Consider the following 56,293-nt stretch of genomic DNA (forward strand, 5'->3'; position numbering starts at 1 on the left):
GGGGGCCGCCGGACTCGACACCGACGAGTACGACGCCCACTGCGACCACCTGGTCGTGCTGCGGGAGGGCACCGACGAGGTGATCGGCACGTACCGCCTGCTGCCGCCCGGCCGCACGGACCGCCGGTACGCCGAGGGCGAGTTCGACCTGACCGCGCTCGCCCCGCTCCGGGACGACCTGGTCGAGGCGGGCCGCTCCTGCGTACACCCGGACCACCGCTCCGGCGCCGTGATCAACCTGATGTGGGCCGGCATCGCCCGCTACCTGCACCTGCGCGGGTCGCGCTGGCTCGGCGGCTGCGCCTCGGTGCCGGTGGCCGACGGCGGTACGGCGGTCGCCGAGGTCTGGGCCCAGGCCACCGCCCGCCACCTCGCCCCGCCGCCGCTGCGGGTCGCGCCCCGCCGTCCGTGGTTCGCCGAGGCGCCGGCCGCCGTCGACCCGGCCACCCTGACGGCCGAGGGCTCCAGGTCGCAGCGCGGCGACAGGCGCGCCGAGCTGGAGTTGTCGCCGGCCGAGCGCCACGCGCTGGTCCCGCCGCTGCTCCGCGGATACCTGCGGCTCGGCGCCTGGATCTGCGGCGAGCCGGCGTACGACCCGGACTTCGACTGCGCCGACTTCTACGTACTGCTCTCGCTGGACCGGATGAACCCCCGCTACCTGCGCCACTTCCTGGGCGGGGGGATCTCGTGACCGCCGCGGAGCTGTGGCGGCCGACCTCGGGCTGCGGGTCGTGGTGCCTGCCCGCCGCCACCGGGTCCACCGTGTCGCGCCCGCGCCGGGTGGCCCGGCTGTTCGGCGTGGTCGGGATGCTCCTGGCCGGGGTCGGGCTGGCCGTGCTGCTGCCGGTGCTGCCCGCCCGGGATCGCCAGGCCGCGCTGCGCGGCTGGGCCCGGGGGACGCTGCGCGCCCTCGGCGTGCGGCTGGTGGTCCGCGGCCGGGCGCCGCGCCGGCCGGCTCTGCTGGTCGCCAACCACGTCTCCTGGCTGGACATCCTCGCGGTGCTCGCGGTGGCCCCGGCCCGGATGCTCGCCAAGCGGGAGGTCCGGGACTGGCCGGTGGTGGGCCCGCTGGCCGCCGCGGCCGGCGCGGTCTTCGTGGACCGGTCGCGACCGCGCGACCTGCCCGCCACCGTCGGCCGGGTGGCCGCCGCGCTGCGCGCCGGGACTCCGGTGGCGGTCTTCCCCGAGGGCACGACCTGGTGCGGCGAGGCCGCCGACTGCCGGCCGCGGGGCGGGTTCCGGCCGGCCATGTTCCAGGCCGCCGTGGACGCCGACGCGCCGATCGTCCCGCTCCGCATCGACTACCGGTACGCCGGCGACCCGACCACCCTGGCCGCGTTCCTCGGCGAGGAGACGCTCTGGGCCTCGGTGTGCCGGGTGCTCGCCGCCCGGGACCTGACCGTGTCGGTGGTGGTGGCCGCCGCGTTGCACCCAGCCCAGGACGCGGACCGGCGGCTGCTGGCCCGCGCCGCCGAGTCGGTGGTCCACCTGACGCCGGCCCGGCCGGTGGCCCTCGGCCGGCCCGCCCCGTTGGGTGGCCTCCTGCCGGCGCCCGTCGGAGCGGCGGCGCTGCCCGGCCGCGGTCTCGCGGTGCCGGCCGGACCCGGTCTCGCCGCCCGGGCCGGGGCGGCCGTGGTGGCGGCCGGCGCGGGGCTCGACGCCCGGGAGGTGGCGCTGGACCGGGCTGCCTGACACAGTCGCGACACTATCTTGTTCAGTCGCGATGTATCGCGTTATGCTCCTCCTGTCGCTCGACGTGCCGCGGGTCGGCACGTCACCGAGGGGAGGACACCATGGCCAGCTGGACGGTCGACAGCCCGCAGCGGCTCACCCTGGACGGGCCGGTCACCCGGCTCGACGTACGGCTGGTCACCGGCCGGCTCAACGTGGTCGCCACCGACGGTCCGGCCCGGATCGACGTCACCCGGGTCAGCCGCCGGCCGGTCATCGTGGAGCACCGCGACGGTCGGCTGTTCGTCGGGCACGAGCGACACCCGCGTTGGCCCGGGTTCCTCTGGTGGCTCGGCCAGCTCGGCCGCCGGTTCCGGGCCGAGGTCTCCGTCGCCGTACCGGCCGACGTGCTGGCCGACCTGCGGCTGGTGGACGGCTCGCTGGTCGCCTCCGGCCTGCGCCGGGACACCCAGGTCGACGTCACCTCCGGCCAGATCACCCTGATGGGGCTGCGTGGCCGGACCACCGCCAAGGTCACCTCCGGCCCGGTGGAGGCGCTCGGCGTCGCCGGCGACCTCTCCCTGGAGACGGTCTCCGGCGAGGTGATCCTCGCCGAGAGCGCACCCGGCCGGGTGCACGCGCACACCGTCTCCGGCTCGATCACCTGCGACCTGGACAACCCCCGGGGCAGCGAGATCCGGCTCAGCGCGATCTCCGGCAGCATCACCGTCCGGGTCCGCGAGGACAGCGACCTCACCGTCGACCTGCACACCGTCTCCGGCCGGATCACCAGTGGCTTCCCGCAGGTGCGCGGCCGCGGCGGGCTCGGCGCGATGAAGGACAGCCACGGGGTGCTGGGCACGGGCGGCGGTAAGCTCTGGGCGTCCGCGACCTCCGGCAGCATCGCCCTGCTCGCCCGGCCCGTCGAGGACGCCGACGACCTGGAGGAGCTGCCGTGACCGCCGTGTTCAGTCACGGGCGGCTCCGGCTCTACCTGCTCAAGCTCCTCGACGACGGCCCGAAGCACGGCTACGAGCTGATCCGCCTGCTGGAGGACCGCTTCCTCGGCCTCTACGCGCCCAGCGCCGGCACCATCTACCCCCGCCTGCAACGGCTGGAGGTCGAAGGGCTGGTCACCCACACCGCCGCGGGCGGCCGGAAGGTGTACGAGATCACCGAGGCGGGTCGCGCCGAGCTGCGGCAGCGCGCCGACGAGCTGGCCGCCCTGGAATCGGACATCAGCGCCTCCGTCGAGGACCTCTCCGCCCTGGCCGGCGAGATCCGCACCGAGGTGCGCGGCTCGGTGCGCGACCTCAAGCGGGAGCTGCGCGAGGCGACCCGGCAGACCCGGCGCACGCACTGGGAGCCGCCGCCCACCCGGCCCGCCGCCGACGGTGGCCCGCGCGCGCCCGGCGAGTCGCCGCTGCTCGCCGAGTTCGACCAGCGGCTGGCGGAGTTCACCGTCGAGGTCGGCGCGCTGGTCCGCGCCGGGCGGCTCACCGACACCCAGCTGCGGACGGCGATCCGGCTGCTCGACGGTGCACTGGACGGGCTGCGCCGGCTGCTCCGCTGAGCCGTCACCGGGGCGGGTCGGCTCACAGGTTGTTTCCAGCATCCACCCAGCACCGCCGCAGGCAGAGCGCGGATGATGGGGGCATGGTGGCTACCCAGACCGAGGCCCGACTGCTGGTCGTCGAGGATGATCCCAACATCCTCGAACTGCTCTCCGCGAGCCTGCGCTTCGCGGGCTTCGACGTCGCCACCGCGACCAGCGGCAGCGCTGCGCTGAACGCCGCCAAGGACCACCGGCCCGACCTGGTCGTGCTCGACGTGATGCTGCCCGACCTGGACGGCTTCGAGGTGATCCGGATGCTCCGCGAGGGCGGCACGCGTACCCCGGTGGTCTTCCTGACCGCCCGGGACGCGACCGACGACAAGATCCGGGGGCTGACTCTGGGCGGCGACGACTACGTCACCAAGCCGTTCAGCCTGGAGGAGCTGACCGCCCGGATCCGGGCCGTGCTGCGGCGTACCGCCACGGGCGAGCACGCCCCCTCCCGGCTCACCTTCGCCGACCTGGAGTTGGACGAGGAGACCCACGAGGTGCACCGGGCCGGCCAGCGGGTGCAGCTCTCGCCGACCGAGTTCAAGCTGCTGCGCTACCTGATGCTCAACGCCAACCGGGTGCTCTCCAAGGCGCAGATCCTCGACCACGTCTGGAACTACGACTTCCGGGGCGACGACAACATCGTCGAGTCCTACATCTCCTACCTGCGGCGCAAGGTCGACAACACCGAGCCCCGGCTCATCCACACCCTGCGCGGGGTCGGCTACGTGCTGCGTAAGCCGGCGGCGTGAACCTCGTCCACGACGCGAAGGGCCAGCTTCGGGCCGTCCCGTTGCGGGTCAAGCTGGTCGCCGCGGTCCTGGCCCTGGTCGCCGCCGCGCTTCTCGTGATCAGCTCGCTCACCGCCTACTTCCTCCGCGACTACCTCATCGGGCAGGTGGACGACCAGCTCAGCGGCGGCGCGGCCGGCGTGGCCCAGGCGCTGGAACGGGCCGGCGGGAACCCGGTGAAAGTCGGCATCCCCTCGGATTATGTGGCTTCCAGGGCCATTCCCGGGGAAGTTCTGGCCGAACCCGTGCGCTATGACGGGCTTAGCCCGGAGGAGCTGCCGTCCTTCCCCACGGACTACGCCGGCTTTCAGGCCAAGGTAGGTGACCCGTTCACCGTCCGCTCGATCGATGGCCGGACGCGCTGGCGGATGCTCTACACGGATGTCGGCGACGGTCAGGTCATTGCCTTCGGGCAGCACCTCACGGCCGTCGACCGGGCCGTCAAGCAGCTGATCTGGATCGACCTGCTGGTCGGTGGATCGGTGCTGATCATTCTGGCGTCGGTGGGTGCGGGGATCGTGCGTACCAGTCTCAAGCCGCTCGTGGAGATCGAGCGGACCGCGGCGGCCATCGCCGGCGGTGACCTGACCCGACGGGTGCCGGACCCGGAGGAGGGCCGGGCCGTGCCGACCTCGGAGCTGGGCCGGCTGTCCCGGGCGCTGAACGCGATGCTCGCTCAGATCGAGGCCGCCTTCACGGCCCGGGCCGCGTCCGAGGCGGCGGCGCGCAGTGCCGAGGTGAGCGCCCGGGACGCCGCCGCGGCGGCGCAGGCGTCCGAGGCGCGGGCCCGCCGCTCCGAGGAGCGGATGCGGCAGTTCATCGCGGACGCCTCGCACGAGCTGCGTACCCCGCTGACCACCATCCGGGGCTTCGCCGAGCTGTACCGGCAGGGCGCGGCCCGCCAGCCCGAGGAGACGGCCGGCCTGCTGCGCCGGATCGAGGACGAGGCGGCCCGGATGGGGCTGCTGGTGGAGGACCTGCTGCTGCTCGCCCGGATGGACCGGGAGCGGCCGATCGCCCTCGCCCCGGTCGAGCTGCCGGTGCTGGCCTCCGACGCGGTGCAGGCGGCCCGGGCGGTGGACCCGGAGCGCCGGATCGAGCTGGAGATCGAGCCCGGTGCCGGCCCGCTCGTGGTGCTGGGCGACGACGCCCGGCTGCGGCAGGTGATCGGCAACCTGATGACCAACGCGCTCACCCACACCCCGACGGACGCCTCGGTGACGCTGCGGCTGCGCGTCGAGCCGGGCAACCTGGCCGTGGCGGAGGTGGCGGACACCGGTCCGGGGCTCACCCCGGAGCAGGCCGAGCGGGTGTTCGAGCGGTTCTACCGGGTGGACGCGGCGCGGACCCGCCGGGCCGGCGGGCCGATCAGCACCGGGCTCGGGCTGGCCATCGTCGCCGCGCTGGTGGCGGCGCACCACGGCACGGTCGAGGTGGCCGAGACGCCGGGCGGCGGGGCCACCTTCCGGGTGAAGCTGCCGCTGCTGCCGCAGTCACCCGAGTCCGGCGAGTGACTTTCAGAGAACATTCAGGCACGTTCCAGGCTGGTCGCAGTGCCAGGGGGGAAGGTGGATCCATGACCGACCACGAGACCGATCCGCAGCGGTCGCCGGCTCCCGCCGACGCCGAGCCGTCGCACCCCACCGCCGAGCTGCCCCGTGCCGAGAGCGGGCACCCGGACTCCACCGTCACCCCGGCCGCCGCGCCGGTTCCGGCCGACTCCCCGGCCGCCGGAACCCTGGCCGCCGCCGACGCCGGTCGCTCCGACGCGCCGGCCGCCGACGCCGGTCGCTCTGACGGGCCGACCGTCGACGCCGGTCGTCTCGGCGCACCGGCTGCCGACGCTGGTCGTTTTGACGCGTCGGCCGCCGACGCCGGTCGCTTCGAGGCGCCGGCCGCCCCCGCCAGCCCGTACGCGCCGTCGTACCCCACCTCCGGGCAGCCGCAGCAGCCCAGCCCGTGGGCCGGGGGGCAGCAGCAGGTCGGCTGGTCCGCCGGGGCGCACCAGGGCGGCCCGGCCTACCCGCCGCACATGACCGGGCCGGTTCCCCCATATCAGCAGCACCAGCCGTACCCGGGTGCGCAGCCGCACCAGGCCGGCCAGCCGGGCCTGCCGTGGGGCGCGCCCCAGCCGGCGCCGCGACCGAGCCGGGCCGGGAAGTTCATCGGTGCCGCCGCCCTGGGCCTGGCGCTGATGCTCGGCTCCGGGGTGGCCGGCGGGGCGCTCGCGCTCGCCCTGAATGACGGGAACACGATCACCCGTACCTACTCGGCCGCGCCCGTGATCAACAGCGCCGACCTGCCGAAGATCGCGGCCTCCGTCCAGGACAGTATCGTCACGATCATGACGGGCAGCGGTGAGGGCTCCGGGGTGATCCTCAGCGCCGACGGGTACGTGCTGACCAACAACCACGTGGTCGCCTCCGCCAGTGGCGACACGGTGAAGGTGGTCTTCGCCGACGGCAAGAACGCACAGGCGAAGATCGTCGGCACCGACCCGAAGACCGACCTCGCGGTGGTCAAGGCCAGCGGAGTCAGCGACCTGAAGGCGGCCAAGTTCGGCGACAGCGACGCCATGCAGGTCGGTGACCAGGTGCTCGCCCTGGGCAGCCCCCTCGGCCTCCAGGGTTCGGTGACCGCCGGCATCCTGAGCGCCCGCGACCGCACCATCCAGGCCGGCGAGGGCGGCCAGCAGATGGACCCGCGGCAGGGCGCCAGCTCGATCTCCGGCCTGCTGCAGACCGACGCCCCGATCAACCCGGGCAACTCCGGCGGCGCGCTGGTCAACACCCGGGGCGAGGTGATCGGCATCAACACCGCCATCGCCACCGCCGGGCAGGGCAGCAACGGCAACATCGGTGTCGGCTTCGCCATCCCGAGCAACAAGGCCAAGGATGTCGCCGAGAAGCTCCAGCGCGGCGAGAAGGTCAGCCACCCGTCGCTCGGCGTCAGCGTGAACGCCGCCGAGGCCGGTGGCGCGATGGTCGCCTCGGTCACCCCGGGCAGCGCGGCCGAGAAGGCCGGGATCCAGCGGGGTGACGTGATCACCAAGTTCGGCGACAAGGTGATCAACGACTCGAACGACCTGGTCGGCGCCGTCCAGGCGGGCAAGGTCGGCGACCGCGTCCAGGTGGAGTTCAAGCGCAACGGTTCGACGCAGAACGCAACCGTGACGCTCGCCGAGTCGTCCTAACCAACAGACCTGCCTCCTCTGCGGGCGGCGGGTGCCGGAGTCAAGGGGGTTGGCTCCGTCACCCGCCGCCCATTTTCCTGCGCTCACCCGCCCCGGGTGAGCCGGGCTCACCCCGTCCGGCGGCACCCTCGACGCACCGGGAACCGCACGGGAGGGGACGTCATGACGACCACCACCGCCGTCCGTACCGACCAGGAGATCCAGCGGGACGTGCTCGCGGAGCTGGACTGGGACGCGCAGACCCAGCCGACCGAGATCGGCGTGACCGTCGCTGACGGGGTGGTGACGCTCACCGGTCAGGTGGACAGCTACGCCCGGCGCTGGGCGGCGGAGCGCTGCGCGCACCGGGTACGCGGGGTCCGGGCGGTCGCCAGCGACCTCGAGGTACGGCTGCCCGCCGCGGAGGAGCGTACCGACGCCGACATCGCCATCGCGGCCAGCCGGGCGCTGGAGTGGGACAGCTTCGTCCCCGCCGACCGGCTGGACGTGACCGTCGCCAACGGCTGGGTCATGCTCCGTGGCGAGGTGGAGTACGGCTTCCAGCGGCGCACCGCCGAGCGGGAACTGCGCCGGCTGCGTGGCGTACGCGGGGTCACCAACCTGATCGAGGTCCGTCCGCCGGCCCCGTCCAGCGACGAGCAGAACCGGCGGGACCTGCAACGGGTGCTGCTCCGACGGACCGGCACGGAACGGATCAGGGTCGGGGTCACCGGGGACACCGTGGTGCTCGACGGGGTGGTCCGCTCCTGGTGGCAGCGGGAGGAGGCGGAACGCGCGGCGTGGACCATGCCCGGCGTACGCGAGGTGCACGACCGGATCGTGGTGGCCGCCTGAGCCCGTTTGCCGCCGATCGGGGTGGGAAAGCGACGCCGATCACGGATGCCAGGGACCATCGGGAGGACTCGTGGCCGTGAATCATCAGCCGGACCTGGCCCGGGGGCGGCCGTTGCGGATCGCGATGGTGGTGCCGCCGTGGCTGTCGCTGCCGCCACCCGGCTACGGCGGCGTGGAGCAGGTGGTGACCGGGCTGGTGAACGGCCTGGTCGACCAGGGGCACCGGGTCACCGTCTTCGGCGCCGGCCGGGACCACGGCACCGCCGCCGAGTTCGTCTCCACCTGCGAGGACCTCCAGTACGACCGGCTGGGCGAGTCGCTGCCCGAACTGGCCCACCTCGCTCAGGTCAACCGCCTGGTGGACCCGGCGGACTTCGACGTCGTCCACGACCACACCACGATCGGCCCGCTGGTCGCCGGCCGGCGGTCGGTGCCCACTGTGGCCACCGTGCACGGCAACCCGGTGGGGGAGTTCGGCACCATGCTCGGCATCGTCGACGAGGGGGTGGGCCTGGTGGCGATCTCGCACGCGCAGCGCCGGGCGAACCCGGGACTGCCCTGGGTGGGCACGGTGCACAACGCGATGCCGCTGCGGGACTTCCCGCGCAAGCGGACCCCGGGCGAGGGGCCGGTGCTGTGGCTGGCCCGGTTCAGCCCGGACAAGGGGCCCGACGTGGCGATTCGCGCCTGCCGGACGGCCGGGCTGCCGCTCACCCTGGCCGGCAAGTGCAACGAGCCGGCCGAACGCCGCTACTTCGAGCAGGTGGTGGAGCCGCTGCTGGACGACGACATCAGTCTGGTGCTGAACGCCGACCGGGAGGCCACCCTGCAACTGCTGCTGGACGCCCGCTGCCTGATCATGCCGATCCAGTGGGAGGAGCCGTTCGGCATGGCCATGCTGGAGGCGATGGCGACCGGTACGCCGGTGGTGGCGCTGCGCCGGGGCGCGGTGCCGGAACTGGTCCGGCCCGGGCTGACCGGGCTGCTCTGCGAACACCCCGACGAGCTGCCGGCGGCGCTGCGCGACTCGATCCGGCTGGACCCGACCGACTGTGTGGCGCACGTCGCGGAGAACTTCTCGGCGGAGCGGATGGCGCTCGGCTACGAGTCGGTGTACCGCCGGTTCATCGCCGCCGCCGGGCGGACCGGCCAGCCGGAGGCCGCTCGGGTCGCCGCGGGATGACCGGTCGGTCGGCGGCGAGCGGCCCCGCACCCGCCCCGGCCGGCGGGCTCGCCGTCAGGTGCGGGCCGCGACCAGCTCCGCCGCGGCGGCGTCGAGCTGGCGGGCGTACCCCGGGCTGATGCTGCCCTCGCGCTGACGCTCGCCGATCTTCGCGCGGAGCCGGTCCACCGCGGCGGTCAACGCGCCCTCGCCGCTGGCGGCGGTGGCGTTGCGCAGCAGGTTCCGCAGGTCGACGCCGACGTCGTCGCGGATCTGCCCGGCCACCAGCCCGGCCTCGATCAGCCCGTCCACCCGGCCCGCGACGTCGACCAGGCCGCCGACCGGTGGCAGCACGGGCACGGTGCTGGTCGCGGGGGCTGGCCTTGTCGGGCTCGGGGGTGCTGGAGTTTCCGCCGTGCCGCGGGTCGACGGCGCCGCGGGCACCACCGGCCCGGCGCTCGGCAGTACCCGGGGCATGGGTTCCCGGTCCGGGACCAGGGCGGGCGCCAGCAGCGCGGCACCGCCGAGGACCACCCCGCCAGCCGCCAGGAGCCTTCTCGACCGGCGACGGTCGACCGCCCGGCGGGGCGCGGCCGGGTCGCTGGCGTTCGCGTCCCCGGCGGGGCCCGGGTCGGGCCGCGGCTGCGCCGGGGTGGGGAGCGCCATGGTCGGGGCCAGCACGGCGGCGGCCTGCGGGCCGGGGGGCCGGAGCTGGTCCCGCAGCGCGGCCGCCACCTGGTGCGCGGTGGGCCGCCGGCGCGGGTCGTGGGCCAGGCACCGCAGGCAGATCTCCGCGACCGGGGACGGCAGACCGGGTACGTCCAGCGCCGGCGGGCCGTCCTCGGCCAGCGCCGCGCCGAGCTGCTCCCAGGTGTCCGCCGGGTACGGCACCTGGCCGCTCAGCGTCTCGAAGAGCAGCACGCCCAGCGAGTAGACGTCGGTGGCCGGTTGGGCCGGGGCGCCGTCCAGCCGCTCCGGTGCCACGTACGCGGGGGTGCCGAAGGTGCCGCCGTCCTCGTCCTCGTCCGGCGCGCCGATCCGGGTGGCGATGCCGAAGTCGAGCACCTTCGCGCCGACCTGGGTCAGCATCACGTTCGCCGGGGTGATGTCCCGGTGGACGATGCCGAGCCGGTGCGCCGCCGCCAGCGCCTCGGCCACCTGGGCGCCGACCTCCACCGCCGCGGTCCAGGGCAGCGGGCCTGCGGTGAGCCGGTGCTCCAGCCCCTCGCCGCCGAGCAGCTCCATCACCACGAACGAGGTGATGGCACCGTCGGGTGCCACCGTCTCGCCGTAGTCGTGCACGGCGGTGACGTGCGGGTGCACGAGCTGGGCGGCGGACCGGGCCTCCTCGCGGACCAGGCCCCGGAACCGGGCGTCGGCGGCGAGCGCCGGGGCGAGCACCTTCACCGCGACGATCCGGTCGAGCACCTCGTCCCGGGCCCGCCAGATCACCGACATGCCACCGGCCCCGATCTGGTCGATGAGCCGATACCTGCGGGCCAGCATCGTGCCGGCGTGCAGTGACGCCTTCACCTCGCACCTGCCTGGGCTTGGGAGCGCTATCAGGTTGCGGGAATGTGTCCGGCGTGTCAACGGCTGTCCGGTCCCGGGTCGCGCGGCGCGCGGCCCTTCTGACGCCGGGTGACCGCGCGGGTCACGCGGGGCGGCTCCGGCCGGCCGCCTTTCCGCCTCGTGCCAGGATGAACGCCATGGCAGGGGGTCCGGTGGCGTTCGTGCTCGGCGGTGGCGGAGTGCTCGGCGCGGTCGAGGTCGGCATGCTGCGCGCGCTGTTCCGTGCCCGGATCCGGCCCGACCTGGTGCTCGGCACCTCGATCGGCGCGGTCAACGGCGCCCTGGTCGCCGCCGACCCGAGCGAGGCCGTCACCGACCGGCTGGTCCGGCTCTGGGCCTCGCCCGAGGCCAGCGAGGTGTACGGGGACTCGGTCGCCCGGCAACTGCGCCGCTTCGCCGCCCGTCGGCACCTGCACTCACCCCGGCCGTTGCGCCGGCTGCTGGAGAGCGAACTCGGCGAGGACACCACCTTCGCCGACCTCAAGGTCCCCTTCCGCTGCTGCGCGGCGAACATCGAGCGGGCCGCCGAGCACTGGTTCCACAGCGGGCCGGTGGTGCCGGCGGTGCTCGCCTCCGCCTCGGTGCCCGGGCTGCTGCCGCCGAAGGAGATCGACGGCCAGCACTACATCGACGGCGGGGTGGTGAACTCCATCCCGGTCGGGGAGGCGGTCGCCCTCGGCGCGAAGCAGATCTTCGTGCTCCAGGTGGGCCGGATCGAGCGGGCGCTCAGCCCGCCCCGACGGCCCTGGGAGATCGCTCAGGTGGCCTTCGAGATCGCCCGCCGGCACCGGTTCGCCCGGGAGATGGCGGCGCTGCCCGAAGGGGTGGAGGTGCACGTGCTGCCCACCGGCGGGCTGGAGCCGCGCGACGACACCCCGTGGGCGTACCGGGACATGGCGGCGGTGGGGCGGCGGATCAGCCGCGCGTACACCGCCTCCCGTCGCTACCTGGACACCCGACTGGAGCGCTGATGCCGCTGCCCCCGCGGTGGGTACGCCGGTTGCTGCTGGCCCCCGGCGTGGTGCTGCTCGCGGTCACGGTGCTGACCACGCTGCCGGCCTGGGCGTTGCTGGCGCTGGCCGCCTCGCCGCTGGTGCCGGGGCGGCTGCGACCGCTGCGGCTGCTCTGGATCGTCACCGTCTACCTGGTCTGGGACGCGGCCGCGCTGCTCGCCCTGTTCGTGCTCTGGGTGGCCGCCGGCTTCGGGGCGCGCAAGCGCTCGCCGGCCTTCCAGCGGGCGCACTACCTGCTCGCCGGCCACTTCCTGCGGGTGCTGTTCTGGCAGGCCCGCTGGGCGCTGCGGCTGCGCATCGACGTGGTCGGCGCCGACCCGGACACCGCCCTGCCCGGCCGCCCCGAGCTGGTGCTCTGCCGGCACGCCGGGCCCGGCGACTCGTTCATCCTGATCCACGCGCTGGTGAACTGGTTCCACCGGGAGCCCCGGATCGTGCTCAAGGCGACCCTCCAGTGGGACCCGGCGATCGACGTCCTGCTCAACCGGCTGCCCAACCGGTTCATCGCGCCCGGGGCGGACGGCCGGGAGACGATGCTCGAGCAGATCGGCCACCTCGCCGCCGACCTGGACGACGACGACGCGTTCGTGATCTTCCCGGAGGGCGGCAACTTCACCCCGAGCCGGCGGCTGCGGGCCATCTCCCGGCTGCGGGCGCTCGGACTGGACCGGATGGCGTCGCGCGCCGAACGGATGCAGCACGTGCTCGCCCCGCAGCCGGGCGGGCTGCTCGCCGCCCTGGACGCCGCCCCGGACGCCGGGGTCGTCTTCGTCGCGCACACCGGGCTGGACCGGATGCTCACGGTGACCGACGTGTGGCGGGAACTGCCGATGGACAAGCGGATCGTGATGCGGTTCTGGTCGGTGCCGCCGGAGGACATCCCGGTGGGGCGGCAGGAACGTATCGACTGGCTCTTCGACTGGTGGTCGCGGATCGACCGGTGGATCGCGGCCAACCGGGACGGGGTGGCGGGCGCACCAGACCCTCGATGACGCGGGCGGCACGTATGGTGCGCTCGTGGAGCAGATCTGCGTGGTGACGACGGTGGTGGACGCGCGGGCGGTCGCGGACGTCCTGGCGGCCGCGGCCGTCGCCGGACGCCTGGCGGCGTGCGCCCAGGTGAGCGGACAGGTGGACAGCACCTACTGGTGGCAGTCCGCGATCCAGACCACCGCCGAGTGGTCGGTGCAGCTCAAGACCGCCCCGGACCGGGTGGACGCGCTGATCGACCAGCTCCGCGCCAACCACCCGTACGAGGTGCCGGAGATCCTGGTGACCCGGGTGGAGAGCGGCAACCCGGACTACACGGCCTGGGTGCACCAACACACCCGTCCCTGAGTACGCCTACTCTGTCCGGCCGGCCCGCCGGTCATGATGCTGGCCGGGTGGAGAACACCGGCTACCCCTGCCCCGGCTGCGGCGCCCCCGCCGATCTCGTCTCCGGCTGCCCCGGCTGCGGTCGTCCGCCGTACCCGCCGGCCGCCGAGGTGGTGCGGCTGGACCGGGAGATCGCCGCGCTGACGCCGCAGGTGGAGCGGGCCCGGGTCGCGTACCAGGAGCTGGCGGCCCGGCTCGGCGCCGCCCGGCAGCACCGGGCGGAGCTGGCCGCCCGGATCCGTCGGGAGATCCCGCCACCGCGCCCGGTCGGGCCGGTGCCACCGGTGCCCGCGCCGCCGGCCGTCCCGGTACGACCCGGTGGGGCGGAGACCTCCACCCGGACCGTGCAGGGCCTGCTGTTCGTCCTCGGTGGACTGCTGCTCGGCACCGCGGCGGTGGTGTTCACGGCGGTCGCCTGGGCCGCGTTCGGGGTCGCCGGGCGGGCGGTGATCCTCCTCGGCTGCACCGCGCTCGCCCTCGCTGCCCCGCTGGTGGCCCGGTGGCGCGGGTTGCGCGGCACCGCCGAGACGTTCGCCGCGGTGGGGCTGCTGCTGGTGCTCCTCGACGGGTACGCCGCCTGGTCGGTGGACCTGTTCGGGGTGGCGGGCTGGCCCGGAAGCCGCTACGCGGCGCTGGTCGGGGGGATCGGCGCGGCGGTCGCGGCCGGGTACGCGCGGCTCAGTCGGCTCACCGTGCCGTGGTTCGCGGCGCTGCTGACCGCGCAGCCCGTGCTGCCGCTGGCCGCGGTGGCCGCCGAGCCGTCCGCCGCCGGCTGGGCGCTGGTGTTCACCGGGGTGGCGTTGGGCGATCTCGTGGTGGTGATCGCCCTGCGGAACCGGGTCCCGCGGGCCCACGTCGCGCTGCCGTCAGGGGTGGACGGCGTGACGTCGGCCAGTGGCGGTGACCCGGGGCGGGGCGGGGTGGCCGGCGGGGGGCCGGTCCACTTCGGCCCGCACGGGGAAGCGGCGGCCGGCGGGGGGCCGGCCGCCGCGCCCACCGGCGTCGTCGCCCCGGGAGCCGTTCCGCCCGGCCCGGCGCCGGCCGGTCCCCTGGTGGGCCCGCGTTCCGTGCCGGTGCCCGCCGGTGGCTCGGCGGCGGTGGCGGCCGGCTGGGTGCTGGGCTGGATCGGGCACGGGGTCGCGCTGGCCGTCGCGGCCGGCTGCGCGCTGGTCCTTCTCGGGCTGGGGCGGGTGGCCGGCACTCCGCTGCTGGCCGGTGGTCCGTTGCTGGTGGTGGCGCTCGCCCTGCTGACCGGCGCGCTGGCGGCCGGTGGCCGGACGTACCGGGCGATCGCCGCCGGGCTGCTGGTGCCGGTGCTGGGCACCGCACTGATCCGGCCGGTCGCCGCGCTGCACCCGGGGCTGCTGCTGGTGGCGGCCGGGCTGGTGGCGGCCGGGCTGGCCGGGGCCGTGCGGGCGGTACCGCAGCGGCTGCGTACCGGGCCGCGGGTGGGCGCGTTGGTGGTGGCGGCCGGGGCGGGGCAGGTCGCCACGATCCTCACCGGGCTCGTCGCCGGGGCCGGCGTGCTCGCCGCGTTCCCGGCCTGGCAGGGTGCCGAGCCGGTCCCGGCCCCGTCGTGGGGCTGGCAGTTGCCGGTGGCCGTGCTGCTCACCGCCGGGGCGGTGGCGCTGCTGGTGCCCCCGTCCGCGCGGCCGGTGGTGGGGGCCGTCGGCGGCGCGCTGGCCGTGCTCGCCGGGCCGGCCGCCGTGGCCACCTCCTGGCCGCTGGTGGTGGCCCTCGATCTGGCGGCGGCCACCGCGCTGCTGCTCGGCGCGGTGTACCGGCCGCGCCGCCGGTACCCGACGGTGCTGGTCCCCGCCCTGGCGGCGGCGGTCCTCCTCGGCCACGCCCTGCTGGTCGGCTGCGCCGATCCGGCCGGCGCGGGAACGGTCTTCGCGGTCCTGGCGATCGTCGGCGTGGCGGTCGCGGCGCGGGGCCGCCGGGGCGAGGGGGCCCAGCCGACCGTCGCCGGGGTGGCGCTGGGCGGTGCGCTGCTCGCCGGACCGGCGGCGGTGGCGGTCGCGCTGCTCGGCTTCGGCGCGGCGCCCTGGTGGCGGCTGCGCGGTGCGTCCGGCGCCGTCGTGCTGCTGGTGGTGGCCGTCCTCGCGGTCCGCCGACACTGGCCCGACCTGCACGGGTACGCCTCGACCGGCTTCGCCGTCGCGCTCGCCTCGGTCGGGGTCGCGCCGCTGGTCGTACCGGGCACCGAGCGGGTGTCGCTCTACGCCGCGGCGGGCGTGCTGCTGGCGGTGGCCGCCGGTGGGGCGGCCCGGCCGGCGGTCGCCCCGCGGGTGGTCGGCGCCGGACTGGCCGGCCTGGCGCTGCTCGCGGCCGCCCCGGTGGTCCTGCGGGTGCTCCTGGAGTTGCCGGTCCGGCCCTGGTCCGGAGTGCCCGCCGGCGGGCCGGTGCCCGGCGCGGTGCCCGCCGGCCTGGCGCTGCTGCTGCTCGGCACGGCCGCCGCCGCGTACGCCCGCCTCGCGACGGCTCCGGATCGCGGCGCCGCCTCGGAGGCGCCGAGCCGGATTTCGACTGGCGGGCGGCGGCTGCCCACGCTGGCCGCGCTCCCGTTCGGCGCGGTCGCCCTGCCGGTACTGCTGGCGGCGATCGGCGCGCCCTGGCCGGTGGTCCCCGCGCTGACGTTCGGGGCGGGGCTGGCCGCGCTGCTGGTGGCCGCGCTCGCCGGGCCGCGCTGGGCGCTGCTGCCGATCACCGTGCCGCTCGGGCTGGCGCTCACCGTGCCCGGGCTGGGCGGGCTGCTCGCCACCCGGGCCGGGACGCTCGCCGGGCTGGGCGCGCTGGTCGTGGCGGCGGCGGTCGTGGGCGCGGTCGGCCGGGAGGACGGGATCCGGCTCGCCGGCCGGCTGTCGGCCCTGGCGGCGGCCACCGGGTTCGCGGTGACCGCGTCGCTGGCCGGCGGGCTGCCGCTGCGTACCGCCGCCTTCGCGGTCCTGGCCGTGGCGGCGGCGGCCCTGCACGCCGGCCCGCTGCTCCGCCCCGCGACGGCGACCCCAGGGGCCGCGCTTGCGGTAGCGGCGGCGGCGCACGCGGTGGCCCTGCTGGCGCTGCTGCTCACCAACGGTGCGCTGCGGCACGCGGCGGCGGTCTGCGCGCTGTGGGGCGCGGTCGTGGCGGTACGCGTGCTCCGGCGGGACGAGCCGGCCGGCCGGCGCTGGGTCCTCGCCGGTGTCGCGGGCGGCAGCGAGTTGCTCGGCGGCTGGCTGCTGCTCGCCGCCGGCGGGGTGGCGGTGCTGGAGGCGTACACCGTGCCGGCGGCGGCGCTGGCCCTCGGCGCGGGCCTGGTGGCGCTGCGCACCCGGCCGGGCCTGAACAGCTGGCTGGCGCTCGGCCCGGGGCTGGCGGCGGCGCTGCTGCCCAGCCTGGTGTCGGTGCTGGCCGCGCCGGACCCGCAGCCGTGGCGCCGGCTGGCGCTCGGCGTCGTCGCGCTCGGCGTGGTGCTCGGCGGGGCGGCCCGGCGCTGGCAGGCGCCCGTCGTGCTCGGCGCGGTGACCCTGGTCCCGCTGGCGCTGCACGAGCTGGCGCGGGGCTGGGACCTGCTGCCCCGGTGGATCTACCTGGGCCTGGGCGGTCTGGCGCTGATCGCCCTCGCCGCGACGTACGAGCGCCGCCGGCGCGACCTGGCCCGGCTGCGGGCCGCGGTGGGCCGGATGGGGTAGGGATAGCACCACCCGCGGCTGGGGGGTTGGCTGGATTACCCAGCGCAGTCGATCAAGGCATGCTTGGTTACGGAGAGTCGCGCCGCCCGGTGTGACGTACCGACCGAGGAGCGGGGATCGGCATGACCTCAGCAGTGACGGCACCACCGGCCCGGCGGGGCAGCGAATACGCGCGGCTGTCCCGGCGGGTCGCCGAGGCGGGCCTGTTCGATCGCCGACCGGCCTGGTACGCGGCCCGGATCGGGCTCACCCTGGGTGCCTTCGTGGCCGGTTGGGTCGTGGTGGCCGCGGTCGGCGACTCCTGGGTGCAGCTGCTGCTGGCGGTCGGGATGGCGGTGGCCACCACCCAGGTGGCGTTCCTCGGGCACGACGCCGGCCACCGGCAGATGTTCCGCCGGCGCGGCCCGAGCGAGTTCGCCGGCCTCATCGCCGGCAACCTCGCGGTCGGGCTGAGCTACGGCTGGTGGGTGGACAAGCACAACCGCCACCACGCCAACCCGAACCACGAGGACGAGGACCCGGACGTCGGGGCGGGCGCGCTGGTCTGGACGTACGAGCAGGCGGCGGCGACCCGGGGGCTGGGTCGGTGGCTGGCCCGGCGGCAGGCGTGGCTGTTCTTCCCGCTGCTGCTGCTGGAAGGGCTGGCGCTGCACGTGGCGAGCGTCCAGGCGCTGGTCGGCCGGGAGCCGGACGGCCGGTGGCGCACCCCGGTGCGGCACCGCGCGGTCGAGGGCCTGCTGCTCGTCGCGCACGCCGTCGGCTACCTCGGCCTGCTGTTCGCGGTGATGTCGCCGGGCAAGACGCTGCTCTTCGTCGCCGTTCACCAGGGGCTCTGGGGGCTCTACATGGGCTGCGCGTTCGCCCCGAACCACAAGGGCATGCCGATGCCCACCGCCGACGACGACCTCGACTTCCTGCGCAAGCAGGTGCTCACCTCGCGCAATGTGCGGGGCGGCCGGTTCGTGGACGTGGCGCTGGGGGCGCTCAACTACCAGATCGAGCACCACCTCTTCCCGAACATGCCCCGGGCCAACCTGCGGCGGGCCCAGCCGATCGTCCGGGCGTACTGCGCCGAGCAGGGCATCCCGTATGTCGAGACCGGGCTGATCGAGTCGTACCGGCAGGCCCTGGGTCACCTGCACGAAGTCGGCCGCCCGCTGCGGGCCGGCTGAGCGGGACCGCGCCGGGCGGAGGCGGCGGCCCCGCCCGGTACCCGCTCAAGAACCGCCGGTGAAGGCGGCCCAGCGCCCCGCCGCCGACCGGCGAAGGTCGATTTCCGCCGTGCGTGGATCGGCCTCGATCAGCGCTGCCGGTAGGGTCGGGTCATGACAGACGTGCGCACCGCGGCGGCGGCGCGGAACGAGCCGGGCGGGCGGGTGCCAACCCGGCGGATCGACGGCACCGTCCGGAGCGCGGCATGAGATTCGAGATCAGCAAGGTGCTCGACGCCATCGAGGGGCGGGTCTGCACCGACCCCGCACTGGCCCGGGCCGTGGTGGACCTGGCCGAGGTGATCCGCTGGCAGAACCTGGACGGCGGCCGACCGGCCAGCCTGCTGCGGCTCGGCATGGTGATCGACGCCCTGGCTCAGCAGTTGGGGGAGGACAGCGTCCCGGTCTACGCCATCGTGCACCGGGCCCTGCTCTCCGACGCGGACCTGACCTCCAACGAGCGGATGGTGGTCCGGCGCTGGGCGGACGACGGTCTGGTGGAGGTGCTGGACCACCCCGGCGACCGGGTGCTGGAGGTGGCCGACCTGCTCGGGCTGCCCGTGCTCAGCCGGGGCCGCTTCGACGGCCTGAGCGGCCGCTACCCGTGGCTCGGGCAGGCCGGAAGGGTGCTCGCGCCGGTGCCCGGCGCCGGTGGCCCGGTGTTCATCGCGCACGTCGGCGGCGGGCAGAGCCCGGCTTCCGGCAGCCGCTCACCGGTGGGCGCGAAGTTGCTGGCCCGGCAGTGGCGCTGCCCCGAGCCCGGGTGCGCGCTCTTCGGCGGCGGTGGGGGCGGCGGGGCCTTCGCCGACCTGGCCCGGGTGGACCGCGCCCCGGCCGGCCAGCCCCCGCCCACGCTGCGCAACGGGGTGCCGACCTGCCCCCGGCACGGCGTCCGGCTCGGCGACGCCGGGCCGCGGCCGCGGACGGAGCTGCTGGCGGTACGCATCGGCGGGCTGGTCCGGCGGCGGTTCGTGCTCACCGAGTCCCAGCCGGTGCTGGTCGGCCGGGCACCGGACTCGTCCGGCGGGATCGTGCTCGGCCAGTGGCTCAACGACGAGGCGCGGCGCTGGATCAGCCGCAGCCACGTCCGGTTCGAGCTGCGGGCTGGTCGAGGCGAGCTGATCGTCACCGACACCAGCACCAACGGCTCGGGCGTACGGCCGGGCGGTTCGATGGCCGAGTCGGACCGGATCGCGCTGGCCCCGCAGCAGTCCCGGGTGCTGGGTGCGGGCGACATCGTCGAGCTCTACCCGGGCGTGCAGGTCGGCCGCGCCGACGAGCTGCCCAGCGACGCGAAGTTCAGCCCCACCTCGGTGATGGCGGAGGCCCCCACCATGGCGATGCGCCTGCCGCGCCCCTGAGGCCGACGACGAAGGGCGCCGGGACCGTCGCGGTCCCGGCGCCCTTTCGCGTACGGGGGTCAGCCCTCCAGCACTCCGGCGAGCTGGGCCACCGCGTGGTCGATCTCCTCCTCGGTGATCACCAGCGGCGGGGCGAGCCGGATGGTCGAGCCGTGGGTGTCCTTGGCCAGGACGCCCCGCTCCATCAGCCGCTCGCAGGCTTGCCGGCCGGTCATCAGCGCCGGGTCGATGTCCAGGCCGGCCCAGAGGCCCCGGCCCCGGACGGCGACCAGGCCCTTGCCGATCAGGCCGCGCAGGCCGGCGTGCAGCCGTTTGCCCAGCTCGGCCGAGCGCCGCTGGAACTCGCCGGTGGCGAGCAGCCGGACCACCTCGGTGGCGACGGCGCAGGCCAGCGGGTTGCCGCCGAACGTCGAGCCGTGCTGGCCCGGCTTGAGCACGCCGAGCACGTCGGTGTTCGCGGCCACCGCGGAGACCGGCACGATGCCGCCGCCGAGCGCCTTGCCCAGCAGGTACATGTCCGGGACGACACCCTCGTGGTCGCAGGCGAACGTCGCGCCGGTGCGCCCCAGACCCGACTGGATCTCGTCGGCGATGAACAGGACGTTCCGCTCGCTGCAGACCCGGCGGACGCCCGGCAGGTAGCCCTCCGGCGGCACCACGACACCCTGCTCGCCCTGGATCGGCTCGAGCAGCACGGCGACCGTGTTGTCGTCGATCGCGGCGGTCAGCGCGTCCAGGTCGCCGTAGGGGACGATCGTGAAGCCCGGGGTGTACGGCCCGAAGTCGGCGCGCGCGTCCTCGTCCGTGGAGAAGCTGACGATCGTGGTGGTCCGGCCGTGGAAGTTCCCCTCGGCGACCACGACGTTCGCCTGGCCCGGGGTCACGCCCTTGACCTGGTAGCCCCACTTGCGGGCGACCTTGATGCCGGTCTCCACCGCCTCCGCGCCGGTGTTCATCGGCAGGACCATGTCCTTGCCGCACAGCTCGGCCAGCTCCCGGCAGAAGTCGGCGAACTGGTCGTGGATGAACGCCCGGCTGGTCAGCGTGAGCCGGTCGAGCTGCGCGTGCGCGGCCTCGATCAGCTTCGGGTGCCGGTGGCCGAAGTTCAGCGCCGAGTAGCCGGCCAGGCAGTCCAGGTAGCGGCGGCCGTCCACGTCGGTCAGCCAGGCGCCCTCGGCGGACGAGATCACCACGGGCAGCGGGTGGTAGTTGTGCGCCGTGTGGCGCTCCGCGTCCCGTACGGCGGATGGCGTCCGCAGCATGTCGTCGATGATCACTTGTCTGCCTTTCCCTGACGGAGTCGCAACGTGCAGCACTTCGGTCCGCCGCCGGCCTTGCGCAGCTCGGACAGGTCGATCCCGATGGTCTGGTAGCCCCGGTCGCGCAGCTTGGCGGCGAGGTCGGTGGCCTGGGCGGGCAGCACCACGTACCGGCCGTCGCTGACCGCGTTCAGCCCGAGCACCTCGGCGTCGGCCATGGTGGCGTGGACGGCGTCCGGGAAGAGCCGGCGCAGCACCGCCCGGCTGCCCGGCGAGAACGCCTCCGGCAGGTATGCGACGGTCCGCTCATCGAGCACGGTGAGCGCGGTGTCCAGGTGGTAGAAGCGCGGGTCCACCAGCTGCATGGTGATCACCGGGTAGCCGAAGACCTCCTGGAGCTGGGCGTGCGAGGCGTGCGCGGTGCGGAACCCGGTGCCGGCGAGCAGGTGGTCGCCGACCAGCAGGATGTCGCCCTCGCCCTCGTTGACGTGCTTCGGGTCGTACATCTCGAAGCCGGCGGCCTCGAACCAGGCCCGGTAGGCGGGGGCCTCGTCGGCGCGCTGCGGGTCACGGAACTGCACCGCCATGGCCTTGCCGTCGATCACGGTGCCGCCGTTGGCGGCGAAGACCATGTCCGGCAGGCCCGCGACGGGGTCGATCAGCTCGACCTCGTGGCCGAGATCGAGGTAGGTCTCGCGGAGCTGCTCCCACTGCCGGATCGCCAGGTCGGCGTCGACCGGCGCGGTCGGATCCATCCACGGGTTGATCGCGTAGTCGACCGCGAAGTACGTCGGCCGGCACATCAGAAAGCGCTGGCGGGTGGCGTCCATCGTCATGTCGTGCTCCCAGGGGTCGGGCGCGCCCGGCCACGGTCGGCCCACGGGCTGGCGCCGTAGTCCAACGTTAGGTGGCGCGGGCCGGCGACATCCACCGCAAGAAGTTGCGTTCGGCGTCGGATCGTTGCGTCTGGCGCTCATCCCGCGGTGGATCGTTGCGTCGCCGCTCAGGCCCGCTCCACCCCGAGGTGGAGCTGCCGGTGCCGGGGCGTCTCGATCTCGTCAAGCAGCGCCACCGCCAGGTCGGCGTACGTGATCCGGCTCGCGGCCTCGGCCGGCGCGAACCGGTACCGGCCGGTCGGCGCGCCGCCGTGGTCAAAGTCCCCGGACGGGCTGAGCACCAGCCAGTCGACGGCCGTGCCGTCCTGCCGCAGCACCTCGGTCCCCGCCGCGTGCCCCAGGCAGAAGGCCCGGTACTCCTGCGGGTAGTCCGGCGTGTCGAGCAGCGGCACGCCGGCGACGGTCGGCAGCACCGAGGCGAGCCCGACCACCAGCAGCCGGTCCACCCCGGCCCGGCCGAGCCCGCCCAGCAGCGCCCGCGCCGCCGCCGGGAAGAAGACGTCGGCCGGCGCGGCCAGGTCGGCCGCCGCGTGGACCGCCCCGTCGTGCCCGGCGGCCAGTTCGGCGACCCGGTCCGCGTCGGTGACGTCCCCGGTGACCACCGTCACCTGCCCGTCGGCGGACAGGTCGGGGTGGCGGGCCGGGTCGCGGAGCACCGCGGTGACCCGTTGCCCCCGGTCGCGGGCCTCCCGTACGGCCGCCCGGCCGGCCCGGCCGCCGGCGCCGAAGACGATGATCCTGCTCATCGACGTACCCCTCATCACCCGTTGGCCGGCGTGGTCGCCGGCCGGTCGGGGCGGACGCTATCCGGGCGGCCGGTTTCCACCGGGATACCGACTACGGTGGGCGGCATGCGTGCGCCGCTCGATCCGGACATGTTCGACGAAGTCTGCCCGACGGACCTGACGCCAATCCGGTTCGGAGACAAGTGGGCCGGGATGATCATCCGTTGCCTGGAGAGCGGCCCCCGGCGGTTTTCGGAGCTGCGGGTGCCGCTGCGGGCCGTCACCCCCAAGGTGCTCACCCGGTCGCTGCGGAAGCTGGAGCAGGACGGGCTGATCCGGCGCACGGTCCACGTCGCACCCACCCGCCGGGTCGAGTACGCGCTGACCCCGCTGGGGCGCAGCCTGCTCGGCCCGATCGAGGTCGCCTGCGCCTGGGCCCGGGAGCACTGGGACGAGCTGATCGACGCGCGCGAGGGCGTCGTCGCGGCGGACTGAGCCGGAAACGCTTCGGGGGCGGCGAACCGCCGCCCCCGAAAAGGATGTGCCCTGCTGGTGAACCACCAGGCTGAGGCATGCCGGCGCACCGCCGGCGAGCCGATCAGTGCCCGTCAGAACGTCGCAGCAAACTGTGAATCAAGCCACTCCCGGAACCGGCCGACCCACTCGCCGTCGGTGGTCGGCCAGTCGAACTGGCCGGTCATGGCGACGATGCCGAGCACCACGGCGGCGAGGCCGACCAGCACGCCGATCAGCGCGTCGGTGGTGCCGGCCACGTGCCGCCGGCGGGTGGCGACCAGGCCGAGCACGGCGAGCACCGCGCCGACCGCGGCGAGCCCGATGCCGTACCCGGCGAGGGCGCCGCTCAGCACGAACAGCGCGCCGACCACCGAGACGATCAGGCCGAGGGTGGCCAGCAGGCTGGCCCGGGGCTTCGGACCGAGGGCCACGGGAGCCGTCCGGCCGTCGGCGTCGGCCAGCGGCCGGTCCGGCCGGCCGTCCCGGTCCAGGTCGACGGTGCGCTCCAGGCTCGGCTCCGGGTCGACCGTCGTGCCGGTGCGCCGCGCCTTCGTGGCGAGCGCCCCGTCGGCGGTGGCCCGGTCCGCCCGCCGTTCGCCGTCGGTCGCGGTGTTCCGGTACCCGGTCCGCTCCTCGTCGCGGTCGGTGACCTCGGGCCGGGCGTCCGCCCGGTCCGCGACGGCCGTCCGGTCGCGGGCGTCCACGACGCCGTCGCCGTTCACGTCCTCATTGCGCGCCGGGCCGGTCCGGCGGGACAGGATCTTCATTTCGACACCTCCTGATCTGGTGCGTGGAGGCCGGGGGAAACGCAGTGGCAGCCACGCGTGACACCCAGGAGGTACCCGGCCGCCGGAAAGTCGACACTTGTCGACGGGTGGCCGGACTCCTCGGCGGCGTCGCCGGGCTCCCGGGCTACCGTTGCCGCGTGCCAGAGGGACACACCATCCACCGCCTGGCGGCCCGGCACGCCGAGCTCTTCGCCGGCGACAAGGTGCACGCCGCCAGCCCGCAGGGCCGCTTCGCCGAGGGTGCGGCGCGGCTCACCGGCACCGTCCTGGACGGCACCGAGGCGTACGGCAAGCACCTGCTGCACCACTACGCTGGCGAGCTGACCCTGCACGTGCACCTCGGGCTGTACGGCAAGTTCGCCGACGGGCCCGGCGAGCCGCCGCCCCCGATCGGGCAGGTCCGGCTCCGGCTCGCCAGCGACACGCACTGGCTGGACCTGCGCGGCCCGACCGCCTGCGAGCTGCTCACCCCGCCCGAGGTGGCGGCCCTGCGCGGCCGGCTCGGCCCGGACCCGCTGCGCGCCGACGCCGACGCCGACCGGGCGTACGCGCGGATCCGGCGCAGCCCCACCCCGCTCGCCGCGCTGCTGCTGGACCAGTCGGTGGTGGCCGGCACCGGGCTGATCTTCGTGACCGAGGCGCTGTTCCGCGCCGGGCTGCCGCCCACCCTGCCCGGGCGGGACCTCACCCCGGCCGGCTGGGCGGAGCTCTGGGCCGACCTGGTGGCGCTGATGACCCTGGCCGTCGAGCGGGGCCGGATCGACACCGTGCGGGACGAGCACCTGCCGGAGGCGATGGGCCGTGCGCCCCGCGTCGACCGGCACGGTGGGGAGGTGTACGTCTACCGCCGCCCCGGCGCACCCTGCCACGTCTGCGGTGCCGGGATCAGCCGGGGCGAGCTGGCCGGCCGCAACCTCTACTGGTGCCCCACCTGCCAGGCCGGCTGACGCCGGGTCCGGTGCCCAGCCCGCCCCGGGTGCTGCCGCCCGACGACCCCCGGCCGTGTCGCCCAGCCCGCCGGTCGCGTCAACCGACCGCGCGAAGGACGCGGGTCTGGTGACGGAGCCGCTCGACGGCCTCCGCCGTCGTCCCGTCGGCGGGTAGGAGGACGACCAACTGCTGCGCGTCGGTGCTGGGCAGCTCCAGCCGCTCCCGGTGCCAGCGCAGCTCGCGGGTGGCGGGATGGTCGAGCCGCAGCGGGACCTGCGGCGGGGGCAGGTGGTGGTTGAGTCGTCGGGTGAACTCCTGCCCGGCGACGGGGGCGAGCTCGGCCTTGAACCACTCGGATGTCTCGGCGGACGGCCCGAGCCACAGGTCGAAGGCCTGCTCGTCGGCCACCTGATCCCAGTCAGGGAAGAACGTCCGGGCGCGCGGGTCGGTGAACACGTAGCGCGTCAGGTTCGGCGACTCGGTGTCGAGCAGCCCGCTGTCGCGCATGACCAGCTCGAACCCGCTCGTGTACGCGAGTACGTCGCCCAGCCGGTTGGTGACGAACGCGGCGCCGGGTTCGAGCAGTCGGAGGGTCTCCCGCACGGTGGGCCGGATCTCGCGGTTGGGTGGCGACGGTCGCCGGTGCGCGGAGCAGGCCCCGCCGGTGATCTTCGCCAGGTAGCGCAGGTGGTGGCGCTCCCCGGCATCCAGGCTCAGGGCGTCCGCGAGAGCGTTCACCACGGCGGGGGACGGGTTGCGGTCCCGTCCCTGTTCGATCCGGGTGAGGTACTCCACGCTGATCCCGGCACGGGTGGCCAGGTCCGAGCGCCGCAGGCCGGGGGAGCGGCGTCGGCCACGATCGGGCAGACCGAAGGACTCCGGCTGGATGCTGTCGCGCTTCGCCCGGACGAAGTCGCCCAACGGCGTACTCATGGATCGAGAGTCTAGGGCGGCTCCCGGCAGCCGCGGCCGTCGTAGCGTGGCCCTACGGGGGCCAGCCTGCGCCCGGTCTGGTTACCGTCGACGCGACGGCGGACCGTGGATCGCATGAACGAGAAGCACAAGTTGGTCATCGTCGTGGGGAGCGCCCGTGAGGGCCGGTTCGGGCCGGTCGTCGCGTCCTGGGTCGCCGAGCGGGCGCGCGAGCACGGCGGGTTCGATGTCGATGTCGTCGACCTCGCTGAGATCGAGATCCCGCTGTCGTTGCCGGCGGTGTCGCCGAAGTTCGCCGGCGACGCGTACCCGCGCCCGGCGGGGATGGCGCCCCTGACCTCCCGGCTCGCGGACGCGGACGCCGTCATCCTGGTCACCCCGGAGTACAACCACAGCTACCCCGCCGCCCTGAAGGCGGCCATCGACTGGCACTTCACCCAGTGGACGGCCAAGCCGGTCGCCTTTGTCAGCTACGGCGGGGCTGCCGGCGGCCGGCACGCCGTGCTGCACCTGGAGAACGTCCTCACCGAACTGCACGCGGTGACGATCCGCGACGGCCTGGCCTTCCCGAACTACTTCACCGGATGGGCGGACGGCCGGCCGCTGGATCCCCAGGCTTCCGGATACGCCAAGACCCTGCTGGACCAGCTCGCCTGGTGGGCCGGAGCCCTGCGGACGGCACGGGAGGCGGCGCCGTACCCGGCCTGAGCGCCAGGCCTCGTGGAGTGACCGATCCCTCCCCGGGGTCGGTCACTCCTCGCCGAGCAGCCAGCGGATCACCTCGACCTGATTCGGGAAGACCTGATCCCCGCCGATGCTCCACGCCGTGGTGTGCACGATCGTCCAGCCGCGGACCCGTTCCCGGTCGAGGCCCAGCTCGGCGCTGAGCCGGTCCAGCCGATAGCGGACCGCCTCGGGCGAATGCCCCAGCTCCCCGCCGCGCACCATCGGCACCGGCGCGAACTCCCGCTCGCCGACCAACGGCTTCGGGTCGATGACCAACCAGGGTGCCCGGGTCGCCCGGAGCACGTTGCCGGCGTGCAGGTCCTGGTTGACCAGCACCTGCTCGCCCTGGCTGGGCACCAGGTCGGCGAGCAGCCCGAGCGCGGCGTCCAGCAGCCGCCGCTCGTACGGGCGGTTGGCCCGCTCCCAGTTCGCCGGTAGCTGCTCCGCCCAGCCGGCCGCCTCCTCGGCGAGCGGGGTGAACGGCGGGCCGGCCGGCACGCCGAGCCGGGGGAGCAGTTCGAGCACCACGTCCAGCGCCGCATCGAGGGGCAGCTCGTGCAGCGGGGTGCCGGGCACGCAGCGCTCCACCAGCAGCGCCCGCCGTGGCGGGTCGTGGGCCAGCAACCGGATCGCGCCGGCACCGGCCCAGCGGGCCAGCGCGGTCGCCTCGTGCGCACTGTCCGCGTCCGGGTACTGGAGCTTCAGCACCGCCGCGGTGCCGTCGGGCAGCTCCGCCGGCATCGCCAGCGAGGCGAACGCGTACGGGTAGGGCGGCCCGACCCGCAGCTCCCACCGCCGTACGCACTCGGCCAGCAGGTCCGGCAGCTCGGCCAGCCAGTCCCGGCCCGCCGGCAGCCGCCGGACCCAGCCCAGCCCCTCGGGGATCTCCAGGTACCCGGCCATCCGGCCATCCTGGACCACGTCGGCGGGTCGCGTACAACCGACTCCGAAACGGGCTGGCAGGGCGGAGGCGGGCGGTGCGTCGGACCTGCCGATGACCGGTCCGGGAGCGGTCCCGCCCCGCCCCCGGACCGGAGCCCTCAGCGGAGGCGGCGGATGTCGCCGTACGCCCGGTAGAAGCCGCCCCGACCGGCCTCCCGCACGTCGGTGACCAGGTAGCGGGCGCCCGGCTCCCGGATGCCCTTGGGGAACTGCACCGACCAGTCCCGGCGGTAGCCGTCCGACAGCACGTGGATGCGCAGTCGGCCACCTGCCTCGACGCACTCCACCACCACGCCGGCCCGGTCGTCGGTGGTGACCTCCACCGTGGTCCAGGCGGCCGGCTCGGGCAGCCGGGTCGGGGCCTTCACGTCGACCACCTCGGGCACGCTGCCCGCCTCGGCGGCCCGGATGGCCGGCTCGCTGGCGTCGATGCAGGCCAGGTAGCCGCTGGTGGTGACCACGTAGAGCCGCTCCTCGTGGTACTGCATCGAGTACGCCGAGCCACAGCCGGTGCCGAGCTTCCACAGCCGGTTGCCGGCCGCGTCGAAGCAGTAGATCGAGGACGCGCTGTCGCCGGCGAAGACGTACCGGCCGCCCTCGGCGGTGGCGCAGGAGAAGACCGCGGCGTCGCACCGGTACGTCCGCTCGGCGCGCCCGTCCTTGCGCAGCCGCACCACCTCGCGGGTGCCCGTGCCCGCGAACACGCTGTCCCGCTCCTGCCAGCCGAAGAGCACCGCCCCGGTCCGGGTGTGCCACAGCTCCCGCCCGGTACGCCAGTCGTAGCCGGTCACCCCCTGCGAGTGGCCGTGGTAGAGCGCGTCGGTGTCACAGCGCACCATCCAGGCGGACCGGCCCCGCCCCGGCCGGCGCCAGAGGAACTCGTCCTCGTGGTCGATCGCGGCGATGCCGCCCTCGCGGTCGGAGACGCCCAGGACGCCGTCGTGGATGTCCAGCCAGTAGATGTCGATGTCCGGGGCGATCGCGTACGCCACCCGGGGCACCTTGCCGGAGAGGTCGTAGACGTTGCCGTCGTCGCAACCCGCGTAGATCCAGGCGTCGTCGGCGACGATGCACTTCACCCCGTCGGGGAGCCGGACCTGGTTCAACACCCGGGCGTCGTGACCCAGGGTGGTGATCACCCCGCGCTCGTTGCCCACCATGCAGCTCTGCCCGTCGATGAAGATGCCGAACGCGGGCGCGCCCGAGTCGTACCGCCAGAGGACCGGGGCGGTGCGGGCGGTGGAGCGGGTGCTCACGATCTGCCGGCGGGAGACCGCCCGCTTCTGGCGTACGCCCCGCACCGCCGGGGCGTACCCCTTGCGGACCTTCTCGCCGATCTTCTTCGCGGCGGCGGCCCGGGCACGGGCGTTGTCCGGGAAGGTGGTCGTCTTCACCTGGCCATCGTCGCCGATCCGGCCGTAGCGCACGGTCATCGCGGTGTCCGCCACCACGACCTCGTAGAACTTGTGCGCTCCTCCGTCCACTTCGGACAGTTCGAGGTAGGTCGTCTCCTGCGACATGGGATGCCTCCGAGGGGAAAAGGCGCCGGACCCGGCACCGCGACAGCGCGCACACGCTAACCGCGCCCCCTGACAAGAAACTTTGGGTGCAGTTGTTGTCGCTGGGACGACAACAACTGCACCGAAACCGACAGCCGCCCTACCGTTCGGCGCGGGAGAGCGCGTCGACGGCCCGGCGGGCGGCGATCAGGACCGGATCCCAGACCGGCGCGAACGGCGGGGCGTAGCCGAGGTCCAGCGCGGTCATCTCGTCCACCGTCATGCGGTTCCACAACGCCACGGCCAGCGCGTCGATCCGCTTGGCCGCCTCGGACCAGCCGACGATCTGCGCCCCGAGCAGCCGGCCGCCGGGCCGCTCGGCGATCAGCTTCACCGTCATGGGGCGGGCGCCGGGGTAGTACCCGGCCCGGTTGGTCGACTCGGCCCGTACCGTGACGAACTCGAACCCGGCCGCGGCGGCGTCCGGCTCCCGCAGGCCGGTCCGCCCCACCTCCAGGTCGCAGACCTTGGTCACCGCCGTGCCGACCACGCCGGGGAAGGTCGCGTACCCGCCGCCGATGTTGATCCCGGCGACCCGGCCCTGCTTGTTGGCGTGGGTGCCCAGCGGGATGTGCACCGGCAGGCCGCTGACCCGGTGCAGGGTCTCCACGCAGTCGCCGGCGGCCCAGACGCCCGGCACCCCGGGCACCCGCATCCGCAGGTCGGTGCGGATCCCGCCGGTCGGGCCGAGCGGCAGGCCGGCCGCTGCGGCGAGCGCCGTGTTCGGGCGTACGCCGAGACCCAGCACCACGACGTCGGCCGGGATCGGCCCCTCGGCGGTGACCACCGCGGCGATCCGCCCGTCCCGCTCCTGCAGGCCGGTGACCGTCAGGCCGCTACGGATATCGATGCCCACCTTGCGTAGGGCGGCGGCGACCAGCTCACCCATGTCGGGGTCCACCGTGGACATCGGCTGGGCGCCCTGCTCGACCAGGTCGACCGAGAGCCCGTGCTGGAGCAGCGCCTCGGCCATCTCCACGCCGATGTAGCCGCCGCCGACCACCACCGCGCGCCGGGGCCGCGGCTCGCGGTCCAGCCAGTCCAGCAGGGCCGCGCCGTCGTCGAGGGTCTGCACGCCGAAGACCCCGGCGATGCCGCCGCGCGCCCATTCGGGCTGCACCGGAACCGCGCCGGTGGCGTACACCAGGCTGTCGAAACCGGCGCGGACCTCGCCGCCGCCGTCCAGGTCGCGGGCGACCACCTCGCGGCGGTCCAGGTCGATGGCGGTGACCGCGTGCCGTAGCCGCACGTCGATGTCGAACTGCTCGCGGAAGGTGACCGCATCGCGGGCGATGAGCGCGTCCCGGTCCGGCACCAGCCCGCTGATCCAGTACGGGATGCCGCAGGCGGAGTACGAGGTGAAGTGGCCGCGTTCGAAGGCGACGATCTCCAGGTCGGCTCCGTCGCGACGGCGTCGGGCCTGGGAGGCGGCCGCCATCCCGGCCGCGTCCCCGCCGACGACGATCAGCCGTTCCGCCACGGGCCCATCCTGTCATGCGAAGATCCGGGGCGGGGCCGGTCAGCCCCGGGTCTGCCGGGCCACGTCCGCCACCACGTCGACCAACTGACCGGTACGCGCGAACACCGCCCGCTGCCGCGCCGCGCCGCTGCCGTGCCGGCGCAGTCCGCCCAGCAGTTCGGTCACCTGGTCGAGGTCCCCGTGCCGCGCCAGCTCCGGGCGGACCCGGTCGACGAGCCGGTCCAGCAGTTCCCAGGCCGGGCGCAGCTCGCCGTCGGTCAGGTCGACGCCGTCGCCCTCCAGCCCGTCGTGGGCCGCCCGCCAGTGCGCGGCGACCAGCAGGTGGTGGTCGGTGCGGATGGCCGGCCGTCCCTCGGCGACCGCCGCCAGCGCGGTCGCCACCAGGGCCCGCACCAGGGCGGCGACCAGCACCGCGTCGTCCACCGACGGGCAGACGTCGCCGATCCGCAGCTCCACCGTCGGATACTTCGCGGACAGCCGGGCGTACCAGTAGAGCATCCCCTCGTCCAGCATCACGCCACTGGCGATGAGCTGCCGGATCAGCCGCTCGTAGTGCTCGTGCGAGTCCAGGTAGGGCGTGGGCGCCACCGACGGCCAGCGTTCCCACTCGACCGAGCGCCAGCTCGCGTACCCGGTGTCCGCGCCCCTGGCGAACGGGGAGTTGGCGGTCACCGCGTGCAGGATCGGCAGCCAGGGGCGGACGCGGTTGAGCACCTGCACCCCGGCCTCCGGGTCGGGGATGCCGACGTGCACGTGCATGCCGTTGTTGCCGGGGCCGGGCACCAGCAGCTGGAACCGCTCGACCATCCGGTCGAAGCGGGGCTTGTCCACCACCGGCGGCACCGGCCCGTCCACCGGCCCGGTGCCGATGGCGAGCAGCCGTACGCCGGCCCGCTCGGCGGCGTCGGCCAGTTCGGCGCGGAGCATCCCGAGGGAGTGCCGGAGGGAGGACAGCTCCAGCCCGGGCGGGCTGCCGATCTCGATCTGGCTGGTCTGGAACTCCCGTTCCACCTGGCCGCGCAACTCCGGCGGCACCTGCTCCATCACCAGGTCGACGGCGGGCACGGCGGCGCCGGTGTGCGGGTCGACGAGCAGGAACTCCTCCTCGACGCCGACCGTCAGCAGGTCGGTCCCGCCCGCGGCGGTGCTCGGTTCCCGCTCCGCCACCGAACCACCCATCGCCACCACCGCCATCCGTCGGGCCGCGGCCTGGCGCCGCGCCGTCGACGCCCTGTTACCCAACGTGTCGGCGGCCGGAAACGCACCCTCCGGCGTGTCGCGGGGTGCGCGCCGGAGGGTGCGACCGATTTCCCGGAAAGCATGGCCTCGGCCGGCGGAATGGGCAGTCTTTCCGGGAATCTGCGCGCATCCCCGGCCCGGCTGGCCGACGTGGACGGGGCGGGGGAACGGGTTCGGGGGCCTACGATGAGGCCGCTCGACGCCCATCGCCGGCAGCGAGGGAGGCCACGTTGACCCCGAGCACCACGTCGCGGACGGTGACCGACGCCCGGCGCGCCGGCCGGGACTGGCGCGGCCAGGTGCCGCGGGGCTTCGCCACCCTGCTCTGGGTGGTCGCGGTGGTCTGCGCGCTCGCTGCGGTGAGCAGTGCCTTCCGCACCGGCATCCAGCCGGTCCGCACCGCGATCGACGCCCTGCTGGTGCCCGCGCCGGCCAACCTGGCGTACGCCGTCTTCCTCGGCACCCTGGCCTCCGCGGTGCTGCGCCGCAAGCGGCTCGCGTACTGGGTGCTGGTCGCGTACTTCAGCCTCACCCTGACGTTCAGCCTGGTGGCCGGGGGGCTGCTGCTGACCGTGGGCAGCAACGACCTCACCAACGACGCGGGTGAGCGGATCTTCGGCACCCTGGAGACGGTCGGGGTGTGGGTCGGCCTGGCCTTCGCCGCCAGCGCGCTCGCCCTGCTGCTCGCCGCCCGGCGGGAGTTCTACGCCAAGGTGCGCAGCGGCAGCGTCTGGCGGGCCCTCGGCGTCCTCCTCGGCCTGGCGGCGGTCTCCGTCGGGCTCGGCTACCTGCTGCTCCTGCTCGAGCCGGGCAGCCTGCACACCTGGTCGGACCGGCTCGGGTACGCGGTCGAGAAGGTCTTCGGTGGCGCGGTCATGGTCGACGTGACCCGGAAGGGCCAGGCCCCCGGCTGGGTCAACCTGCTGCTCGGCGGGTTCGGCGCGATCTCCTTCGTCTCCGGCCTGTTCACCCTGGTCCGCTCCCAGCGGGCGAACGCGGTGCTGCACCCCGGCGAGGAGGAGCGGATCCGCGAGCTGCTCGCCCGGTACGGCGAGCGGGACTCGCTCGGCTACTTCGCCACCCGGCGGGACAAGGCGGCGCTCTTCTCGCCCAGCGGCAAGGCGGCGATCACCTACCGGGTGGTCAACGGGGTCAGCCTGGCCAGCGCGGACCCGATCGGCGATCCGGAGGCGTGGGGCCCGGTCATCGAGGCGTGGCTCGGCCAGGCCCGCGAGTACGCCTGGACCCCGGCGGTGATCGGCGCCAGCGAGGCCGGGGCACGGGCGTACCAGCGGCACGGCCTCAAGGTGCTGCAGCTCGGCGACGAGGCGATCCTGCTGACCCGCGAGTTCGACCTCAACGGGCGCGACATGCGCCCGGTGCGCCAGGCGGTGCACCGGGTGGAGCGGGCCGGCTACACCGCCCAGGTACGCCGGCACGCGGAGATCCCTCCAGAGGAGCTGGCCCGGCTGGCGCGCCTGGCCACCACCTGGCGGGACACCGAGCACGAGCGGGGCTTCTCGATGGCGCTGGGCCGGCTCGGCGACCCGGCGGACGGCGACTCCGTGCTGGCCGAGGCCCGGGACGGCAGCGGCCGGGTGCGGGCGCTGCTGTCGCTGAGCCCGTGGGGCGCGCACGGGCTGTCGCTGGACCTGATGCGCCGGGACCGCACCGCCGAGAACGGGGTCATCGAGTTCATGGTGGCCGCGCTGCTGGAGGCGGGCCCGCGCCTCGGCGTCGAGCGGGTGTCGCTGAACTTCGCGGCGTTCCGGTCGGCGTTCGAGCAGGGCGCGCGGATCGGCGCCGGCCCGATCATCCAGCTCTGGCGGCGTACGTTGCTCTTCTTCTCCCGCTGGTGGCAGCTGGAGTCGCTCTACCTGTCGAACGCCAAGTACCAGCCGCACTGGACGCCCCGCTACCTCTGCTTCGGGGAGCGCCGGGAACTGGCCCGGGTGGGTCTCGCCGCGGTGGCCGCCGAGGGCTTCCTCGCCCTCCCCGGCGGGCGGCCCACCCCGCTGTACGGGGTGCCGCCGGCCGGGGGCGCCGTCCGCTTCGTGCCGCCGGCCGCCGCGACGGTCCGGGCCGTCCCGCCGGAGCCGGCCCCGGTGCAGCAGCCGGAGCAGGTCCGGGTACGCGTGGCCAAGCTCGACCGGCTGCGTGCCGAGGGGATCGACCCGTACCCGGTGGGCTATCCCCGCACGGTGAGCTGCGCGGCGGTGCGGGAGCGGCACGCCGGGCTGGCGCCGGACACCGGGACCGGGGAGACCGTGGCGGTGGCCGGCCGGGTGATGCTGGTCCGCGACCATGGCGGGGTGCTCTTCGCCACGGTCCGGGACGGCAGCGGCGACCTCCAGCTCATGCTCGAGCACGACCTGGACCCGTGGCGGAACACCGTCGACATCGGCGACCACGTCGGGGCCACCGGCGAGGTGTACGCCACCCGGCACGGCGAGGTGTCGGTGCGGGTCGCCGACTGGCGGCTCACCGCCAAGTGCCTGCGGCCGCTGCCGGACAAGCACCACGGGCTGGCCGACCCGGAGGCCCGGGTCCGGCAGCGCTACCTCGACCTCGCCATCAACCCCGACGCGCGGGACCTGCTGCGGGCCCGCGGCACCACCCTGCACGCCCTGCGTTCCACGCTGGCCGGGCGGGGCTTCCTGGAGGTGGAGACGCCGATCCTCCAGCGGGTGCACGGCGGGGCCAACGCCCGCCCGTTCGTCACTCACAGCAACGCGTACGACCTGCGGCTGAGCCTGCGGATCGCGCCCGAGCTGTACCTGAAGCGGCTGGCCGTGGGCGGCGTCGAGCGGGTGTACGAGCTGGGCCGGGCGTTCCGCAACGAGGGCGTCGACCACAGCCACAACCCGGAGTTCACCGTGCTGGAGGCGTATCAGGCGTACGCCGACTATCACGTGATGCGGGAGCTGGCCCGGGAGCTGATCGTGGCGGCGGCGGTGGCGGTGCACGGCACGCCGGTGGTCCGCCCGCCCGGCAGCGGCGAACCGGTGGACATCGGCGGCGAGTGGCCGGTGCGGACGGTCAACGAGGCGATCTCCGCCGCGCTGGGCGAGGAGGTCACCGCCGACACCGACCTGGCCGGCCTGCGCAAGCTCTGCGACTCCGCCGGGGTGTCGTACGACCCGCGCTGGGGGCGCGGCGCGGTGCTGCTGGAGCTCTACGAGCGGCTGGTCGAGGCGCGTACCGAGCGGCCCACGTTCTACCTGGACTTCCCGACCGAGGTGTCCCCGCTGACCCGGCAGCATCGGCACGACCCGCGGCTGGCCGAGCGGTGGGACCTGGTGGCGTTCGGGCTGGAGCTGGGCACGGCGTACACCGAGCTGGTGGACCCGACCGAGCAGCGCCGCCGGCTCACCGAGCAGTCGCTGAAGGCGGCGGGCGGCGACCCGGAGGCGATGGAGCTGGACGAGGACTTCCTCACCGCGCTGGAGTACGCCATGCCGCCCACCGGCGGCCTCGGCCTCGGCGTGGACCGGCTGGTCATGCTGCTGACCGGCCGCTCCATCCGGGAGACCCTCCCGTTCCCCCTGGTCCGCGAATCCTCCTGACCCGCCGGGGCCGGATGCCGCCATTTCGCCGACCTGGTGGGGTCGGGCCGGTGGGATGCCGCCATTTCGCCGACCTGGTGGGGCGTGGGTCGCGCCGGGTGGCCGGCGACACGGCCGGGGGCGTGACACCGGGTTCTAGGGTGGTCGGCGTGCCGGGGATTCTGGTGGCGGTGACGGGGGCGTGGGCGTACGCGCTCGCCCAGCTCACCGTGCTCGCGGACCGGCCGGCGGCACTGCTCGCCGGTGCGGCGGTGGCCGCCGCGCTGCTGCTGGCCGTCCTGCTCGCCGCCCGGGTCGGGGTGCTGCCCGAGCCCGGCGCACGGCACGCCACCGCCCTGCGGGCCCGCGCCCGGCACCGCCGGGTGCCTCGCCAGGTCGACCCGGACGCTCCCGGGCGGCCCCGCCCCCGAGCGCCCGGCCTGCGCCCCTCGGCCGCGTAGCGCGTCACCGCGTCGGGACACCGGCGCGGGCCACGAAATCCGTCACGCGGCCGGTTCCGTCGTCATCCGTCCCGCCGGGACGCGTCGTCCCGTCGGGGCATCCGGAATCGGACCGAGGGGTTCCCCATGCTCGCCTTCGCACCACTGCACACCGCGGCGTCCGCCGCCGCCACCGTCGTCACCTGGCTCGCCGACACGCTGGTCCCGCTGACCGGCGGGGCCGCCACGGCCGCCGCGATCGTCCTGTTCACCATCGGGGTCCGGCTGTTGATCTCGCCGCTCACCGTGGCACAGGTCCGCGGGGAGCGGCGCCGCGCGGCGCTCGCCCCCGAGGCCCGCGACCTCCAGCGGCGGTACGCCGACGACCCCGCCCGCCTGCAGAGCGAACTCTTCGCGCTCTACCGGCGGGCCGGGGCCAGCCCCGTCGCGGGCTGCCTCCCGGCGCTGTTGCAGGCGCCGTTCTTCCTGGTGATGTACCGCCTCTTCGCCACCGGCGACGGCAGCACCACGTTGCTCCACGAGCGACTGGCCGGCGTACCCCTGGGCTGGCACCTCGGGGACGGGCTCTCCGCTCCGGTGGTGGCGGTCTTCGGGGTGCTGCTGGCGGCGCTGCTCGCGCTGGCCTGGTGGTCCTCGCGGCGGGCCCGGCGGGCGGCCACGGTCGCCGGTACGCCAACCGAGGGGCCCGGCGCCGTGCTGGGTCGGCTGCTGCCGTTGTTGCCCTACACGACGGTGCTGGTGGCGCTGGTGGTGCCGTTGGCTGCGGTGCTCTACCTGGTCACCACCACCGGCTGGACCGCGCTGGAGCAGGCGGTGCTGCGCCGGCCGCAGCCGGCAGGCATCGACGTGCATTGACAAATGCGGGGACGGGCGCGTAGAAATCGCACTCAGAGAGCGCTCTCTGGCACCCGTCCCCGCAGAGAGGCACCCCGATGAACCCAGTCCCGGCGGCGTCCGCCGCCCCCTCCGCCGTGCGCCCGTCGCGCCGACGGCTCGCCCTGGCGGCCGTGCTCGCCACCACCACCGCGCTGGCCACCGTCTCGCTGACCGCCCAGGCCGCCGTCCCGCCGCCCCCGTCCGGCTGGAGCCTGGTGTGGAGCGACGACTTCACCGGTGCGGCCGGCACCCTGCCCTCGTCCGCCAACTGGATCATCGACACCGGCACCAGCTACCCCGGCGGTCCGGCCAACTGGGGCACCGGCGAGATCCAGACCTACACCTCGAACACCGCCAACCTCAGCCAGGATGGCGCCGGCAACCTGCGGATCACCCCGCTCCGGGACGGCGCCGGCCGGTGGACCTCGGCCCGGATCGAGACGGTCCGGACCAACTTCAAGCCGCCGGCCGGGGGAGTCCTCGCCCTGGAGGGGCGGATCCAGATGCCGAACGTCACCGGCGCGGAGGCGGCCGGCTACTGGCCCGCGTTCTGGGCCCTCGGCTCGCCGTACCGGGGCAACTACCAGAACTGGCCGGGTGTCGGCGAGTTCGACGTGATGGAGAACGTCAACGGGATCAACTCGGTCTGGGGGGTGCTGCACTGCGGCGTCGCCCCCGGCGGGCCGTGCAACGAGTTCAACGGCATCGGCGGCTCCCGGGCCTGCCCGGGCAGCACCTGCCAGTCGGCGTTCCACACGTACCGCTTCGAGTGGGACGCCTCGGTCAGCCCCCAGCAGCTCCGCTGGTACGTCGACGGCCAGCTCTTCCACACCGTCACCCAGACCCAGGTCGGCGAACCGTACTGGGGGCAGATGACCAATCACGGCGGCTACTTCCTGCTGCTGAACGTGGCGATGGGGGGCGGCTTCCCGAACGGGGTGGCGGGCTACGCCACGCCCACCTCGGCCACCGTCTCCGGCCGGCCGATGCTGGTCGACTACGTGGCCGTCTACACCCGGGGCGGTGGCAACCCGCCACCGACCACCCCGCCGCCGGGCGGCACGGTGGACGCGTACTCGACCATCCAGGCCGAGGCCTTCAACGCCCAGAACGGGGTGCAGGTGGAGGCGTGCGCCGAGGGTGGCCAGGACATCGGCTGGCTGAGCAACGGTGACTGGGCCCGCTACGACAACGTGGACTTCGGCGCCACGCCGCCGCGGGACTTCGTGGCCCGGATCGCCTCCGGCGCGCCGGCCGGGGTCAGCGGACTCGTCGAGGTCCGGGTGGACAGCCCGACCAGCGCGCCGATCGGCAGCTTCGCGGTCGCCAACACCGGCGGCTGGCAGAGCTGGCGCTCGGTGCCGGGCAACGTCGGCCCGGTGACCGGCCGGCACACCGTCTACCTGACGTTCAGCAGCGGCCAGCCCGCCGACTTCGTCAACGTCAACTGGTTCACCTTCCGTCGCTGACCGGAAGCAGGGGCCCCGTCCGCACGCCGCACGCGTCGGAGGGGGCCCCTCCCGACGTCCCGGATTTCCTCTGGACAGAAACAGTTAACAGTCTTAATAATGGGCGCAGACGTCGACGGTCATGGATACCCTCCACGCCGGTCCGCGCAGGCCGGCACCCCCCACCACAACGGTCCCTGGAGGACGCCGTGAGACTCCGTTCCGCCCGGGTGGCGACGTTCGCCGCCGCGCTCGCCGCCGCTCTGGTAGCGGCCACCGTCGTGGCCGCGCCACCCGCCTCCGCCGCCACCGCCGCCTTCGTCCGCGTCACCAGCTGGGGCAGCGGGTACGAGGCGAAGTTCACCGTCAAGAACGACAGTTCGGCCAGCATCTCCTCGTGGAACGTCCAGTTCGACCTGCCCGCCGGCAGCACCGTCGGCGCGTTCTGGGACGCCCTGATGACCACCTCCGGCCAGCACGTCACCGCCGTCAACCAGTCCTGGAACGGCACCCTCGCCCCGGGGGCCAGCACCACCTTCGGCTTCAACGTCAACGGCAACGGTGACCCGACCAACTGCACCGTCAACGGCGGTCCGTGCACCGGTGGCGGCGGCAACCCGGGAGCCCCGGCCACACCGGGCGGCCTGCGGGTCACCGGCACCACCAACACGTCGGTCTCGCTGGCCTGGAACGCGGTCTCCGGCACGGTCACCGGCTACCGGGTGTACGAGGGCACCAGCGTGAAGGCCACCGTCACCGGCACCTCGGCCACCGTCTCCGGCCTGGCCGCCTGCTCGGCGCACAGCTACACGGTGACCGCCTACAACGCCAACGGGGAGTCGGCGAAGTCGGCGGCCGTGTCGGCCAGCACCACCGGCTGCACCGGCGGGGGCGGCGCGATGGCCGCCGCGCCCTACCTCTACCCGGGCTGGGGTGACCCGCCCGCCCCGTCGACGGTGATGGGCGCGACCGGGATCAAGTGGTTCACCATCGCGTTCGTGCTCTCCGGCGGCGGCTGCACACCGGCCTGGGACGGCAACGGCCCGCTCACCGGCGGCACGCACGCCAGCACCATCGCCGCGATCCGGGCGGCCGGCGGTGACGTCATCCCGTCCTTCGGCGGGTGGAGCGGCAACAAGCTCGGCCCGAACTGCTCCTCGGCCAGCGCGCTGGCCGGCGCCTACCAGCAGGTGATCAACGCGTACGGGCTGAAGGCGATCGACATCGACATCGAGAACAGCGACGAGTTCGAGAACGAGGTGGTGCAGGACCGGATCCTCGGCGCGCTGAAGATCGTCAAGCAGAACAACCCCGGCATCAAGACGATCGTCACCTTTGGCACCACCACCTCCGGGCCGTCCTGGTGGGGCACCCGCCTGATCAACCAGGCCGCCGCGCTCGGTGCCAACATCGACACCTTCACGATCATGCCGTTCGACTTCGGCGGCGGGGCGAACATGTACCAGAACACGGTCAACGCGGCCGAGGGGCTGAAGAACGCGCTGAAGACGGCGTTCGGTTGGTCCGACGCCACCGCGTACGCCCACATGGGCATCTCCGGCATGAACGGCCTCTCCGACCAGCAGGAGCTGACCTCCCCGGCCACCTGGACCCAGATCCGGGACTGGGCCAAGGCCCGCGGGCTGTCCCGGTTCACCTTCTGGTCGGTGAACCGGGACCGGGCCTGCCCGGGCGGCGGCGTGGTCTCCAACTGCTCCGGCATCGCCCAGAACACCTGGGAGTTCACCTCGATCACCGCGAGGTACTGAGCCGCGGTCAGCGGCCGGCGGTCACCGACTGCCGGCCGCGCCGCGCGCGGCGGCGGCGACGACGGATCCGCTTCGTCGCCCAGCTCGCGATCATGATGCCGAAGACCGCGAAGATCGCGTAGTTGAACCAGCTGCTGTACCGGTCGACCTGCTGCCAGCGGGAGCCGAGGGCGAAGCCGAGCCCGACGATCAAGGCGTTCCACACCCCGCTGCCCAGCGTGGTGAGCAGCAGGAACTCGCCCAGGGGCAGCCGGTTGGCCCCGGCCGGGACGGACACCAGGCTGCGCACCACCGGCACCAGCCGGCCGACCAGCACCGCCCACCTGCCGTACCGCTCGAACCAGCGGTCGGCCTTCTCCAGGTCGTCCCGGTCCACCAGCGGGACGTGGTCCAGCCAGCGCTTCAGCCGTTCCTCGCCGAGCGCCGCGCCGAGCCAGTACAGCAGCACCGCGCCGAGCAGCGACCCGGCGGTCGCGGCGAGCACGATCAGCACCACGTTGAACCGGCCCTCGGCGCAGAGGTAACCGGCCATCGCCAGCACGATCTCGCTCGGGATCGGCGGGACGACGTTCTCCAGGGCGACCAGCAGCGCCACCCCCAGCGCGCCCATCGAGTCGAGCACGCCCGCCACCCACCCGGTCAGCCCGGTGAACTGGTTCGGGTCGACGTTCCGGGCGAGAGCCATCGCCGTCCTTTCGCCGGGTGCCGGGGGATCCGAGGTTGGTACCCCGGCGGCCGTCCGTCACACCTGCCGGTGACCTGCCCCACCGGCGGCCGGGCTCAGCCCTCCGGGTGCAGGGCGGCGTCCGCCGGGCCCCGCCGCCATCCGGTGAAGCGGACCACCAGGCCGCCCCGGCTCGGCGAGCAGCAGTACGGCCCGGCCGACGCCTCGGCCACCGGGTCCAGCGGGGCCACCCGGACCAGCCGCCACGGCTCCCGCGCCACCCGGGCCCGTACGGTCAGCGCGTCCCCGGCCCGGCTGACCCGGACCGTCACCTCCCGCCCCGACCACTCCGGCACCGGGGCGACGGACCAGTCCGACCGCTCGTCGGTGACCACCGCGCCGACCTGCGGCTGGCCGTCGCTGACCTCCACTCCCGCCTTGGCCCACCGCCGCTCGTCCACCCGGACCAGCACCCCCGCCTGGTCGAACTGCGCGGCGTAGTCGAGCCGGAAGCTCACCTCCACCGCACTGTCCACCGGGAACGGTGCGAGCAGCGCCGGGCCGTCGTCGTGCACGAATCCGTAGCTGGTCCGCCGCCAGAAGTCGCTGCCCGCGCGCGGCTCGACCAGCAGCCCGTCGGCCGACTCCGCGGCCCGGACGGGCGGGTTCAGCCAGGTGCCGGCGGACCAGTCGACGGGGTGGGTGTCGGCGCTCATGCCGGCACCGTACCGGCGGGGCGAGCCCGGCGGGACCCGGGTTTGCCGGACCGGCGGAGCGGAGAAGTAAGCCGGGCATGGGCGACAGGTGGTATCAGGAGGCGGTCGTCTACTGCCTCGACATCGACACGTTCGCGGACTCCAACGGTGACGGGGTGGGCGACATCCGGGGCCTCCTCGGCCGCCTGGACTACCTGGCCCGGCTCGGCGTGACCTGCCTCTGGCTGCACCCGATCCACCCGTCCCCGCGTCGGGACGGCGGCTACGACGTCACCGACTTCTACAACGTGGACCCGGGCCTGGGCACCCTGGGCGACTTCGCCGAACTGCTGCACCAGGCGCAGAACCGGGGCATCCAGGTGATCATCGACCTGGTGGTCAACCACACCTCGGACGAGCATCCCTGGTTCCAGTCCGCCCGCTCGTCGCCCGACTCGCCGTACCGGGACTGGTACGTCTGGTCGGACAAGGAGCCGCCGGACCGCTACCAGGGCATGGTCTTCCCGGGTGAGCAGAACGAGACGTGGAGCTACGACCGGACCGCCAAGGCCTGGTACTACCACCGGTTCTACAAGTTCCAGCCGGACCTCAACATCGCCAACCCGGAGGTCCGCGCCGAGATCAAGAAGATCGTGTCGTTCTGGCTCCAGCTCGGCGTCTCCGGATTCCGGATGGACGCCGTCCCGTTCATCATCGAGCTGACCGAGCCGGGCAACCCGGACTCGCCCAAGGACATGGACTTCCTCACCGAGCTGCGCCAGCACGTGCAGTGGCGGCGGGGCGACGCGATCCTGCTGGCCGAGGCGAACGTCGAACCCGACCAGCTGCCGACGTACTTCGGGGACAGCGGCGGCTCGGCCAACCGGATCCACATGCTCTTCGACTTCATGCTCAACGGTCGGCTGATGCTCGCCCTGGCCCGGCAGGACCCGGAGCCGGTGATCGAGGCGCTGCGGGACACCCCGGCCCTGCCCGAGGGCGGGCAGTGGGCGACCTTCCTGCGCAACCACGACGAGATCGACCTGTCCCGACTCACCGCCGAGCAGCGCAACCAGGTGTACGAGCAGTTCGGCCCCGACGAGGACATGCGCCTCTACGGCCGGGGTATCCGCCGCCGCCTCGCCCCGATGCTCGGCAACGACCGCCGGCGCATCGAGTTGGCGTACGCGCTCCAGTTCTCGCTGCGCGGCACGCCGGTGCTGCGCTACGGCGAGGAGATCGGCATGGGCGAGGACCTGTCGCTGCCCGGCCGGGAGGCGATCCGTACCCCGATGCAGTGGTCGTACAAGGAGAACGCCGGCTTCTCCACGGCCGACCCGGAGAAGCTGGTCCGCCCGGTGGTCGACAAGGGCGAGTACGGCTACCAGAAGGTCAACGTGACCGCCCAGCGCAGGGACCCGAGGTCGCTGCTGGGCTGGTTCGAGCGGATGATCCGCACCCTCCGGGAGGCTCCCGAGATCGGCTCGGGCAGCACCACCCACATCGACGTGCCGATGCCACCCGGGGTGCTCGCGCACCGCGCCGACGGTTCGACTGGGACCATGGTGTTCCTGCACAACCTCGGCACCGAGGACGTCGAGGTCGACCTGAGCATGCTCGCCCCCGAGGCGGACCTGCCGATCGACGTGCTCGCCGACCGCAACTACGAGGAGGTCGGCAAGCTGGACCGGCTCAAGCTCGCCGGCTACGGCTACCGGTGGATCCGGATCTGCCGCGGCAGGGGCCTGTGACGGCCGGACCGGCGCCGCATACCCCTGGGTTAAGCTCCTTCGATCGAGCCCAAGTTACCGGGAGGTAATCATGTCGGAGGAGCCCCGCGTCGCCATCGTGACCGGAGCCGCGCGCGGCATCGGCGCGGCCACCGCCCGTCGGCTGGCTGCCGACGGCATGACCGTCGCGGTGGTCGACATCGAGGAGTCGGCGACCAAGGAGACGGTGGACGCCATCGTCGCCGCCGGCGGCCGGGCGCTGGGGGTGGGCGCCGACGTCTCCGACCGGGCCCAGGTGGAGGCCGCCGTCGAGCGGGTCGCCGTCGAGCTGGGGGCGCCGACCGTACTGGTCAACAACGCCGGGGTGCTCCGGGACAACCTGCTGTTCAAGATGACCGACGCCGACTGGGACACGGTCATGGGCGTGCACCTGCGGGGCGCTTTCCTCTTCAGCCAGGCCGCCCAGAAGCACATGGTCGAGCGGAAGTGGGGCCGGATCGTCAACCTCTCCAGCACCTCGGCCCTGGGCAACCGGGGCCAGGCGAACTACGCCGCGGCCAAGGCGGGCCTGCAGGGCTTCACCAAGACCCTCGCCATCGAGCTGGGCCCGTTCGGGGTGACCGTCAACGCGGTCGCACCCGGTTTCATCGTCACCGACATGACCGCGGCCACCGCGGCCCGGATGAAGGTCGACTTCGCGGCTCTGCAGCAGCATGCCGCCGCCGAGATCCCGGTCCGCCGCACCGGCCGGCCGGAGGACGTCGCGCACACCATCTCGTTCCTGGTCAGCGAGGGCGCGTCGTTCGTCTCCGGTCAGGTCATCTACGTCGCCGGCGGTCCCAAGGACTGACCCTCCGACGCGTCCCGCCCGATCAGGGGCGGGACGCGTCGCGGCGGGTGCGCCAGAGCCAGTACAGGCCGAGGATCGGCAGGACCAGCGGGATGTAGCCGTAGCCGCTGCCGAACCCCGACCAGACCGTCTCGTCGGGGAAGAGTGCCCGGTCGGCCAGGCTGAGGATGCCGACCGCGACCACCCCGACCAGCTCCACCGAGCAGCAGGCCAGCGCGACCCGGCGGCCGGCGTGCCCGGCCCGGGCCAGCCCGACCGCGGCCACGATGTAGATCAGCGCGGCCACCGCGGAGAGCAGGTACGCCACCGGCGCCTGGTCGAACTTGGTGGCGATCTGCAGGCCCGCCCGCGAGGTCGCGGCGATGGCGAAGAGGATGTAGACGGCGATCAGCAGCCGCCCCGGCCCCCGGTTGGTGGTGCGCTCGGGCACCTGGGTCTCAGCCACCGACGACCTCCCAGGTCTGCTGCAACCGGACCACGACCACCGGGGTGACCAGACAGACCGCGCAGACGATCGCCGAGCCCCAGCGGGTCGGCTCCATCCGGGCCAGCACCCAGGCCAGCGGCGGCAGGCAGACCAGCGTCACCAGGTAGCCGAAGAAGGCGCCCGGCTCGCCCGGCCGCTCACCGCCGCCGAGCGCCACCAGCGCCAGCACGGCGAGCGCGAGCAGCGCCACCTCCAGCACCGCCAGGCCGACGAACTGGAGCCGGTCCGGCGCCCGGTGGCGCAGCGCGGCCACCAGCGCCCAGGCCGCGACAACGAGCGACAGCACGATCGCGGCCGTCGCGAGGATCCCGTCCACCGGCGAGCCGGCCGCCGCGGCGCTGGTCATCGGCGCCCTCCCGGCGCAGTCCGAGTCACCGGCACAGACTACTAAGCGTCGTAGTAACCACCGTCGCCCGGCTCTCCCATCCGGTCGGGGGCCCGCCGACTCCGCCGGACGACTAGCGTGGATCACGGCCACGGGCGTACGCCGTGGCGGACGACGAGGGCAGGGGGACCCGTGGTGCGGTTCGGCTTGTTCGGCACCGGTCACTGGGCGGCGGAGACGCACGCCGCGGCCATCGACGCGCACCCACGGGCCGAGCTGGCCGGGGTCTGGGGCCGGGACCCGGCGAAGGTCGCGGCGCTGGCCGACCGGCACGGCGTACCGGCCTTCGACGACGTCGACGCGCTGCTCGGCGCCTGCGACGCGATCGCCGTCGCGCTGCCGCCGGACATCCAGGCCGAGATCGCCGTCCGGGCCGCCGCCGCCGGGCGGCACCTGCTGCTCGACAAGCCGCTGGCGCTGAGCCTCGCGGAGGCGGACCGGGTGGTCGCCGCCGCGCAGGCGTCCGGCGTGGCCTCGGTGGTCTTCTTCACCCAGCGGTTCCACCCGAACGTCACCGGCTTCCTCGCCGCCACCGCGGCGGCCGGCGGCTGGCAGCACGCCCGGGCCACCATGTTCGCGTCCATCTACCAGCCGGGGAACCCGTACGGGAACTCGCAGTGGCGGCGGGACCGGGGTGCGCTGTGGGACATCGGGCCGCACGCGTTGTCGCTGATCCTGCCGGTGCTCGGCCGGGTCGCCCGAGTCGCCGCGATGGACGGCCCGAGCGGCCTGGTGCACCTGCTGCTCACCCACGACGGCGGCGCCACCAGCTCGCTCTCGCTCACCCTGGAGGCGCCGGCCGAGGCGGTGACCCGGGATTTCGTCTTCTTCGGCGAGAACGGCACCGAGACCGTCCCGCCCGGCGACGGGAGCGCGCTGCAGGCGTACGGCACGGCGATCGACCAGCTGCTGGAGGAGGTCGAGGCGGGCACCCGGGACCACCGCTGTGACGTCCGGTTCGGCCGCGAGGTGGTGGCGGTGCTGGCGGCCGCCGAGCGGGCCCGCACCGAGGGGCGCACCGTCGAACTGCCCGCCTGACCGGGCACGCGGCGAAACCCGGTCGACCGGGTGGCTTGCCCTGGCTACCCTCGCCGCATGGCGCACGCCCTGATCAACGTGGCCGGCACGCCGGCCGCCTGGGCCCCGATGCTGGTGGCCCGTCCGCGGACCCGGCGTCCGGCCCCGGCCGGCCGGAACGCGATCCGCTGCTGACCGCTCGCCGGCGACTCCCTCGAGGGCCGCCGGCGATGACCTCACCCCGCCCTACCGACCCGCCCCGCGCCGTGCCCGGCGCCGGGAACCGCCGGTCGGGAGGTGGGTGCTGACCGCGTACCGCCCGTGCCGTGGGCCGTCCGAGTCCCCATCCGCTCGGACAGGCCCGATCGCCGGCTGCCCGCCGGCCGCCTGTCCGTCCCGTCGCCGATCGGCGACAGACAGGACGACGACGCCATGGCGCCCCGACCCACCGAACGCGACCGGTCCCGTCGCGTGCTCTCCCAGAACTTCCTCGCCGACCCGGCCGCCGTCGCGCGGATCGTCCGGGCGGCCCGGCCCGACCCGGACGTCCTCCTCGTCGAGGTGGGCGCCGGCCGGGGCCGGCTGACCGTGCCGCTGGCCACCCGGTGCGGGCGGCTGGTCGCGTACGAGATCGACCCGGTGGCCGCCGCGGACCTGGCGGCGGCCTGCGCCGGCCTGCCCCGGGTGGTGCTGCGCCGGGCCGACTTCCTCGCCGCCGCGCCGCCCGCCGAGCCCTTCGACCTGGTCGGCAACATCCCGTGGTCGCTGACCGCCGCGGTGGTCCGCTGGTGCCTGGCCGCCGACCGGCTCCGCGCGGCCACCCTGCTCACCCAGCGGGAGTACGCCCGCCGGCGCACCGGCCACGGCGGCCGGTGGACCCGGCTGACCATCCTGACCTGGCCCGAGTACGCCTGGCGGTCGGTCGGCACGGTGCCCCGGACGGCGTTCCGCCCGGTGCCGCGGGTCGACGCCGGCATCCTGCGGATCGAGCGGCGACCGGAGCCGCTGCTGTCCCCCGCCGAACTGCCGGCCTATCGGCGGCTGGTGGAGGTCGGTTTCGGCGGGGTGGGCGGCTCGCTGGCCGCCTCGCTGCGCCGGCACCACCCCCGGACCCGGGTGGACGGCGCGCTGCGTGCTCTCCGGCTGCCGCCCGAGACGCTGGTCGGGGCGGTCTGGCCGGAGCAGTGGCTCACCCTGTTCCGGCTGCTGCGGGTCTGACCCGGCTCAGGTGAGCGTTTTCAGCGCGTCGGCCAGCTCGGCGGGGGAGTCGAACTCCTCCGCCGGCAGGGCCTTGATCAGCTGCAACGTCTCGGTGCTGGCGCCGTTCTCCTGGCACCAGCGGACCAGGTCCTCGCGGGAAACCGGGTAGTCGAGCCCGGCCAGGAACTCCTGCAACTGCACCCCGGTCACGGTCATGTCCGCGGCTACCCGCTCCACCGGCAGGCATGCCGGTTTGCCCGACCGGGTCCCCGGGTAGCCGCGGGCATGCTGGTACAGCGACTCGGCGCGCCGAGCGACTTCGACCCGCTGGTGGACAGCGTCCGGGACGCCCGGATCGTCATGATCGGGGAGGCGACGCACGGCAGTTACGACTACTACCGGCTGCGTGAGCAACTGACCCGGCGGCTCATCGCCGAGCAGGGCTTCGACTTCGTCGCGGTGGAGGGGGACTGGCCCGACTGCGACCGGGTGCACCGCTCGGTGGTGGCCGCCCCCGGCGGGCTGGCCGATCCGCAGACCGCGCTGGAGCGCTTCGAACGCTGGCCCACCTGGATGTGGGCCAATGCCGAGGTGGCCCGCTTCTGCCGCTGGCTGCGGGCCTGGAACCTGGAGCGCGCCGAGGGGGACCGGGCCGGCTTCCACGGGCTGGACGTCTACAGCCTGTGGGAGTCGATGCAGGCGATCTTCGACTACCTGGGCGAGGAGGAGCCGACCTCGCTGGAGGCGGCGCAGGAGGCGTACCGCTGCTTCGAGCCGTACGGCAAGCGGGTCGAGGAGTACGGCACGGCCAGCCGGTTCGTCTCCGCCCGCTGCGAGGAGGAGGTCGTCCGGCTGCTGGCGCGTACCCGGGAACACGCCGCCGCGGACGGCGCGGACCGCTTCTCGGCCTGGCAGAACGCGGAGGTGGTGGCCGGCGCGGAGCGTTACTACCGGGCGATGGTCGGCGGCGGCCCGGAGTCGTGGAACGTCCGCGACATCCACATGGCTGACACCCTCGACCGGCTGCTCGACCACTACGGCCCGGCCTCCCGGGGCATCGTCTGGGCGCACAACACCCACATCGGCGACGCCCGGGCAACCGACATGGCGGCGGACGGGATGGTCAACATCGGCCAACTCGCCCGCGAGCGGCACGGCGGGGACGCGGTGACGCTGGTCGGCTGCGGCAGCTACCGGGGCACGGTGATCGCCGCGCCGCGCTGGGGCTCACCGGCGGAGGCCATGGTGGTGCCGCCGGCCCGGGAGGGCTCGGTGGAGCGGCGGCTGCACGAGCTGATGCCGGAGCGGGCGGTGCTGGTCTTCGGCGGCCCCGACCAGCCGGAGTGGGTGACCGGGACGGCCGACCACCGGGCCATCGGGGTGGTCTACGACCCGAGCTTCGAGTCCTGGGGCAACTACGTGCCCACCCGGCTCGGCGAGCGCTACGACGCGTTCATCTGGTGCGACGAGGCCACCGCCCTGCACCCGCTGCCGGCGCTGAGCGCACCGGGCGAGATGGAGACCTACCCGGCCGGGGTCTGACCGGCCGGGTAGGTAGGCGCCCCTCGTTGTCGCCGGGGCGACAACGGCCCGTTCCTCACACGCCGGCGGGCTCGCGCTCGGCGAGGTGGGCGCGCAGGCCCTCGCCCTCGACGTCCACGTTCGGCAGGATCCGGTCCAGCCAGCGGGGGATCCACCAGGCGGCGGTGTCGAGCAGCGACATCACCGCCGGGACGACGGCCATCCGGACCACGAACGCGTCGATCGCGACCCCGATCGCGAGCGCGAAGCCCATCGACTTGATCACCGGGTCGTCGAGGAAGACGAAGCCGCCGAACACCGAGATCATGATCAGCGCGGCGGCGGTGACCACCCGCGCGCCGTGGCCCATCCCGTTGATGGTCGCCTGCCGTGCGCTGTCTCCGTGCACGAAGTCCTCGCGCATCCGGGAGACCAGGAATACCTCGTAGTCCATGGCCAGGCCGAACAGGATGCCGATGAGCAGGATCGGCAGGAAGCTGACCAGCGGACCGGGGGTGTCCAGCCCGAGCAGGCCGGCCAGGTGGCCCTGCTGGAACACCGTGACCGTGATGCCGAAGGTGGCCGCCACGGTGAGCAGGAAGCCGAGCGCCGCCTTCACCGGCACCAGGACCGAGCGGAACACCAGCATCAGCAGCAGCACCGACAGCCCGACGACCAGCAGCAGATAGACCGGGAGGGCGGCGGAGAGCTTCTCGGACACGTCGATGCCGATCGCGGTCGCGCCGGTCAGCAGCACGTCCGCGTTCCGGATGCCGCTGACCTGGTCGCGGATGTCGTGCACCAGGGTCTCGGTGGCCTCGTCGGTCGGGCCGGTCTTCGGGATGACGCCGAGCAACGCGGTTTGGCCGGTCGGGTCGAGCTGCGGCGGGGCCACGGCCAGGACGCCGCGCGTCTTCTGGACCAGCGCGGTGACCTGCGGCACGGCGGCCTGGGTGGCCTGCGGCGAGTCGGCGGTGACGACCACCGCGAGGCGCCCGGTGAAGCCGAGGCCGAAGCCCTCCTGGATCAGGTCGTTGTTGACCCGGGCCGGGGTGCCCTCGGCCGCGGTGGCGGCGTCCGGCAGGGACAGGCGCATGTGCTGGGCGGGGAGCGCGAGCAGGCCGAGGCCGATCAGGCCGACCAGGATGACCGGGATCCGCAGCTTCGTCACCCAGCGCGCCCAGCGGAACCCGAAGCCCGAGCGGTTCTCGCCGGCACTTGAGGCGACCACCTCGCGGTTGCGCAGCTTGCGCGGCAGTACCTTGCGGCCGGCGAAGCCGAGCAGCGCCGGGGCCAGGGTGATCGCGACCAGGACGGCCACCGTGACCGTGCCGGCGGCGGCCAGGCCCATCACGGTGAGGAACGGGATGTTCACCACCGCCAGGCCGGCGAGCGCGATGACGACGGTGGCGCCCGCGAAGACCACGGCGGAGCCGGCGGTGCCGACGGCCCGACCGACCGCCTCCTCGGGGGAGTGCCCGTCGAGCAGGTTCTGCCGGTGTCGGGAGGTGATGAACAGTGAGTAGTCGATGCCGACCGCGAGGCCGAGCATCAGCGCCAGGATCGGCGCGGTGCTGGTCAGCTCGACCGCGCCGCTGAGCGCGTACAGGCCGGCCATGCCGACGCCGACGCCGATCAGCGCGTTCAGCATGGTCATGCCGGCCGCCACCAGCGAGCCGAAGGTGACGATCAGGACGATTGCCGCGACCAGCACACCGAGCGCCTCGGTCGAGCCGACCTCCGGCTCGCCGTTGAGCACCTCACCGCCCGGGGCGACCTGCCACCCTTGCGCCTCGGCCTGCGCGCCGACCTGCTCGTACGCGGTGCGCTGGGCGTCGGTCACCTCGTCCGCCCGGCCCTTGAACTGCACCTGGATCAGCGCGTACCGACCGTCCGGGCTCAGCGCCTGCACCTGATACGGGTCGACCGCGCCGACCACGCCGGGCAGGGCGGCCGCCTCCTCGGTGACCTGCTTGACCACGGCCTGCCCGTCGGGCGTGCCGAGTTGGCCGGCCTGGGGTGCCTTGACGGCGATGGTGCCGGTGGCCCCGCTGGCCGCCGGGAACCGCTCGGCGAGCAGGTCGATCGCGCGCTGCGACTCGGTGCCCGGCATGCTGAAGTTGCTCGCCGTCGAGCCCTTGAGGGTCAGCGCGGCGGCCCCGAGGCCGACGAGTACGACGAGCCAGACGACGGCGACGAGTCGCCGGCGGCGCAAGGATGCCCGGCCGAGCCGGTAGAGCAGGGTCGCCATGAGGTTTCCTTGTCCTCGGGGTCGTGAACTGGGATCAGGTGGCGGGCTCGAGGGCCCGCCGGACGACGGCCAGCAGCGCGGGCCGCAGCTCCTCGTCGGGGATGGCGATGAACTCGGCGCACGTCTCCGCGATCCCGGCGAGCACGACCAGCGCGGCGATCCGCGCGGACGGGCGGTCGGACCGGCCGGCGAACGCGTCGACCAGCCGTTCGGAGATCTGCTGGACGTGCGCGAACGCGGGCTGCTGGAGCAGGTCGGGAAACTCGCCGCGAAGCAGCGCGATCTCCCGCCGGAAGCGGACCGCGAGGTCGACGAAGCCCTCGCCGGCGACCCGCTGGGCGTCCGCGCCGGGGTGCGCGGCGATCCGGGCGTCGAGCGCCTCCAGCACCGTGATGGCGGGTGCCATCAGCTCGCTGAGCAGGGCTTCCTTGTTGGCGAAGTGGTAGAGCACGGTGGCCTTGGAACAGCCCACCTCGCGGGCGATGTCCTGCAGCGAGGTGCCCTTGTAGCCGGTGACGGCGAAGCGTCGCGCCGCCGCCGCGAGGATCTCGTCATGGGTCTCCGGTACCGCCCGTGCCATGTCCTCCAGGATGCCTGACCGATCGGTCAGCACCTGACCGATCGGTCAGACGGATTGCGTGGTCTTCGCCACAGCCTCAGCCGACCGGAGCGCCGTGCTCCTGGTCGTACGCCGCCCGGGCCGTCGTGATCGCGGTCCGGTGCCGCTCCGCCCACGCGGTCAACGCGACCAGTGATTCGTAGAGCTCCAGGGCCATCGGGGTGGCGGTGTACTCCACCTTCGGCGGGACGGTCGGGAAGACGTGCCGGTGCAGCAGGCCGTCCCGCTCCAGGTTGCGCAGGGTCAGCGTGAGCATCCGCCGGCTGATGCCCTCGACCTGCCGCTCCAACTCGGTGAACCGGATCGGCCCCTGTGACGCGGCGATCAGGATGCCGATGCTCCACTTGCCGCCGACCCGATCCAGCGCCTCCCGGACGGTGCAGGCCCGTGCCTGCTGGGCGGTCACGGACACACAGCTGTTCCCCTGGGACACGAAAGTGCCTCCTTCCGCTCGGTCTGATGGTCACAGACGATGGCCTCGGTAACAAACCATGCACCAAGGAGGTCGTACCCGATGACGGGGACCAACCGCTGGCCGGCGCTGCTCGTGCTCTGCGCCGGCAGCCTGATCATCATCCTGGACGGCAGCATCGTCGCCGTGGCGCTCCCGGCCATCCAGGCCGACCTGGGCTTCCACGGCGCCGGGCTGGCCTGGGTGGTGAACGCCTACCTGGTCGCGTTCGGCGGCCTGCTCCTGCTGGCCGGGCGGCTCGGCGACCTGCTCGGCCGGCGCCAGGTCTTCCTGGCCGGGGTGGCCCTGTTCACCCTCGCCTCGCTGCTCTGCGCCGTGGCCGCCGGCCCGGCGATCCTGGTCGCCGCCCGCTTCGCGCAGGGCGTCGGGGGCGCGCTCACCACCGCGGTCAGCCTCGGCATGATCGTCCGGCTCTTCCCCGAGCCGGCCGAGCGGGCCCGGGCGATCGCCGTGTTCAGCTTCACCGGCGCGGCCGGCGCCTCGATCGGCCTGCTGGTCGGGGGAGTGCTCACCGACCTGGCGGGCTGGCGGTCGATCTTCCTGATCAACCTGCCGATCGGCGCGCTGATCCTGGCCGCCGCCGTACGGCTGATCGCGCCGGACCCCGGCGTCGGCCTGCGGGCCGGTCTGGACCTGCTCGGCGCGGTGCTGGCCACCGCCGGCCTGATGGCCGCCGTGCTGGCCATCGTCGGTGCCGGCGAACACGGCTGGACCTCGGCGCGCACCCTCACCGCCGCCGGGCTGGCCATCGCGCTCCTGGCCGGCTTCGCGGCCCGGCAGCGGGTCGCCCCGACCCCGCTGCTGCCACCCCGGGTGCTGCGGGCGCCCGGCCTGGTCGCCGCCAACGCCGTGCAGTTCCTCATGGTGGCCGCGTACTTCGGCTTCCAGTTCCTGCTCGCGCTGCACCTGCAACTCGTCCTCGGGCTGGACCCGGCGACCACCGGCTTCGCCTTCCTGCCCACCCCGCTGGTGATCGCGGCGGTCTCGCTGGGCCTGGCCGGCCGGCTGGTGGCCCGGTACGGCGCCCGGACGGTGCTGGTCGGCGGGCTGGCGCTCGCCGTGGCGGGCTTCCTGCTGCTGGCCCGCCTCCCGGTGGACGCCGGCTACGCGCGGGACCTGCTCCCGGCCATGCTGGTTTTCGGCGTCGCGGGCGGGCTGACCCTGCCGGCGGTCACCACCCTCGCCATGGCCGGTGCCGCGCCCGTCGACGCCGGGCTCGCCTCCGGGCTGGCCAACACCACCCAGCAGGTGGGCGGGGCGCTCGGGCTGGCCACCCTCGCCACCCTGGCCGCGGCCCGCACCGACGCGGCGCGCGCCGCCGGCGCCGACCAGGTCGCCGCCCTCGCCGCCGGCTACCGGTACGCCTTCGCCGTGGCCGCCGCGCTGGTCGTCGCCGCCCTGCTGGTCGCCCTCCGCACCGCCCGGCGGCCCCGTCGCCAGGAAGCCCGCCCGACGGCTCCGGCAGGCCGGCGCTCAGCGACCTGCCCGGTCCGCTGAGCTGGCCTCCTCGCGTGCCGGCGCCGACGGACACCGAGGGTGCGGGTGGCCGGCAGGCGGGCCGACGGCGGTAGCCGGCCGTCGCGGATGGCCGCCCGCAGCGCCCCGTCCAGCCCGGCCCGCCGGCCGCCGCTCGCGTCCAGTTCCAGGTGCAGGTCGACGCCGAAATCGGCCCAGTCCATCGGCGCGGAATTGGAGCTCAGGCGCCGGCCACGAGCCCGGCGAGACCTGCGGGCGTACGGGCCGCCGGAGGGGCGGCTCGCCGAGGCGGTCCGCCGGGCCCGCCGCTATCGGGCCGCCGGGGTGGACTGTGTCTACCCGATCGTCCTCGCCGACATCCGGAGCCTGGTGGCCGAGGTGGACGCCCCGGTCAACGTGCTGGCCCGCCCCGGCGCCCCGGCCGTGGCCGAGCTGGCCGGGCTCGGCGTGGCCCGGGTCAGCTTCGGTGAGGGGCTGTACGCGGCCGCCCGCGCCCGTACCGTCGAGATGCTCGCCGCGATCCGGGCGGGCGACGAGGTGTTCCCGACCGGAGAGGAGGCACGGTGACCTACCCACCGCCGCGTTACTCAGGAGACTGGGGCGAGCCGACCGCCACCTACCGCCCGGCCGACCAGCCGCCCGAGCTGGTCTACCCCAGCGGCGGCACGGCGCACTACCTGGCCACCGGCGCGTCGACCAACGGGCAGTTCGGGCTCTACCGCTGGGAGATGGGCCCGCAGCCGAGCGGCCCGGATCCGCACTTCCACCGATCCATCTCGGAGTCGTTCTACATCCTGTCCGGGACGGTCCGCATCTACGACGGCCGGCGGTGGATCGATGCGGTGCCCGGCGACTTCGTGCACGTCCCGGAGGGTGGCGTCCACGCGTTCCGCAACGAGTCCGGCGAGCCCGCCTCGATGCTGCTGCACTTCGCCCCCGGCGCGCCCCGGGAGGGCTACTTCGAGGGCCTGCTGGACCTGGCCGGCCGGACCGAGGAGGAACGGACGGAGTTCTTTCTGCGGCACGACACGTTCTGGGTCTGACCCCCTCGGCGGCCGTGTCGGGGTTGCCGGCACGGCTTCGGCCCGGGAAGGTGAGCGGATGGGTGCCGCTGACGAGACCCGGGACGGGGTGTCGCTGACCAATCTGGACCAGCCGCTGTTCGACGGGGCCGGGGCGACCAAGCGCGATCTGGTCGACTACCTGGACGCCGTCCATGAGCGGATCCTGCCGGAGTTGCGCGACCGGCCGCTCTCGGTCGTCCGGGTGCGGCCCGGGCAGGACCCGTTCATGCAGAAGGACCTGCCGAAGTACACCCCCGACTGGGTGCGCCGCACCTCGGTCTGGGCGGAGGCGTCCCGCCGGCGGATCTCGTACGCCCTCTGCGACGACCGGCGGACGCTGCTCTGGTTCGCCAACCAGCGGGCGGTGGAGTACCACCCGACGCTGGGCCTGGCGGGCCGGCCGGAGCACCCCACCCAGCTGGTGCTCGACCTCGACCCGCCCCCGGGCGACTCGTTCGGGATGGCGGTCCGGGCCGCGCTGCTGGTTCGGCAGGCGCTGACCGACGTCGGGCTGGCCGGCGCGGTGAAGACCAGCGGCGCCAAGGGTGTGCACGTGATCGTGCCGGTGGCCGCCGAGACCACGGCCGAGGAGGCGGCCGCCGCGACCCGGGCCGTCGCCGCCCGCGCCGAACGCCTCGACCCTGCGCTGGCCACCACCGCGTTCATCGTCGAGGACCGGGGCGGCCGGGTGTTCGTCGACTCGACCCGGGCGTACGGGGCGACGGTGGTGGCGGCGTACAGCCCCCGGGTGCGGCCGGGCACGCCGGTGTCGTACCCGGTTGGCTGGGACGACCTGGAGTCGGCGATGCCCGCCGACTTCACCGTGCGGACCGTGCCGGCGCTGGTCGCCGAGCGGGACCCGTGGGCGGCGGCGCTGCCGGCCCCGCAACGGCTCCCGGCCGACCTGGTCGCCGAGGGGCGGACCATCCCGGTGGCCCGGGTGCAGGCCATGCACGAGGGCAAGCGCCGCGCGAAGGCCCGCCGCGAGGCCGGTTGACCGGTCCGGGTGTGGCTTCCGCAGGTGCCCGCCGGAGATACGAAGAAGCCCGGACCGACGGCCCGGGCTTCTTGTGTCTGTGCCCCCGGCAGGATTCGAACCTGCGCCCCCGCCTCCGGAGGGCGGTGCTCTATCCCCTGAGCTACGGGGGCTCAGCGACCCGAGAAGAGTAGCAAACCCGCCTCCGGATCACCCAATCGGTATCCCGCGCGCCGCCCCAGGTCCACCGTTGCCGCTGATCATGAGGTTGGCGGCAGCGACGGAGATCGTCATCGCCGTCAACCTCATGATCACCGGAAAGGCGGCCGGGGTCAGGCGGCGGCCAGGGGGCGGCCGCAGCTGGGGAGCGGGTGCAGGACGATGCGGCGCGGCAGGCGGCGCGGCCACTCGTTGCGGGGCCACGAGCCGTCGACGATCAGGTGCACGGTGCGCTCCTCGGCGCCGCTGAGCCGCAGCACGAAGTCGCGCGGGAGCGGCGGGTCGACCGACGGTGTGGTGATCATGAAGCGGACCCGGCCCCGGGAGGAGACCGCGGAGATCACGTCGGCCGCCGGCATGGTGCCGCGCAGGCGTATCCGGCCGATCCAGTAGACCTCCGCGGCGTGCTCCTGGGCGGCCCCGGTGATCGCCGGGTACTCGCTGCGCACCCAGCGCTCGACCGCGCCCACGCAGAGCCCGCAGGCCCGCTCCCGGGGCTCCCGCGGGCCCAACCCCCAGGCCCGCAGGTACGCCCCGACCGTGCCGGGGTCCATCGTCAGGTCGAACCGGCGCTGGATGAGAGTGGTCAGGCTCTGTCGCGTCCAGAGCTCCTCGTCCAGGCCGAACCCGTCGGGGTGAACGCCCCGCAGCACGTCGATCAGTTCGAGTTCCTGTTCGCGGCTGAGCGTTCCCGACTCGCCCGGCCGCTGTCCGCGACGGACGGCTGCCACCGCCCCGTCACCGCCGATGGTGTGGCGTCGGCACCAACTGGTCACCGACCTGCCTGCGTCTCTGAGTGCAACCCCCACGTCTTGCGCAACGAGCCCGAATCGCAACTGGTCACGATATGTAGGTAGAAAAGTCTCCAAGGAGCACTATGGGTTGAACTCCATCAAAAAGTTATAAACGGGCATAACGGGCTGGCAGGGAGGCGGGTACGCGGAAGGGCCCGCGTCGGGAACGACGCGGGCCCTTCCAGAGCAGGCGTGCCGGTGGCTCAGCCACCGAGCCGCTTGAGCGCGGCCTGGATGTTGGTCAGATCCGTCTGCTGGGTGTTCTTCATGGTCTGCGCGACCGCCAGCACGTCCTCGTCGTGCCCCTGGTCGAGGA

52 protein-coding genes and 1 tRNA gene (2 of these 53 only partly in view) are annotated in these 56,293 nt (G+C 74.4%); 32 read left to right on the top strand and 21 right to left on the bottom strand.

Annotated elements, in window-relative coordinates; genetic code table 11:
* From ABZ783_RS19495 to ABZ783_RS19535, 9 genes are all read left to right on the top strand, one after another.
* Positions 1-691: the 3' portion of a GNAT family N-acyltransferase gene (locus tag ABZ783_RS19495; RefSeq protein WP_357439965.1), read on the top strand. The gene continues 143 nt to the left of window position 1, outside the view; 691 of the gene's 834 nt are visible here — the last part of the coding sequence; its start codon lies off the left edge, out of view; its stop codon occupies positions 689-691.
* Positions 688-1,692 (top strand): lysophospholipid acyltransferase family protein, encoded by a 1,005-nt coding sequence (locus ABZ783_RS19500; protein ID WP_357439968.1) that lies wholly within the window; start codon positions 688-690, stop codon positions 1,690-1,692. Before ABZ783_RS19495 ends, ABZ783_RS19500 begins: the two co-directional genes overlap by 4 nt.
* 101 nt (positions 1,693-1,793) lie before the next feature.
* Positions 1,794-2,630, top strand: coding sequence for a DUF4097 family beta strand repeat-containing protein (locus ABZ783_RS19505; protein WP_357439971.1), 837 nt, complete (start codon positions 1,794-1,796; stop codon positions 2,628-2,630).
* Positions 2,627-3,244, top strand: a complete 618-nt coding sequence (locus ABZ783_RS19510; protein ID WP_357439974.1) for a PadR family transcriptional regulator — start codon at positions 2,627-2,629, stop codon at positions 3,242-3,244. Before ABZ783_RS19505 ends, ABZ783_RS19510 begins: the two co-directional genes overlap by 4 nt.
* An 83-nt stretch (positions 3,245-3,327) precedes the next feature.
* Positions 3,328-4,029, top strand: a complete 702-nt coding sequence (locus tag ABZ783_RS19515) for a response regulator transcription factor (protein WP_357439976.1) — start codon at positions 3,328-3,330, stop codon at positions 4,027-4,029.
* A complete protein-coding gene (locus ABZ783_RS19520) occupies positions 4,026-5,582 on the top strand; it encodes an ATP-binding protein (protein ID WP_357439979.1) in 1,557 nt (518 codons plus the stop codon). Before ABZ783_RS19515 ends, ABZ783_RS19520 begins: the two co-directional genes overlap by 4 nt.
* A gap of 62 nt (positions 5,583-5,644) precedes the next feature.
* Complete coding sequence (locus tag ABZ783_RS19525; protein WP_357439982.1) at positions 5,645-7,261, top strand: trypsin-like peptidase domain-containing protein; 1,617 nt, start codon at positions 5,645-5,647, stop codon at positions 7,259-7,261.
* Positions 7,262-7,423: 162 nt separating this feature from the next.
* Positions 7,424-8,095 (top strand): BON domain-containing protein, encoded by a 672-nt coding sequence (locus ABZ783_RS19530; RefSeq protein WP_357439984.1) that lies wholly within the window; start codon positions 7,424-7,426, stop codon positions 8,093-8,095.
* 124 nt (positions 8,096-8,219) lie between these two features.
* Positions 8,220-9,278 (top strand): glycosyltransferase family 4 protein, encoded by a 1,059-nt coding sequence (locus tag ABZ783_RS19535; RefSeq protein ID WP_357440190.1) that lies wholly within the window; start codon positions 8,220-8,222, stop codon positions 9,276-9,278.
* 54 nt (positions 9,279-9,332) lie between these two features.
* Here the strand turns inward: ABZ783_RS19535 and ABZ783_RS19540 are convergent, their stop codons facing one another.
* Complete coding sequence (locus ABZ783_RS19540; protein ID WP_357439987.1) at positions 9,333-10,790, bottom strand: protein kinase; 1,458 nt, start codon at positions 10,788-10,790, stop codon at positions 9,333-9,335.
* 176 nt (positions 10,791-10,966) lie between these two features.
* Between ABZ783_RS19540 and ABZ783_RS19545 the strand changes: the two genes are divergently transcribed.
* The 6 genes from ABZ783_RS19545 (at position 10,967) to ABZ783_RS19570 (ending at position 19,465) form a co-directional block, all read left to right on the top strand.
* Entirely contained in the window at positions 10,967-11,800 is an 834-nt protein-coding gene (locus ABZ783_RS19545) for a patatin-like phospholipase family protein (RefSeq protein ID WP_357439990.1), read from the top strand.
* A complete protein-coding gene (locus ABZ783_RS19550; RefSeq protein WP_357439992.1) occupies positions 11,800-12,834 on the top strand; it encodes a 1-acyl-sn-glycerol-3-phosphate acyltransferase in 1,035 nt (344 codons plus the stop codon). The genes ABZ783_RS19545 and ABZ783_RS19550 overlap by 1 nt, the downstream gene beginning before the upstream one ends.
* Before the next feature lie 25 nt (positions 12,835-12,859).
* Complete coding sequence (gene cutA / locus ABZ783_RS19555; RefSeq protein ID WP_357439995.1) at positions 12,860-13,180, top strand: divalent-cation tolerance protein CutA; 321 nt, start codon at positions 12,860-12,862, stop codon at positions 13,178-13,180.
* Positions 13,181-13,227: 47 nt separating this feature from the next.
* Positions 13,228-16,893 (top strand): hypothetical protein, encoded by a 3,666-nt coding sequence (locus tag ABZ783_RS19560; protein WP_357439999.1) that lies wholly within the window; start codon positions 13,228-13,230, stop codon positions 16,891-16,893.
* Between the two features lie 122 nt (positions 16,894-17,015).
* Entirely contained in the window at positions 17,016-18,065 is a 1,050-nt protein-coding gene (locus tag ABZ783_RS19565; RefSeq protein ID WP_357440002.1) for an acyl-CoA desaturase, read from the top strand.
* 245 nt (positions 18,066-18,310) lie between these two features.
* On the top strand, positions 18,311-19,465 hold the full coding sequence (locus tag ABZ783_RS19570; protein WP_357440005.1) for an FHA domain-containing protein: 1,155 nt from the start codon (positions 18,311-18,313) through the stop codon (positions 19,463-19,465).
* 59 nt (positions 19,466-19,524) lie between these two features.
* Here ABZ783_RS19570 and rocD read toward each other — a convergent pair whose 3' ends face one another.
* The 3 genes from rocD to ABZ783_RS19585 form a co-directional block, all read right to left on the bottom strand.
* Positions 19,525-20,739, bottom strand: a complete 1,215-nt coding sequence (gene rocD, locus ABZ783_RS19575) for an ornithine--oxo-acid transaminase (protein ID WP_357440193.1) — start codon at positions 20,737-20,739, stop codon at positions 19,525-19,527.
* Entirely contained in the window at positions 20,739-21,554 is an 816-nt protein-coding gene (ddaH, locus tag ABZ783_RS19580; RefSeq protein ID WP_357440196.1) for a dimethylargininase, read from the bottom strand. Before ddaH ends, rocD begins: the two co-directional genes overlap by 1 nt.
* Positions 21,555-21,727: 173 nt before the next feature.
* A complete protein-coding gene (locus ABZ783_RS19585; RefSeq protein WP_357440008.1) occupies positions 21,728-22,366 on the bottom strand; it encodes an NAD(P)H-binding protein in 639 nt (212 codons plus the stop codon).
* Between the two features lie 105 nt (positions 22,367-22,471).
* Between ABZ783_RS19585 and ABZ783_RS19590 the strand changes: the two genes are divergently transcribed.
* A complete protein-coding gene (locus tag ABZ783_RS19590) occupies positions 22,472-22,840 on the top strand; it encodes a helix-turn-helix domain-containing protein (RefSeq protein WP_357440010.1) in 369 nt (122 codons plus the stop codon).
* 113 nt (positions 22,841-22,953) lie between these two features.
* On the opposite strand, the gene ABZ783_RS19595 is transcribed toward ABZ783_RS19590, so the two are convergent.
* Positions 22,954-23,628 carry a DMT family transporter gene (locus ABZ783_RS19595; protein ID WP_357440013.1) on the bottom strand — a complete coding sequence of 225 codons (675 nt, stop codon included), beginning with the start codon at positions 23,626-23,628 and terminating at the stop codon, positions 22,954-22,956.
* A 158-nt stretch (positions 23,629-23,786) separates the two neighbouring features.
* Between ABZ783_RS19595 and ABZ783_RS19600 the strand changes: the two genes are divergently transcribed.
* Entirely contained in the window at positions 23,787-24,596 is an 810-nt protein-coding gene (locus tag ABZ783_RS19600) for a DNA-formamidopyrimidine glycosylase family protein (protein WP_357440016.1), read from the top strand.
* Positions 24,597-24,675: 79 nt separating this feature from the next.
* Here ABZ783_RS19600 and ABZ783_RS19605 read toward each other — a convergent pair whose 3' ends face one another.
* On the bottom strand, positions 24,676-25,512 hold the full coding sequence (locus tag ABZ783_RS19605) for a helix-turn-helix transcriptional regulator (RefSeq protein WP_357440019.1): 837 nt from the start codon (positions 25,510-25,512) through the stop codon (positions 24,676-24,678).
* Between the two features lie 114 nt (positions 25,513-25,626).
* On the opposite strand from ABZ783_RS19605, the gene ABZ783_RS19610 reads away from it, so the two are divergent.
* Positions 25,627-26,220, top strand: coding sequence for an NAD(P)H-dependent oxidoreductase (locus tag ABZ783_RS19610; protein ID WP_357440021.1), 594 nt, complete (start codon positions 25,627-25,629; stop codon positions 26,218-26,220).
* 42 nt (positions 26,221-26,262) lie between these two features.
* Here ABZ783_RS19610 and ABZ783_RS19615 read toward each other — a convergent pair whose 3' ends face one another.
* The 4 genes from ABZ783_RS19615 to ABZ783_RS19630 all read right to left on the bottom strand — a co-directional run bounded on the left by ABZ783_RS19615 (position 26,263) and on the right by ABZ783_RS19630 (position 31,407).
* Positions 26,263-27,141 carry an aminoglycoside phosphotransferase family protein gene (locus ABZ783_RS19615; protein ID WP_357440023.1) on the bottom strand — a complete coding sequence of 293 codons (879 nt, stop codon included), beginning with the start codon at positions 27,139-27,141 and terminating at the stop codon, positions 26,263-26,265.
* A gap of 137 nt (positions 27,142-27,278) precedes the next feature.
* Positions 27,279-28,700: a WGR domain-containing protein gene (locus ABZ783_RS19620; protein ID WP_357440025.1), complete on the bottom strand. Its 1,422-nt coding sequence runs from the start codon at positions 28,698-28,700 to the stop codon at positions 27,279-27,281.
* Positions 28,701-28,839: 139 nt separating this feature from the next.
* Positions 28,840-30,219 carry an FAD-dependent oxidoreductase gene (locus tag ABZ783_RS19625; RefSeq protein ID WP_357440028.1) on the bottom strand — a complete coding sequence of 460 codons (1,380 nt, stop codon included), beginning with the start codon at positions 30,217-30,219 and terminating at the stop codon, positions 28,840-28,842.
* Between the two features lie 39 nt (positions 30,220-30,258).
* A complete protein-coding gene (locus ABZ783_RS19630; protein ID WP_357440031.1) occupies positions 30,259-31,407 on the bottom strand; it encodes a glutamate--cysteine ligase in 1,149 nt (382 codons plus the stop codon).
* 281 nt (positions 31,408-31,688) lie between these two features.
* On the opposite strand from ABZ783_RS19630, the gene lysX reads away from it, so the two are divergent.
* The 5 genes from lysX to ABZ783_RS19655 all read left to right on the top strand — a co-directional run bounded on the left by lysX (position 31,689) and on the right by ABZ783_RS19655 (position 39,557).
* Positions 31,689-35,024, top strand: coding sequence for a bifunctional lysylphosphatidylglycerol synthetase/lysine--tRNA ligase LysX (gene lysX / locus ABZ783_RS19635; RefSeq protein WP_357440033.1), 3,336 nt, complete (start codon positions 31,689-31,691; stop codon positions 35,022-35,024).
* A 149-nt stretch (positions 35,025-35,173) separates the two neighbouring features.
* Positions 35,174-35,464 carry a DUF6412 domain-containing protein gene (locus tag ABZ783_RS19640; RefSeq protein ID WP_357440035.1) on the top strand — a complete coding sequence of 97 codons (291 nt, stop codon included), beginning with the start codon at positions 35,174-35,176 and terminating at the stop codon, positions 35,462-35,464.
* Between the two features lie 126 nt (positions 35,465-35,590).
* Positions 35,591-36,319, top strand: a complete 729-nt coding sequence (locus ABZ783_RS19645) for a membrane protein insertase YidC (RefSeq protein WP_357440038.1) — start codon at positions 35,591-35,593, stop codon at positions 36,317-36,319.
* A 77-nt stretch (positions 36,320-36,396) separates the two neighbouring features.
* Positions 36,397-37,809 (top strand): carbohydrate-binding protein, encoded by a 1,413-nt coding sequence (locus ABZ783_RS19650; protein ID WP_357440041.1) that lies wholly within the window; start codon positions 36,397-36,399, stop codon positions 37,807-37,809.
* A 188-nt stretch (positions 37,810-37,997) separates the two neighbouring features.
* Positions 37,998-39,557 (top strand): cellulose binding domain-containing protein, encoded by a 1,560-nt coding sequence (locus tag ABZ783_RS19655; protein ID WP_357440042.1) that lies wholly within the window; start codon positions 37,998-38,000, stop codon positions 39,555-39,557.
* Between the two features lie 7 nt (positions 39,558-39,564).
* Here ABZ783_RS19655 and ABZ783_RS19660 read toward each other — a convergent pair whose 3' ends face one another.
* Together ABZ783_RS19660 and ABZ783_RS19665 are read right to left on the bottom strand one after the other, a co-directional pair.
* Complete coding sequence (locus ABZ783_RS19660; RefSeq protein ID WP_357440046.1) at positions 39,565-40,242, bottom strand: DedA family protein; 678 nt, start codon at positions 40,240-40,242, stop codon at positions 39,565-39,567.
* 95 nt (positions 40,243-40,337) lie between these two features.
* Positions 40,338-40,937 (bottom strand): DUF1349 domain-containing protein, encoded by a 600-nt coding sequence (locus ABZ783_RS19665; RefSeq protein ID WP_357440048.1) that lies wholly within the window; start codon positions 40,935-40,937, stop codon positions 40,338-40,340.
* A 77-nt stretch (positions 40,938-41,014) separates the two neighbouring features.
* Between ABZ783_RS19665 and ABZ783_RS19670 the strand changes: the two genes are divergently transcribed.
* Positions 41,015-42,667 (top strand): alpha-amylase family protein, encoded by a 1,653-nt coding sequence (locus ABZ783_RS19670; RefSeq protein ID WP_357440050.1) that lies wholly within the window; start codon positions 41,015-41,017, stop codon positions 42,665-42,667.
* 70 nt (positions 42,668-42,737) lie between these two features.
* Positions 42,738-43,496 carry a 3-oxoacyl-ACP reductase FabG gene (fabG, locus tag ABZ783_RS19675; protein ID WP_357440053.1) on the top strand — a complete coding sequence of 253 codons (759 nt, stop codon included), beginning with the start codon at positions 42,738-42,740 and terminating at the stop codon, positions 43,494-43,496.
* Between the two features lie 22 nt (positions 43,497-43,518).
* Here fabG and ABZ783_RS19680 read toward each other — a convergent pair whose 3' ends face one another.
* Entirely contained in the window at positions 43,519-43,941 is a 423-nt protein-coding gene (locus ABZ783_RS19680) for a hypothetical protein (protein WP_357440056.1), read from the bottom strand.
* Positions 43,934-44,329: a hypothetical protein gene (locus ABZ783_RS19685; RefSeq protein ID WP_357440058.1), complete on the bottom strand. Its 396-nt coding sequence runs from the start codon at positions 44,327-44,329 to the stop codon at positions 43,934-43,936. Before ABZ783_RS19685 ends, ABZ783_RS19680 begins: the two co-directional genes overlap by 8 nt.
* Before the next feature lie 171 nt (positions 44,330-44,500).
* Here ABZ783_RS19685 and ABZ783_RS19690 point away from each other — a divergent pair, with 171 nt between their 5' ends.
* Positions 44,501-45,406 carry a Gfo/Idh/MocA family oxidoreductase gene (locus ABZ783_RS19690; protein ID WP_357440061.1) on the top strand — a complete coding sequence of 302 codons (906 nt, stop codon included), beginning with the start codon at positions 44,501-44,503 and terminating at the stop codon, positions 45,404-45,406.
* 411 nt (positions 45,407-45,817) lie between these two features.
* Entirely contained in the window at positions 45,818-46,603 is a 786-nt protein-coding gene (gene erm / locus ABZ783_RS19695) for an ErmE/ErmH/ErmO/ErmR family 23S rRNA (adenine(2058)-N(6))-methyltransferase (RefSeq protein ID WP_357440064.1), read from the top strand.
* Between the two features lie 6 nt (positions 46,604-46,609).
* On the opposite strand, the gene ABZ783_RS19700 is transcribed toward erm, so the two are convergent.
* Positions 46,610-46,801, bottom strand: a complete 192-nt coding sequence (locus tag ABZ783_RS19700; protein WP_357440199.1) for a DUF2795 domain-containing protein — start codon at positions 46,799-46,801, stop codon at positions 46,610-46,612.
* A gap of 69 nt (positions 46,802-46,870) precedes the next feature.
* On the opposite strand from ABZ783_RS19700, the gene ABZ783_RS19705 reads away from it, so the two are divergent.
* The gene (locus ABZ783_RS19705) at positions 46,871-48,127 is read left to right on the top strand and encodes an erythromycin esterase family protein (protein WP_357440066.1); all 1,257 of its coding nucleotides are present in this window, start codon (positions 46,871-46,873) and stop codon (positions 48,125-48,127) included.
* A gap of 55 nt (positions 48,128-48,182) precedes the next feature.
* Here ABZ783_RS19705 and ABZ783_RS19710 read toward each other — a convergent pair whose 3' ends face one another.
* From ABZ783_RS19710 to ABZ783_RS19720, 3 genes are all read right to left on the bottom strand, one after another.
* Positions 48,183-50,357, bottom strand: coding sequence for an MMPL family transporter (locus ABZ783_RS19710; protein WP_357440069.1), 2,175 nt, complete (start codon positions 50,355-50,357; stop codon positions 48,183-48,185).
* A gap of 34 nt (positions 50,358-50,391) precedes the next feature.
* A complete protein-coding gene (locus ABZ783_RS19715) occupies positions 50,392-50,937 on the bottom strand; it encodes a helix-turn-helix domain-containing protein (RefSeq protein ID WP_357440072.1) in 546 nt (181 codons plus the stop codon).
* Between the two features lie 76 nt (positions 50,938-51,013).
* Positions 51,014-51,409, bottom strand: coding sequence for a helix-turn-helix domain-containing protein (locus tag ABZ783_RS19720; protein WP_357440075.1), 396 nt, complete (start codon positions 51,407-51,409; stop codon positions 51,014-51,016).
* A gap of 81 nt (positions 51,410-51,490) precedes the next feature.
* Here ABZ783_RS19720 and ABZ783_RS19725 point away from each other — a divergent pair, with 81 nt between their 5' ends.
* The 4 genes from ABZ783_RS19725 (at position 51,491) to ligD (ending at position 54,985) form a co-directional block, all read left to right on the top strand.
* Positions 51,491-52,945: an MFS transporter gene (locus ABZ783_RS19725; RefSeq protein ID WP_357440078.1), complete on the top strand. Its 1,455-nt coding sequence runs from the start codon at positions 51,491-51,493 to the stop codon at positions 52,943-52,945.
* 192 nt (positions 52,946-53,137) lie between these two features.
* Positions 53,138-53,491: an isocitrate lyase/phosphoenolpyruvate mutase family protein gene (locus ABZ783_RS19730; RefSeq protein WP_357440081.1), complete on the top strand. Its 354-nt coding sequence runs from the start codon at positions 53,138-53,140 to the stop codon at positions 53,489-53,491.
* A complete protein-coding gene (locus ABZ783_RS19735) occupies positions 53,488-53,967 on the top strand; it encodes a cupin domain-containing protein (RefSeq protein ID WP_357440084.1) in 480 nt (159 codons plus the stop codon). Before ABZ783_RS19730 ends, ABZ783_RS19735 begins: the two co-directional genes overlap by 4 nt.
* 58 nt (positions 53,968-54,025) lie before the next feature.
* Entirely contained in the window at positions 54,026-54,985 is a 960-nt protein-coding gene (gene ligD / locus ABZ783_RS19740; protein ID WP_357440087.1) for a non-homologous end-joining DNA ligase, read from the top strand.
* Between the two features lie 80 nt (positions 54,986-55,065).
* Here ligD and ABZ783_RS19745 read toward each other — a convergent pair.
* The 3 genes from ABZ783_RS19745 to ABZ783_RS19755 all read right to left on the bottom strand — a co-directional run.
* Positions 55,066-55,137: transfer RNA gene (locus ABZ783_RS19745), tRNA-Arg, on the bottom strand.
* Between the two features lie 159 nt (positions 55,138-55,296).
* Positions 55,297-55,992 (bottom strand): winged helix-turn-helix domain-containing protein, encoded by a 696-nt coding sequence (locus ABZ783_RS19750; RefSeq protein ID WP_357440089.1) that lies wholly within the window; start codon positions 55,990-55,992, stop codon positions 55,297-55,299.
* Between the two features lie 188 nt (positions 55,993-56,180).
* On the bottom strand, positions 56,181-56,293 hold the 3' end of the coding sequence (locus ABZ783_RS19755) for a DUF305 domain-containing protein (protein ID WP_357440092.1). The gene runs 556 nt beyond the window's last position; 113 of the gene's 669 nt are visible here — the last part of the coding sequence; its start codon lies beyond the right edge, outside the window; it ends in the stop codon at positions 56,181-56,183.

Source organism: Micromonospora sp. NPDC047738, assembly GCF_040642675.1.
Lineage (GTDB): Bacteria > Actinomycetota > Actinomycetes > Mycobacteriales > Micromonosporaceae > Micromonospora.

Bases quoted from the DNA above. Each gene is read 5' to 3' on its own strand.
- ABZ783_RS19505 (WP_357439971.1), top strand. From the start codon at position 1,794: ATGGCCAGCTGGACGGTCGACAGCCCGCAGCGGCTCACCCTGGACGGG.
- ABZ783_RS19515 (WP_357439976.1), top strand. From the start codon at position 3,328: ATGGTGGCTACCCAGACCGAGGCCCGACTGCTGGTCGTCGAGGATGAT.
- ABZ783_RS19525 (WP_357439982.1), top strand. From the start codon at position 5,645: ATGACCGACCACGAGACCGATCCGCAGCGGTCGCCGGCTCCCGCCGAC.
- ABZ783_RS19530 (WP_357439984.1), top strand. From the start codon at position 7,424: ATGACGACCACCACCGCCGTCCGTACCGACCAGGAGATCCAGCGGGAC.
- ABZ783_RS19535 (WP_357440190.1), top strand. From the start codon at position 8,220: ATGGTGGTGCCGCCGTGGCTGTCGCTGCCGCCACCCGGCTACGGCGGC.
- ABZ783_RS19545 (WP_357439990.1), top strand. From the start codon at position 10,967: ATGGCAGGGGGTCCGGTGGCGTTCGTGCTCGGCGGTGGCGGAGTGCTC.
- ABZ783_RS19550 (WP_357439992.1), top strand. From the start codon at position 11,800: ATGCCGCTGCCCCCGCGGTGGGTACGCCGGTTGCTGCTGGCCCCCGGC.
- ABZ783_RS19565 (WP_357440002.1), top strand. From the start codon at position 17,016: ATGACCTCAGCAGTGACGGCACCACCGGCCCGGCGGGGCAGCGAATAC.
- ABZ783_RS19570 (WP_357440005.1), top strand. From the start codon at position 18,311: ATGAGATTCGAGATCAGCAAGGTGCTCGACGCCATCGAGGGGCGGGTC.
- ddaH (WP_357440196.1), bottom strand. From the start codon at position 21,554: ATGGACGCCACCCGCCAGCGCTTTCTGATGTGCCGGCCGACGTACTTC.
- ABZ783_RS19585 (WP_357440008.1), bottom strand. From the start codon at position 22,366: ATGAGCAGGATCATCGTCTTCGGCGCCGGCGGCCGGGCCGGCCGGGCG.
- ABZ783_RS19590 (WP_357440010.1), top strand. From the start codon at position 22,472: ATGCGTGCGCCGCTCGATCCGGACATGTTCGACGAAGTCTGCCCGACG.
- ABZ783_RS19595 (WP_357440013.1), bottom strand. From the start codon at position 23,628: ATGAAGATCCTGTCCCGCCGGACCGGCCCGGCGCGCAATGAGGACGTG.
- ABZ783_RS19605 (WP_357440019.1), bottom strand. From the start codon at position 25,512: ATGAGTACGCCGTTGGGCGACTTCGTCCGGGCGAAGCGCGACAGCATC.
- ABZ783_RS19610 (WP_357440021.1), top strand. From the start codon at position 25,627: ATGAACGAGAAGCACAAGTTGGTCATCGTCGTGGGGAGCGCCCGTGAG.
- ABZ783_RS19615 (WP_357440023.1), bottom strand. From the start codon at position 27,141: ATGGCCGGGTACCTGGAGATCCCCGAGGGGCTGGGCTGGGTCCGGCGG.
- ABZ783_RS19620 (WP_357440025.1), bottom strand. From the start codon at position 28,700: ATGTCGCAGGAGACGACCTACCTCGAACTGTCCGAAGTGGACGGAGGA.
- ABZ783_RS19645 (WP_357440038.1), top strand. From the start codon at position 35,591: ATGCTCGCCTTCGCACCACTGCACACCGCGGCGTCCGCCGCCGCCACC.
- ABZ783_RS19650 (WP_357440041.1), top strand. From the start codon at position 36,397: ATGAACCCAGTCCCGGCGGCGTCCGCCGCCCCCTCCGCCGTGCGCCCG.
- ABZ783_RS19660 (WP_357440046.1), bottom strand. From the start codon at position 40,242: ATGGCTCTCGCCCGGAACGTCGACCCGAACCAGTTCACCGGGCTGACC.
- ABZ783_RS19665 (WP_357440048.1), bottom strand. From the start codon at position 40,937: ATGAGCGCCGACACCCACCCCGTCGACTGGTCCGCCGGCACCTGGCTG.
- ABZ783_RS19670 (WP_357440050.1), top strand. From the start codon at position 41,015: ATGGGCGACAGGTGGTATCAGGAGGCGGTCGTCTACTGCCTCGACATC.
- fabG (WP_357440053.1), top strand. From the start codon at position 42,738: ATGTCGGAGGAGCCCCGCGTCGCCATCGTGACCGGAGCCGCGCGCGGC.
- ABZ783_RS19685 (WP_357440058.1), bottom strand. From the start codon at position 44,329: ATGACCAGCGCCGCGGCGGCCGGCTCGCCGGTGGACGGGATCCTCGCG.
- erm (WP_357440064.1), top strand. From the start codon at position 45,818: ATGGCGCCCCGACCCACCGAACGCGACCGGTCCCGTCGCGTGCTCTCC.
- ABZ783_RS19700 (WP_357440199.1), bottom strand. From the start codon at position 46,801: ATGACCGTGACCGGGGTGCAGTTGCAGGAGTTCCTGGCCGGGCTCGAC.
- ABZ783_RS19705 (WP_357440066.1), top strand. From the start codon at position 46,871: ATGCTGGTACAGCGACTCGGCGCGCCGAGCGACTTCGACCCGCTGGTG.
- ABZ783_RS19710 (WP_357440069.1), bottom strand. From the start codon at position 50,357: ATGGCGACCCTGCTCTACCGGCTCGGCCGGGCATCCTTGCGCCGCCGG.
- ABZ783_RS19715 (WP_357440072.1), bottom strand. From the start codon at position 50,937: ATGGCACGGGCGGTACCGGAGACCCATGACGAGATCCTCGCGGCGGCG.
- ABZ783_RS19725 (WP_357440078.1), top strand. From the start codon at position 51,491: ATGACGGGGACCAACCGCTGGCCGGCGCTGCTCGTGCTCTGCGCCGGC.
- ligD (WP_357440087.1), top strand. From the start codon at position 54,026: ATGGGTGCCGCTGACGAGACCCGGGACGGGGTGTCGCTGACCAATCTG.